This is a genomic window from Acetobacter sp. P5B1, from assembly GCF_018811985.1.
Lineage (GTDB): Bacteria > Pseudomonadota > Alphaproteobacteria > Acetobacterales > Acetobacteraceae > Acetobacter > Acetobacter cerevisiae.
In genome coordinates, this window is record NZ_JACRVS010000013.1 from 1 (window position 1) to 57,671 (window position 57,671).

The 57,671-nt window shown below is 56.6% G+C and carries 46 protein-coding genes, 1 pseudogene and 2 riboswitches (1 of these 49 running past the window's edge); of the genes and pseudogenes, 22 read left to right on the top strand and 25 right to left on the bottom strand.

Annotated elements, in window-relative coordinates:
• The 4 genes and pseudogenes from KP703_RS09575 to KP703_RS09590 all read right to left on the bottom strand — a co-directional run.
• Window positions 1-168 (bottom strand): annotated as a pseudogene (locus tag KP703_RS09575) (IS5/IS1182 family transposase); the annotation flags it as partial.
• A 123-nt stretch (window positions 169-291) separates the two neighbouring features.
• Window positions 292-1,101 carry a glycosyltransferase family 2 protein gene (locus KP703_RS09580; protein ID WP_215754650.1) on the bottom strand — a complete coding sequence of 270 codons (810 nt, stop codon included), beginning with the start codon at window positions 1,099-1,101 and terminating at the stop codon, window positions 292-294.
• 154 nt (window positions 1,102-1,255) lie between these two features.
• Window positions 1,256-2,902 carry an SGNH/GDSL hydrolase family protein gene (locus KP703_RS09585; RefSeq protein ID WP_215754651.1) on the bottom strand — a complete coding sequence of 549 codons (1,647 nt, stop codon included), beginning with the start codon at window positions 2,900-2,902 and terminating at the stop codon, window positions 1,256-1,258.
• 249 nt (window positions 2,903-3,151) lie between these two features.
• Window positions 3,152-5,281: an HAD-IIIC family phosphatase gene (locus KP703_RS09590; protein ID WP_373687469.1), complete on the bottom strand. Its 2,130-nt coding sequence runs from the start codon at window positions 5,279-5,281 to the stop codon at window positions 3,152-3,154.
• Between the two features lie 595 nt (window positions 5,282-5,876).
• Here KP703_RS09590 and KP703_RS09595 point away from each other — a divergent pair.
• Together KP703_RS09595 and KP703_RS09600 are read left to right on the top strand one after the other, a co-directional pair.
• Window positions 5,877-7,277 (top strand): ammonium transporter, encoded by a 1,401-nt coding sequence (locus KP703_RS09595; RefSeq protein ID WP_373687470.1) that lies wholly within the window; start codon window positions 5,877-5,879, stop codon window positions 7,275-7,277.
• Between the two features lie 326 nt (window positions 7,278-7,603).
• Window positions 7,604-8,098 carry a hypothetical protein gene (locus KP703_RS09600; RefSeq protein WP_215754653.1) on the top strand — a complete coding sequence of 165 codons (495 nt, stop codon included), beginning with the start codon at window positions 7,604-7,606 and terminating at the stop codon, window positions 8,096-8,098.
• Window positions 8,099-8,150: 52 nt separating this feature from the next.
• Here the strand turns inward: KP703_RS09600 and KP703_RS09605 are convergent, their stop codons facing one another.
• From KP703_RS09605 to KP703_RS09615, 3 genes are read right to left on the bottom strand one after another with little or no spacing between them, the layout of a single operon-like run.
• Window positions 8,151-9,101, bottom strand: a complete 951-nt coding sequence (locus KP703_RS09605; RefSeq protein WP_215754654.1) for a retroviral-like aspartic protease family protein — start codon at window positions 9,099-9,101, stop codon at window positions 8,151-8,153.
• Between the two features lie 2 nt (window positions 9,102-9,103).
• Window positions 9,104-10,066 (bottom strand): prolyl aminopeptidase, encoded by a 963-nt coding sequence (gene pip, locus KP703_RS09610; protein WP_215754655.1) that lies wholly within the window; start codon window positions 10,064-10,066, stop codon window positions 9,104-9,106.
• Window positions 10,066-11,046: a tyrosine recombinase XerC gene (locus KP703_RS09615; protein WP_215754656.1), complete on the bottom strand. Its 981-nt coding sequence runs from the start codon at window positions 11,044-11,046 to the stop codon at window positions 10,066-10,068. Before KP703_RS09615 ends, pip begins: the two co-directional genes overlap by 1 nt.
• Window positions 11,047-11,168: 122 nt before the next feature.
• Between KP703_RS09615 and KP703_RS09620 the strand changes: the two genes are divergently transcribed.
• Both KP703_RS09620 and KP703_RS09625 read left to right on the top strand, forming a co-directional pair.
• Complete coding sequence (locus KP703_RS09620; RefSeq protein ID WP_215754657.1) at window positions 11,169-13,430, top strand: primosomal protein N'; 2,262 nt, start codon at window positions 11,169-11,171, stop codon at window positions 13,428-13,430.
• 180 nt (window positions 13,431-13,610) lie between these two features.
• The gene (locus KP703_RS09625; protein WP_215754658.1) at window positions 13,611-14,060 is read left to right on the top strand and encodes a hypothetical protein; all 450 of its coding nucleotides are present in this window, start codon (window positions 13,611-13,613) and stop codon (window positions 14,058-14,060) included.
• A gap of 85 nt (window positions 14,061-14,145) precedes the next feature.
• On the opposite strand, the gene yajC is transcribed toward KP703_RS09625, so the two are convergent.
• Window positions 14,146-14,511 carry a preprotein translocase subunit YajC gene (yajC, locus tag KP703_RS09630; RefSeq protein ID WP_197056220.1) on the bottom strand — a complete coding sequence of 122 codons (366 nt, stop codon included), beginning with the start codon at window positions 14,509-14,511 and terminating at the stop codon, window positions 14,146-14,148.
• A 153-nt stretch (window positions 14,512-14,664) separates the two neighbouring features.
• On the opposite strand from yajC, the gene KP703_RS09635 reads away from it, so the two are divergent.
• The 7 genes from KP703_RS09635 to folE all read left to right on the top strand — a co-directional run bounded on the left by KP703_RS09635 (window position 14,665) and on the right by folE (window position 21,106).
• Window positions 14,665-15,537 (top strand): ATP-binding protein, encoded by an 873-nt coding sequence (locus KP703_RS09635; protein ID WP_061505512.1) that lies wholly within the window; start codon window positions 14,665-14,667, stop codon window positions 15,535-15,537.
• Between the two features lie 47 nt (window positions 15,538-15,584).
• Window positions 15,585-16,079, top strand: a complete 495-nt coding sequence (locus KP703_RS09640) for a DUF2721 domain-containing protein (protein WP_215754659.1) — start codon at window positions 15,585-15,587, stop codon at window positions 16,077-16,079.
• A gap of 155 nt (window positions 16,080-16,234) precedes the next feature.
• On the top strand, window positions 16,235-17,350 hold the full coding sequence (locus tag KP703_RS09645; protein WP_062141717.1) for an aromatic ring-hydroxylating dioxygenase subunit alpha: 1,116 nt from the start codon (window positions 16,235-16,237) through the stop codon (window positions 17,348-17,350).
• On the top strand, window positions 17,343-18,332 hold the full coding sequence (locus tag KP703_RS15855; RefSeq protein ID WP_215754660.1) for a bifunctional GNAT family N-acetyltransferase/(deoxy)nucleoside triphosphate pyrophosphohydrolase: 990 nt from the start codon (window positions 17,343-17,345) through the stop codon (window positions 18,330-18,332). The genes KP703_RS09645 and KP703_RS15855 overlap by 8 nt, the downstream gene beginning before the upstream one ends.
• Window positions 18,333-18,441: 109 nt before the next feature.
• Window positions 18,442-18,521, top strand: a riboswitch (SAM riboswitch).
• A 64-nt stretch (window positions 18,522-18,585) separates the two neighbouring features.
• Window positions 18,586-19,794 (top strand): O-succinylhomoserine sulfhydrylase, encoded by a 1,209-nt coding sequence (gene metZ / locus KP703_RS09655; protein ID WP_215754661.1) that lies wholly within the window; start codon window positions 18,586-18,588, stop codon window positions 19,792-19,794.
• Window positions 19,795-19,972: 178 nt separating this feature from the next.
• Window positions 19,973-20,446, top strand: a complete 474-nt coding sequence (gene apaG / locus KP703_RS09660; RefSeq protein WP_043550495.1) for a Co2+/Mg2+ efflux protein ApaG — start codon at window positions 19,973-19,975, stop codon at window positions 20,444-20,446.
• 51 nt (window positions 20,447-20,497) lie between these two features.
• Window positions 20,498-21,106 (top strand): GTP cyclohydrolase I FolE, encoded by a 609-nt coding sequence (folE, locus tag KP703_RS09665; RefSeq protein ID WP_062141713.1) that lies wholly within the window; start codon window positions 20,498-20,500, stop codon window positions 21,104-21,106.
• Window positions 21,107-21,193: 87 nt separating this feature from the next.
• Here folE and KP703_RS09670 read toward each other — a convergent pair whose 3' ends face one another.
• From KP703_RS09670 to moaB, 3 genes are all read right to left on the bottom strand, one after another.
• A complete protein-coding gene (locus KP703_RS09670; protein WP_215754662.1) occupies window positions 21,194-21,862 on the bottom strand; it encodes a POTRA domain-containing protein in 669 nt (222 codons plus the stop codon).
• Window positions 21,863-21,926: 64 nt separating this feature from the next.
• Window positions 21,927-22,505 (bottom strand): DJ-1/PfpI family protein, encoded by a 579-nt coding sequence (locus tag KP703_RS09675; RefSeq protein ID WP_215754663.1) that lies wholly within the window; start codon window positions 22,503-22,505, stop codon window positions 21,927-21,929.
• Window positions 22,498-23,052 carry a molybdenum cofactor biosynthesis protein B gene (moaB, locus tag KP703_RS09680; RefSeq protein ID WP_043550490.1) on the bottom strand — a complete coding sequence of 185 codons (555 nt, stop codon included), beginning with the start codon at window positions 23,050-23,052 and terminating at the stop codon, window positions 22,498-22,500. The genes KP703_RS09675 and moaB overlap by 8 nt, the downstream gene beginning before the upstream one ends.
• A gap of 192 nt (window positions 23,053-23,244) precedes the next feature.
• Here moaB and KP703_RS09685 point away from each other — a divergent pair, with 192 nt between their 5' ends.
• Window positions 23,245-24,705: a carbohydrate porin gene (locus KP703_RS09685; protein WP_082779539.1), complete on the top strand. Its 1,461-nt coding sequence runs from the start codon at window positions 23,245-23,247 to the stop codon at window positions 24,703-24,705.
• Here KP703_RS09685 and KP703_RS09690 read toward each other — a convergent pair.
• On the bottom strand, window positions 24,689-27,478 hold the full coding sequence (locus KP703_RS09690) for a GTP-binding protein (RefSeq protein WP_215754664.1): 2,790 nt from the start codon (window positions 27,476-27,478) through the stop codon (window positions 24,689-24,691). The genes KP703_RS09685 and KP703_RS09690 overlap by 17 nt on opposite strands.
• A complete protein-coding gene (locus tag KP703_RS09695; protein WP_215754665.1) occupies window positions 27,475-28,620 on the bottom strand; it encodes a DNA repair exonuclease in 1,146 nt (381 codons plus the stop codon). The genes KP703_RS09690 and KP703_RS09695 overlap by 4 nt, the downstream gene beginning before the upstream one ends.
• A gap of 260 nt (window positions 28,621-28,880) precedes the next feature.
• Between KP703_RS09695 and KP703_RS09700 the strand changes: the two genes are divergently transcribed.
• From KP703_RS09700 to KP703_RS09715, 4 genes are all read left to right on the top strand, one after another.
• Window positions 28,881-30,965 carry an FUSC family protein gene (locus KP703_RS09700; RefSeq protein ID WP_215754666.1) on the top strand — a complete coding sequence of 695 codons (2,085 nt, stop codon included), beginning with the start codon at window positions 28,881-28,883 and terminating at the stop codon, window positions 30,963-30,965.
• 2 nt (window positions 30,966-30,967) lie between these two features.
• Window positions 30,968-31,168, top strand: a complete 201-nt coding sequence (locus KP703_RS09705; protein ID WP_043550706.1) for a DUF1656 domain-containing protein — start codon at window positions 30,968-30,970, stop codon at window positions 31,166-31,168.
• Between the two features lie 15 nt (window positions 31,169-31,183).
• A complete protein-coding gene (locus tag KP703_RS09710) occupies window positions 31,184-32,146 on the top strand; it encodes an HlyD family secretion protein (RefSeq protein WP_062273416.1) in 963 nt (320 codons plus the stop codon).
• Between the two features lie 285 nt (window positions 32,147-32,431).
• Complete coding sequence (locus KP703_RS09715; protein ID WP_215754667.1) at window positions 32,432-34,612, top strand: Hint domain-containing protein; 2,181 nt, start codon at window positions 32,432-32,434, stop codon at window positions 34,610-34,612.
• 69 nt (window positions 34,613-34,681) lie between these two features.
• On the opposite strand, the gene KP703_RS09720 is transcribed toward KP703_RS09715, so the two are convergent.
• Complete coding sequence (locus tag KP703_RS09720) at window positions 34,682-35,314, bottom strand: hypothetical protein (RefSeq protein ID WP_215754668.1); 633 nt, start codon at window positions 35,312-35,314, stop codon at window positions 34,682-34,684.
• A gap of 142 nt (window positions 35,315-35,456) precedes the next feature.
• Between KP703_RS09720 and KP703_RS09725 the strand changes: the two genes are divergently transcribed.
• The 6 genes from KP703_RS09725 to KP703_RS09750 all read left to right on the top strand — a co-directional run bounded on the left by KP703_RS09725 (window position 35,457) and on the right by KP703_RS09750 (window position 44,047).
• Window positions 35,457-36,257 carry a hypothetical protein gene (locus KP703_RS09725; RefSeq protein WP_215754669.1) on the top strand — a complete coding sequence of 267 codons (801 nt, stop codon included), beginning with the start codon at window positions 35,457-35,459 and terminating at the stop codon, window positions 36,255-36,257.
• Between the two features lie 137 nt (window positions 36,258-36,394).
• The gene (locus KP703_RS09730; protein WP_215754670.1) at window positions 36,395-39,715 is read left to right on the top strand and encodes an efflux RND transporter permease subunit; all 3,321 of its coding nucleotides are present in this window, start codon (window positions 36,395-36,397) and stop codon (window positions 39,713-39,715) included.
• Window positions 39,716-39,792: 77 nt separating this feature from the next.
• On the top strand, window positions 39,793-40,032 hold the full coding sequence (locus KP703_RS09735; RefSeq protein ID WP_043550482.1) for a DUF3297 family protein: 240 nt from the start codon (window positions 39,793-39,795) through the stop codon (window positions 40,030-40,032).
• Between the two features lie 109 nt (window positions 40,033-40,141).
• Entirely contained in the window at window positions 40,142-41,401 is a 1,260-nt protein-coding gene (locus KP703_RS09740) for an FAD/NAD(P)-binding oxidoreductase (RefSeq protein ID WP_062141704.1), read from the top strand.
• Between the two features lie 156 nt (window positions 41,402-41,557).
• The gene (locus KP703_RS09745) at window positions 41,558-43,033 is read left to right on the top strand and encodes a sugar porter family MFS transporter (protein WP_215754671.1); all 1,476 of its coding nucleotides are present in this window, start codon (window positions 41,558-41,560) and stop codon (window positions 43,031-43,033) included.
• 3 nt (window positions 43,034-43,036) lie between these two features.
• A complete protein-coding gene (locus tag KP703_RS09750; protein WP_215754672.1) occupies window positions 43,037-44,047 on the top strand; it encodes a Gfo/Idh/MocA family protein in 1,011 nt (336 codons plus the stop codon).
• Window positions 44,048-44,100: 53 nt separating this feature from the next.
• Here the strand turns inward: KP703_RS09750 and KP703_RS09755 are convergent, their stop codons facing one another.
• From KP703_RS09755 to KP703_RS09805, 11 genes are all read right to left on the bottom strand, one after another.
• Window positions 44,101-45,546, bottom strand: coding sequence for a Hint domain-containing protein (locus KP703_RS09755; RefSeq protein WP_215754673.1), 1,446 nt, complete (start codon window positions 45,544-45,546; stop codon window positions 44,101-44,103).
• Window positions 45,547-45,749: 203 nt separating this feature from the next.
• Window positions 45,750-48,344 (bottom strand): MMPL family transporter, encoded by a 2,595-nt coding sequence (locus tag KP703_RS09760; RefSeq protein WP_215754674.1) that lies wholly within the window; start codon window positions 48,342-48,344, stop codon window positions 45,750-45,752.
• Between the two features lie 112 nt (window positions 48,345-48,456).
• A complete protein-coding gene (locus tag KP703_RS09765; protein WP_215754675.1) occupies window positions 48,457-49,467 on the bottom strand; it encodes a flippase-like domain-containing protein in 1,011 nt (336 codons plus the stop codon).
• A 51-nt stretch (window positions 49,468-49,518) separates the two neighbouring features.
• Complete coding sequence (gene ribH, locus KP703_RS09770; RefSeq protein WP_215754676.1) at window positions 49,519-50,001, bottom strand: 6,7-dimethyl-8-ribityllumazine synthase; 483 nt, start codon at window positions 49,999-50,001, stop codon at window positions 49,519-49,521.
• A gap of 30 nt (window positions 50,002-50,031) precedes the next feature.
• Window positions 50,032-51,399, bottom strand: a complete 1,368-nt coding sequence (gene ribB, locus KP703_RS09775; RefSeq protein WP_215754677.1) for a 3,4-dihydroxy-2-butanone-4-phosphate synthase — start codon at window positions 51,397-51,399, stop codon at window positions 50,032-50,034.
• Window positions 51,384-51,986, bottom strand: a complete 603-nt coding sequence (locus tag KP703_RS09780) for a riboflavin synthase (RefSeq protein ID WP_215754678.1) — start codon at window positions 51,984-51,986, stop codon at window positions 51,384-51,386. The genes ribB and KP703_RS09780 overlap by 16 nt, the downstream gene beginning before the upstream one ends.
• Before the next feature lie 2 nt (window positions 51,987-51,988).
• Entirely contained in the window at window positions 51,989-52,987 is a 999-nt protein-coding gene (gene ribD / locus KP703_RS09785; protein WP_215754685.1) for a bifunctional diaminohydroxyphosphoribosylaminopyrimidine deaminase/5-amino-6-(5-phosphoribosylamino)uracil reductase RibD, read from the bottom strand.
• A 126-nt stretch (window positions 52,988-53,113) separates the two neighbouring features.
• Window positions 53,114-53,260, bottom strand: a riboswitch (FMN riboswitch).
• A gap of 117 nt (window positions 53,261-53,377) precedes the next feature.
• Window positions 53,378-54,868 carry an outer membrane beta-barrel protein gene (locus tag KP703_RS09790; protein WP_082779625.1) on the bottom strand — a complete coding sequence of 497 codons (1,491 nt, stop codon included), beginning with the start codon at window positions 54,866-54,868 and terminating at the stop codon, window positions 53,378-53,380.
• Between the two features lie 81 nt (window positions 54,869-54,949).
• Window positions 54,950-56,299, bottom strand: a complete 1,350-nt coding sequence (eat, locus tag KP703_RS09795) for an ethanolamine permease (RefSeq protein ID WP_062274637.1) — start codon at window positions 56,297-56,299, stop codon at window positions 54,950-54,952.
• Window positions 56,296-57,096, bottom strand: coding sequence for an ethanolamine ammonia-lyase subunit EutC (eutC, locus tag KP703_RS09800; RefSeq protein WP_215754679.1), 801 nt, complete (start codon window positions 57,094-57,096; stop codon window positions 56,296-56,298). The genes eat and eutC overlap by 4 nt, the downstream gene beginning before the upstream one ends.
• Window positions 57,097-57,099: 3 nt before the next feature.
• A protein-coding gene (locus KP703_RS09805; RefSeq protein WP_215754680.1) for an ethanolamine ammonia-lyase subunit EutB crosses the window boundary here: on the bottom strand, window positions 57,100-57,671 show its 3' end. 811 nt of this gene lie beyond the right edge of the window; 572 of the gene's 1,383 nt are visible here — the last part of the coding sequence; its start codon lies beyond the right edge, outside the window; its stop codon occupies window positions 57,100-57,102.

The window sequence follows — 57,671 nt, forward strand, 5'->3', positions numbered from 1 at the left end:
AAACGGCGGACGTCCGCCTTTACTTCCGTCTGAATAGGCCAGAGCCAGCTCCAGATCAGGGCGGAACACCTCAAAATCCACAGTCCGGGAAAAGGCCTCCAGTTGATCGCCAAGCCCGCTCAGCCGAGCAAGACGCTCTTCAACATCAAAGAAACCAGATTGCTTCATCTTCCTCCATCCCCAATCAACGCCAAAAAAATGGAATCACACAGAACAACTCAGAGCCAAGGGGTTTTTCGAACCCTCCAGTTAACTTGCAAAATACTAAATAAAAAAAACCCAAAAATTCTTTTAAAAAGTTTTGAATTTATCTGGAATCCGACGTAAATTACCAATCTTAAAATTACACAGCATATCCATTATATTACAAGAATCAATATATTCTTCTGTCTTTTCTTCTTGGATTTTTAAAATATTTTCTCGGAAGAAATCATCTGATACTCTTTGGTGTAATCCCCCATTAGTATCCAGAGCATGTTGGCTCCATTTCATCTCTCTTGTCGTCTTTAAACGTTTCAAGCTATGTTGAATGTCAACGTTTTTTAAGTGAAATAGCCATAAGCTTTCATCAACGATTGAATGCTTATCGCAATCATGAAACCCGGGAATCCAATTTATCGGTGAATAGGATATCAATGGTTTTGATTCCCAAGACGTAATATAACCGTAACCTCTTTGATTCAAAATTCCTTTAGTCAAATCAATAGGGGCTTTTTCAAAATTTTCTTGTACGACATCTACACCAACGGCTCTAATCGTATCTAAACCATTTTTTTGTGCCAAATAATCACGGAAAGAAGAATACTGGCTACTGTCAGGAACAAGAAATTCATCACAATCTGTGTATATGACAACATCAAATGCTTTCAATAAAGACGCATGTAACAAGCTAATCATTTTTGCTCGCTCAGTATCATCAAAATGATCTCTAGGAATTCTAATTATATTCCCTGCAACACATGATGTACAACCATCAGTGCTGCCATGATCTATAATGTATAAATTTTCAACTCCCAATTCTCTTCCGTAATATGAGCACCATAATGGAAGGAAAAAACTCTCATTATAGACCATTGTAATAACAGCAGCTCGAATAGGCATGTAACAACTCCACCTCATGTGAGAAATTCTTCATATCATACATAAGCATAGACTTTTCTCATTTAAGAGAAAAATATTTACGTATGAAGTCGATATTTACGAAGAAATTTATTTTCGACAATATGTTTTATTAATTTTTGAAACATATCAGCGATTAATTAGTAACTCCCCATTCTTGATGGCGCACAACAGGGACCAATATATCACGCACCCCATATGCATTCATATGGTACGCATTTGAACCACCTATACGACTAGGATTACCACCAACCATTTTATATAAATCATAACAAATTTTATCGGGCATATTCCTTGGAACATCATTTGTTGTCGAAACTCTGCTACCAACAGCAAGACTATGCGTTTTTATTTTTACATTCGGCACAACAAATGTGTAAGAAGGATGCCACTCCCCCCCAAATCGAGTTACTATTCCGTCAAATAACGTTGCATAACCTGTTCCATATTTTACAAGCTCTCCTACGTTGTAAGAATCACAATTAGAAAAAGACGAGAGCATTCTTATCCAAACACGAGCTCCTTTTACAATAATATTAAATTCGCATGGCCATGCTTTAGGAATCAAAATATTAGTTAGAATTTTATTTTTACTATCCTCTACTACACCATCGGACCACGTAATGCTCATTTTACCACTAGGATCGTTAAATGATATATATATAGCATTCGGAACACAAAGTAGTTGCCCTGGATCTCGACCATCTCTAAGAGATAAAATCATCTGAACCGGATTTTCTGATAATGAAAATGCATGGGCAAAATCCGTACAGGAATGAGCACTTACACCATTTACATTAACTGCTTCAGGAAACCACCAAATATTCCCCTCTTTACTTTCTGTTTCCTGCCCCCATGCAGGCACACTACTATTACTATTGGGCTCGACAAGAGAAAGAGCAACTTCATCATTATCTACTCCATCCCTTCGCATCAGCATCCACCGATCAAAATCAAGGTAGCCATACCCAGATTGTTTTGCAAAAGAACGTATCCACCCATTTGCAGATGCTAAGCCATGCTGCCACTCTTGAGTGTGATATTTCATCCACTCGTGTCCCGTATCAATTGAGGATGTTGGAGCATGTGTAATAGCTAGAATAATGGATGGAACCTTAGGTTGCTCTTCAAAATATTTAAGAAGATTTTTTACATAAAAAGGGTTAAAGAAGGGTACGTCATTCCCATTACAATGCAAAATTAAAAGATCAGGCTTATTACGTGCTACACAAGCTTTCCAACTCTCAGCTGGCAGCGGATCCAGCCAATCAGGAGCCCTATACTCGTCAGAATCCATATCACGCCAAGTCGTCCCCCCTATGGCAGCATTAATAAAATTAATTTTCAAACCTACGTTTTGGATCTGCAGTTCTTCAATTAAGGCAAACATATAATTTTCGGAATCGGCAGGCTGCATTGCAACCGCGCCGATGCTATCACCCATAATCATAACGGTAGCCGTTCCGGCCTGCGCGGCTTTTTGAAAATTTTTTAGATGACGTAATTTAACTGTAGGCGGAAACATGCATGGTTTCCCCAAGTACGTTTCATGTACCTTTTGTCCACGCGCATTGTTAATTTTAACATTATCTCCGACAAAAATAACATGGTTAGCTTTGGATAGTTCATCACTACCATCAAGATCCACGATGGAACCTGCATCTAGATATATTATATTTCTTTTATTTTGATGGGCATATTCATCCGCCGCCAAAAGCATTTCGGAGGTAGTATTAGCTGGAAATTCATTCAATTGGAGAAAAATTTTATTTTTTTTATCCATATTGACGCCTCATTTTTTAGTGAAATGGAAATTATGTAGAGATAACCTACATAAAAATTTTATTCAAAATGAAATATATACCATTTTTTGTTTTATAAAAGAGAATTTTAACATTAAATATTATCTGCCATAAAAAACACTCAAATTAAAATACAGAATAAGAAAAATATTTTTTCCTTAATTCATAGCATAATCCTCAATACTAAAATTTACCCTGCAATCATCAAACTGCAGGGCAAACAAAAAATATTACCCTTCTATTTCATTTAATATTTTATCGGCGACTGCTTTGTAAACAGAGCGATTAAAATGCGCTCCCCCCAACACACCATCCTGAGCTAAATCATCTTCCGAAGAAACAAAATCTGTCATTTCAATGTAGCAAAAGCCGTACTGATTAACCAAAGGTCTAACAATCGCATTAATCTCAGCAAAGAAGCTTAGGATCTGCCAATCTCTACCAATCTTCTCATTCAGGCCTAAGATAATAACTTTTTTATCCGTATTAATTAAGCGATTAAATAAATATCTCAAATCTTGGATAAATAGCTCTTTATTGAAACCACCAATAAATTCAAATTCCTTTTTGAAAAACGCCCACTGTTCTTTTGAGACATTTTTCATACCACTACTCAGGACATCCTCATATGACAGGGATGTATAGTCAAATTTTTCTTTAGGGCCGCCAGGCAGATAGTAAGGGAAATGATACGTCCCAAACGGCATAATCATCCCAGTCGTACGTGAACAATACAATCCATGGAATGATTCCTGCGAAAATGACAGGACATAAACGTCAGCCTCTTCTGAGATAACAGCACTATCAAATCGATTAGCAGGAATACCCGGCAACTGGGAAATGATTTCACGATTTTGTAGATTTTTAAGGTCTTTGTGTAGAGCAATAATTCGGGGAGTAGTAACAACTTCCCACTCATCATAAGGATAATTAAATTCTTCAATAGTATCTAGACGTGTCCGAAGAAAATTAGACGTCATCATCAAATCACATGCACCACGAATACATACTTTTTTCTGCCTAGCCGAGGCGGATGAAATTTCTTCAGTCTTATCAGCATCCTCGACTACAGAAATCCAATCAACTACAGGAACGTCTAACGAAGCACCTACTTTTCCTTGGATAGGAACATACCGCTCGCCAAGCTTACGCCAAACAAATTGCTCGACTCCCATATTCATAGTACGGCAAGAAAAGAGAAAATGTAGAAACTCTTTTTTACGAGAAAGATAAAAACCACATATCCCATAATTTCCATACGCATCAGAAACTTTCACATACCCAACGTCGGTATCGAAATCAGCATTTAACTCTTCCCGAAATTTCAAACGTGCCTCTTCAATATCTTCAGGCCAGCGATTTTTCGTAAAATTTAGCTGATTAGTTCTATTTACCAAATCATGAATACGCGTAAACTCCTCTTCAATATCAGAATGAAAACTAACCCTAATATTACTTTTACGAAGAAATTCTTCATTATCACCTCCATTTGCAACCATATCATTATGCTTTGATTCAAGCACCTGATAGCGTTGCAAACGGCTTCGATCTGGGTCCGGTTTCCCTTTGAACCGAGGATCATCCAGAAGCCCATCAAGAACATCGGGCTCGGCTATGTTAATTTCTGGGACAAAGTGTTTGACTTCATTAAGATTTGTAACATTATCGTCAACAAACAAGACTGTTTCTGGCCGAAGCTGTATTTTCTCCACTATATCTTTTACAAGTGGTCCTTTTGCACCCCATGCAATGCGCGGAAAAACAAACTCATTCCACAAATCAAGGCTTTCCAACTTTTCTTTTACATCTTCAAATGTATTTCTAGAACAAATAGCGTTTACAATACCGCGTCTATTTAGAGTTTTTACAATCTCTATGTTTCTATCTATCGTATCAATCTCCCCTTCAGAAAGAGTCCCCGCCCAGAAAGTATCATCCAAATCCCATATAACAAGTCGAATACCTTCTTTTTTCTCTTTATTTTCTTGAATTCTATCTTTAATTATTACATTTCTTTCCTTTTCTTTAGAAAATTTTATAGATTTTATATCTTCTATTTTCGTAGAAAGGCCAAAAAACGCCCCCCAATCCGGATCATTACAAGCTCCACTTATAAGCATAAGCTCGTAAGCGCCTTCATAAATATTATCAAACCGCCACATTAACTGTCCATTAATGGCATAAATATGAAGTACATTATCAATAATTTTCCACGAATGCTCATTAGAATGGGAATAGCCTAAAATACGTCCGCCAGCCCCAAACTGCATAGTATGAGTAAGGGGATCAAGATTAATCGGCCCCCAGCGCCAGACGGTTCCATCCAAGATATCTTCAATCGATTTAAAAGAAGAAGGCACTCTTAGTCTCCTCACATAATGGTGCTTGTCTTATCGCGAAAACTATAAGCCAATTTACAATAAACAGAAAGGGCAAGGCCACCTATTTCAAGGTCACGCGACCATAGAAACTTTTTAAATTCAGAAGCCGCTTCTGAGGTTACCTTTGACAGTGAGACCGCTCAGCATCTCAAATATTACTAATCTCTTCATGTAGAAATATTCCGCACACAAGGAAACTTATAATATTTATATTAATGCCCAAAAATTATATAAATTAAAAATTTATTTTTACCTAAACAGAATCCACATACTAAAAAACTTTAATAAAATTTAGAAAATTTTCTTATTTTATACCAAACAGTATTCTCGTAATGTAAATTTATATTATAAACTGCATACCACTTAAAATTAAATGATATTACAAAAAAGATACAATCTAAATATCTTTGTTTTGAAATAAAATTTTCATCCAATTACTAATTTAAGAACTTTTCGGAGGCGCTTGTCTAATTCGTTTCGACTAAGCTACGGTGCTGTTTATGTGCTATCATAAGCTCATTTTTCCATCATTCTACCGGTTATTATGACTATTGGTGAAGGAGTCCTCAGATTCATGACCTTGTGGTCTTTCATAGCGTCACCTTGTGTTGACGATTCTGCCAAGCTGACGGCGTCACCTATTTTGGGCGCGGGTCTGCTGCTTTGCTTCACTTCTATTGGTACTGCTCAAGCTGCCGACACAGCCTCGGTTATCAATACCGGGGACACCGCATGGATGCTGGTCAGCACTGCTTTTGTGCTGATGATGACCATTCCTGGGTTGGCGCTGTTTTATGCGGGCATGGTGCGCAAGAAGAACGTGCTGGCTACGCTGATGCAGTCCTTTGCACTGTGCTGCATCATGTCCATTGTCTGGATGGTCGCAGGGTATTCTCTGGCCTTTACCACCGGCACACCGTGGATTGGTGGCGTGTCGCGCATGTTCCTGAACGGGATTGGTGCGCATATCCAGAACGGGGCGGATATTGCCTTCACGCTTGGGGCGGATTCTCCCAATGCCACGACGATGACGATCCCTGAGAGCCTCTTCATGATGTTCCAGATGACGTTCGCCATCATCACCCCTGCCCTGATTTCCGGCGCGTATGCAGAGCGTATGAAGTTCAGCGCCATGTGCATCTTCTCTATTCTCTGGTCGCTGCTGGTCTATGCGCCGATCGCGCACTGGGTCTGGAGCCCTATGGGCTGGCTGGCCGGTCTCGGTACTGCGGATTTTGCAGGCGGCACCGTCGTACATATCAATGCCGGTATTGCCGGGCTTGTCTGCGCTCTTGTGCTGGGTAAACGTAAAGGCTTCGGGCAGGATGATCTCTCCCCTTTCAATCTGACCTACGCCATTATTGGCGCATCTCTGCTTTGGGTCGGCTGGTTTGGCTTTAATGCTGGTTCAGCTGTCGGGGCGAACGGTCGTGCCGCCATGGCCATGGCGACCACGCAGATTGCAGCTGCCGGGGCCGGTGTAGCCTGGATGCTCGTGGAATGGCTGCGCAGCGGTAAGCCGACCGTGCTGGGTGTAATTTCCGGGGCTGTGGGCGGTCTGGTAGCCATTACGCCAGCCGCTGGGTTTGTGCTGCCGGGTAGCGCATTGATCATCGGCCTGATTACCGGGGTAATCTGCTACTGGAGCGCCACATCGCTGAAACACATGATGGGCTATGATGACAGTCTGGATGCCTTTGGCGTGCACGGCGTGGGCGGCATCGTCGGGGCCATGCTCACGGGGCTGTTTGCTTATGGCCCGCTCTCCGCCACAGACGCTAATCCGACCGGCATTACCGGCTCTCTGCATCAGTTCATGGTTCAGGGGGAAGCGGTTATCGTCACTATTCTGTGGTGCGGCATCATCTCCTTTGTTCTCCTGAAGGCCATTGACCTGACCATGGGCCTGCGCGTGACACCGGATGAAGAACTGGAAGGGCTGGACATGTCTCTGCATGGAGAGCGGATCAACTAACCCTCTCCTCATTTTCATCGTTCTGCTGTTTGAGCCCCTTCCTGCCTCTGTGCCGGAAGGGGTTTCTTTTATGCGGCTTTTTCAGTGTGCTTCCCGTGTTGGGTCCCTCCTCGGCATTTTTTCTGACAAGCATTCCCCGGTGATGAAAAATCCGTATCAGCGAAGATGAGACTCTGCTGCCAGCATGATGAGGTAAAGGACCAACGCTGGTTGGGGATAACCCTTTTCCAAACACATTTATTCATCATAAGATGTAACGATAGTCAGGGCGCTGCGGCATGGTGCTGCATCTTCCAGCCCTGGTATTTGGATGAGGTTTTTTCCTTATGACATCTTCCGCTCGCTTTGCGCTTGCAGCACTGGCTCTGAGCTGTGCCACCGCCCTTTCCGCTCCGGCTGCTCATGCCCTGAGCGCAAAGGAATGTCATGCCAGCTTTGCTGCGGCCCGTACCGCCGGCACACTGGATGGCCAGAGCTACAAGCAGTTCAAAGCTGCTAAATGTGATGCTGCCGCAACGCCTGCCACGACCGCAGCAACTCCGGCAGAAACCGCGAAAGAGGCTGCTCCCGCTACCCCGGCAACAGCACCGACCGCAGCCAGCACAGCAGCTCCGGCAGCTGCCGCCACAACGGCTGGCGTTGTCTTCCCGAGCGCCGTTGCTCCGCAGTATGCCAAGCTGAGCGCCGGGAAAGCCCGCATGAAGACCTGCCTTGACCAGTACAATGCCAATAAGACCGGTACTGGCAATGGTAACCTGAAATGGATCCAGAAGGGTGGCGGCTATTACAGCCAGTGCAACTCCCACCTCAAAGCAGGCTGATTTAAAGACCGGGGCATCCACCAGGTGCCCCGATTTTTCTCAAAGGCCGCCGTTAATCGCGCCGCTTGAGCGCAGGCATGACGTAAAGCATGCCCGTCTGATACGAAATCCAGACACGGTGCGCTGCAAACCAGTCTGACCCCAGCAGCATATCCACAGAATCATGAATGGGCGCCACCGTCAGAACCGGAGCTTTTTCCTGTTCCTGCCCGATCTGGAACGTGTGGAATTTATGCCAGTGATAGACTTGCCGGTGACCATCCACGCCACTGGTCAGGCCACCCGGGTCCGCCGCCAAAGTGCTGGCCGTAACCCCCAGCCTTTCAGCGGCTTTGTCTGACAGAATACGGGATCGAGCCCCGCTATCCACCAGAGCACGCACCGGCATGCCGTCCAGCAGAACCTGAACAATCACACGTCTCCCGGCGGACTCTAGCGGCACGGCACGATAAATCACATGCCAGTCCACCGGCCCGGCACAGGCGGAAGAAGCGCTTTTGACAGACCAGAAAGTCAGCCAGCCCTCGGCAACGTTGAATTCCACATCATAGTGCGAAAGCAGATCTCCTCCGACCAGACCTTCAACCGGAGGTTGCGTGACAGGCTTCCCCGGCAGATCCCCAACCGGCATGGAAATAGGACCGGTTTCCAGCCCGCCGAGTGTGAGGGACCGCACCACACCATTGGGCACCATCCGCCCGACGCCGCCCGTGCCTTGCATGAGGGTATGAACAGACGGGTCCAGCTGCACGTCAAAACCCTCGGCAGCCTCGGGGGAGAGCAGACTGCCCTCTGCCCCGGTATCAACAATCATACGCGCCGCATGTTTGTTGATTTCAACCGGAATGTTCAGAAACCCCAGATCATCATGCAAAGGCACACGGGCAATCCGTTCATGATGGCACAGCCCTTCCGCAGCAGTGGCCGCCTGCGTTAAAAACACAGGTGAGGCCGCCGCACAGAATGCGGTGAGAAGTGCTGCCTGAACTGCCCGTGTGCGCATGATCAGCCTAATTCCCGCGCAAAGCGGTCTGTGGCATCCAGCAATGCGCTGAGAATACCGGGTTCAAACAACGCATGGCCAGCGGCGTTGATCAGTTTGAAGTCTGCTTCCGGCCAGGCTTTATGCAGATCCCACGCGGTACGCACCGGGGTCGCCATATCGTAACGTCCCTGCACGATGACGGTTGGAATATGCCGGATACGATCCACATCGCGGATCAGCTGGCCTTCTTCCAGCCAGCCCCCATGCACGAAGTAGTGGTTTTCAATCCGTGAGAACGCCAGAGCATAATCGGTCTCTTCATGCTGGTTTTCAATGTCGGGGGCTGGCAGCAGGGTGAGCGTACGCCCTTCCCACACGCTCCATGCCACAGCCGCTTCCTGCCGGACGCCCACATCATCAGAGACCAGACGCTTGCGATACGCTGCCATCATGTCCCCACGCTCTGCCTGAGGAATGGGCGCCTGAAAATCTTCCCACTTATCCGGGAACAGCCAGGACGCTCCCTCCTGATAATACCAGAGCAGCTCAGCCTTCCGCAGCGTGAAAATGCCGCGCAGCATCAGGGCCGTCACACGGGTCGGGTGCGTCTGGGCATAGGCCAGCGCCAGCGTGGAACCCCATGAGCCACCAAAAACCGCCCATTTATCAATACCAAAGAAAACGCGCAGGCGTTCAATGTCCGCTACCAGATGCCATGTGGTGTTATTCTCAAGCGAAGCATGCGGTCTGGAACGACCACAGCCACGCTGGTCAAACAGCACAATCCGATAACGGGACGGGTCAAACAGACGCCGCTGTGCGGGGGAACATCCGCCACCGGGGCCACCATGCAGAAACACTACGGGGATACCATGCGGGTTGCCGCATTCTTCCCAATAGATCTCGTGCCCTTCTCCAGTATCCAGATAGCCGTGGGCGTAAGGGTCTATAGCGGGCCAGGGAGCGCGCAGGGCCTCGGTCATCAGTCTCGTGTTCCTTCTCTCGGCTGAGCAGTTTTTTGCGCACGCGGGTGCGCGCGGCTCCACACATCAAGCAGGCGCGCTTCATCCGCAAGAGTGTATCGTTGTGTGGTGGACAGGCTGGCATGCCCCAGCAGCTCCTGAATGACGCGTAAATCCGCGCCGCCTTCCATCAGATGCGTGGCAAAAGAGTGCCGCAGAGCATGCGGTGTCACATGGTCCGGCAACCCGGCCAGCGCCCGCCATTCGCGCATGGCTTTCTGCGCCACACCGGCCTGCAACCGCCCCCCCCGCACACCGGGGAACAGTGGCGACTCTGGCAACGGAGACGGATGCCGCTTGCGCCACGTCTCCAGCGCCTGCTGCACAGCGGGCAGGACGGGCACCAGACGCTCCTTATTACCCTTCCCTTTAATACGCAGAACACCGCTGCTGGTCAGCGTACCAAGGTCGGAAATATTGAGATTTAACGCCTCGGAAATACGCAGCCCGCACCCATAGAGCAGCAGGAACAAAGTCCCATCCCGCTGCTGTGCCATGGGTGTCAGGGCCAGAGCTGCTATATCTTCCGGCACCGCCTTGGCGTCCGTCACACTCAGGGGGCGCGGCAAAGGTTTTTTGCTGCGGGGCGTCGCCAGCAGGGCCACAGCCGGATTTTCCACCCCCTGCCTGCGGGCCAGATACCGGAAAAAGGACCGTACAGCCGACACACGCCGCGCCCGTGTACGGGCGGCCCGGTCTGGTGTGCTTTGTCGAGTGCGGGATGCTGCGGAGCGGGCCTGTTCCTGCGCCAGCCAGGCACGAAAATCTCTCAGGCTGATACGCGCCAACCCGGCCATGTCCGGCAGGCCATCCAGATGCCCGGTCATGAAACCCAGAAACCGCGCCAGATCCGCCCGGTAGGCCTCAATAGTCATGGGGGATGCCCGCTTTTCCGTCGCCATCCACTCCAGAAATTTCTGGACGGCTTCTTCCGCTGTCATCGCACCCTCTCAAACAGATCTGCACTCTTCAGCATGCTCTGAAGGCCCTGCTGACTTGTTCAGAGTTTTTATGGTTTCGCAAGCACTGTTCTTTAACCGGACCTCCGCTTACATAGAACCCCATGGCGCCTGCACCTTCTCCCTCTCCTCAGCCTGCCCGGCCTCCGGCTTCTGCTGCCGGGTCTGCACGCCTGAGAGTGTCCGTGCTGCTGCCCATGCCCTTCCCCGGTCCGTTTGATTATGCCGCGCCGGCGGAAATGGCGCTCCAACCCGGCGATATTGTGACGGTGCCCCTCGGCCACCGCAGACAAACCGGGGTGGTGTGGGATTCCACCAGCTCCCTGCCCCCGGAATTCGCGCCGCCACCCCAGCGCACTGTGGATGCAGCGAAACTCCGCCCTGTAGCAGAACGGCTGGAACTGCCGCCGCTCACAGCAGAACTTCGGCGCTTTGTAGACTGGGTGGCGGCCTATACGCTCTCCGCCCCCGGCATGGTGCTCGCCATGACGCTGCGGCTCCATATGCGCGGCGTGCCCACACCCTCCACGGGCTGGCTGGCGGCCTCCCCCCAGCCGGATGGACTACGCCTGACCCCTGCCCGCCAGAAAGTGCTGAGCTTGCTGGCCGATGGCACGGCCCGCACCACCACGGACCTTGCGACCGCCGCAGGCGTTGGCCCCGGCGTGGTGAAAGGTCTGGCAGACGCCGGTGCCCTCACACCCGTCCCCCTCGGGCCGGAACGCGTCTTTGCCGCACCGGACCCGCTCCATAACTTACCCGTGCTGGAAGGCGCACAGGCAGAAGCCACAGATGCCTTGCGCCAGACCGTGGCGGAAGGGCGCTTTTCCGTCACGCTGCTGGAAGGCGTGACCGGCTCCGGCAAGACCGAGATCTATCTGGAAGCCATTGCCGCCTGTCTGGAACAGGGCAAGCAGGCACTGGTTTTGCTGCCGGAAATTGCTCTTTCCGCCCAGTGGATGGAGCGCTTTACCCGCCGCTTTGGCACGCAGCCCGCCATCTGGCATTCAGAAGTCGGCCAGCGTGCCCGTCGCCTGACATGGCACGGCACTGCAGACGGCAGCGCTACGGTGGTTGTGGGGGCGCGGTCTGCCCTGTTCCTGCCATTTCAAAACCTCGGCCTGATTATTGTGGATGAAGAGCACGAGGCCCTGTTCAAGCAGGAAGAAGGCGTCATCTACAGTGCGCGGGATATGGCCGTGGTGCGGGCGCGACTGGCGGGGTTCCCCATTGTGCTGGTCTCGGCCACACCCAGTCTGGAATCTCTGGCCAATGTGGAAGCCGGGCGTTACCGGCATCTGGTTCTGCCCTCTCGCCATGGCGGCGCAGCCCTGCCGGAAACCCGCATTCTGGACATGCGGGACCATCCGCCTCCCCGCGGCCTGTTTCTCTCCCCGGCTTTGACGGAAGAACTGACCGCGACCTTTGAGCGCAAGGAACAGGCCATGCTGTTCCTCAACCGGCGCGGCTATGCCCCCCTCACCTTGTGCCGGAGTTGCGGGCACCGAATGGAATGCCCGCACTGCACCGCCTGGCTTGTGGAGCACCGGAACCGCAAAATCCTCTCCTGCCATTTTTGCGACCATACAGAACCTATGCCCGAAGCCTGCCCCTCCTGCGGGGCAGAGCAAAGCCTGACGCCCATCGGGCCGGGCATTGAGCGGATTACGGAAGAAGCCCGCCATCTGTTCCCCGATGCCCGCATTCTGGTGATGGCCAGTGACACACTGGGCGGCCCCGCCGCCACGGCGGAAGCGGTTGGCAAGATTTCCCGCAGAGAAGTCGATCTGGTAATTGGCACGCAGATTGTCGCCAAAGGCTGGCATTTTCCGCATCTGACACTGGTTGGCATTGTGGATGCGGATCTCGGGCTTGGCGGAGGTGATCTCCGAGCGGGCGAACGCACCATCCAGCTTCTGCATCAGGTGGCGGGCCGTGCCGGACGCGCCAGCACACCGGGCCGCGTGCTTCTGCAAAGCTACACGCCGGAGCATCCGGTGATGCAGGCCCTCCTTTCGGGCGATTTTGATGCCTTCATGACACAGGAAGCCGAGCAGAGACGCCCCGGCTTCTGGCCGCCATACGGCCGACTGGCGGCGTTAATTGTGAGCGCAGACACCGCCGTAGCTGCTGATGACGCTGCCGCAGCTCTTGGCCGCGTGGCCCCTTATGGGGAGGGCATTCAGGTGCTTGGCCCGGCCCCGGCCCCGATGGCCATTCTGCGCGGGCGGCACAGGCGGCGTTTGCTGCTGCGCACCCGTAAAACCATTGCCGTGCAGCCCATTCTGCGCCGCTGGCTGGGGCTGGTGAAACTGGACCGGCAGGTGCGGGTGGATGTGGATATCGACCCGGTCTCTTTTTTATAAACCTCTCCCCGCCATATGGGCTGGCCACAGGACCTAAAATCTTCTTATTTTATTTATAACGGCCTTGTATCGTTTTGTCGTAAAACTGTGACTTAACGGCTTTCTGTTCCTGCTATCCCGAGAACAGAAACCAGTGAGCCGCAGCGTAAACGCACGGAAACGACAGTTGAGGGCCGTATTGTGAAGCACTATTCCCTGATCGGCATTGCCATCTATTTTTCATCCTGGGTGGGGGTGGCCCTGCTCGGGCTGGCCTATTGTAACTGGCATGAGGTGGCGTCCACAGTTGTGCTGATGCCGCTCATCTCTCTGGCCATTGGCACGGCAATCGTCCTGTTTCTGAAGTTCGTTCTGAAAAAAGAGCGGAGGCTGGCCACATTCTATCGGTCCCGCATCCAGAAGCCGATCTGGCGGGCGGTTTTCTGGCTTTTACCCCTGCCTGCCCTCACGCCCCTTGTGCTGCATATTCTGCACGGCCACCCGCAAAGCAACGATACGCTGGGCCTGAAAATTCTGGCACTCCTGAGCATCATCATGGCAGGCGAAGTTCTGGCTCTGGATATGACTGAGGAAATTGCCCAGAACGACACGGCGGACACTCGTCTGGCAGCCGAAGACGAGCCTTTCTAATTTGCCCCCCGGCCATAAAAAAAGCGGGCCAGAAGCCCGCTTTCTATCACAGCACGCAAGGTGCGCTGCCTGATGCGCCGTACGCTTATTTCTTAGCGTCCGCTACATCATTCGCCGGTTTCGCCGTGCTGGTCAGAACCGTGGTGACGGTGCTGCGCAGAACCATGACGCGGACGTTCGGGGCAATTTCGACCTCAATTTCCTGACTGTCGTCCCGGGATTTCTGCACAATGCCGATAATACCACCAGCGGTGACAATCCGGTCGCCACGACGCAGGGACTTCAGCTCGTTCTGAAGCTGCTTCTGCTTCTGCTGCTGCGGGCGAATCATCAGGAAATACATGATGACGAACACGCCAATGAACGGCAGGAACGACATCAGACTCGAGCCAGCACCCCCGCCACCGGCGGACTGGGCATAGGCTGCGGGAATAAGAAAATTGGACATGATGGCAGGCTTTCCGGAAAGGCTGGTTGCGTAATTAAGATGCGTGACCATAATTTTCACGGCTCACACGTCAAGCATCCCTTGAAGATAAGCCGTCGCACCACCTCCTTTCCTGCCGGAAGTTCCCCGGCGGCACAACCATGGACCCTGCCCCTGATGGATACCGCCCCTCTCTCCGTCCTTGAACGTATTGCCTCAGCGCTGGAGCGCCTCTCCCCTCCGCCGCCAAGTCTGGATGGGGTCGATCAGGCTGATGCGTTTGTCTGGCTCCCCGAGCGCGGGCGACTGCTGCCGGTAGCCCATGTGGCCCATGTGCCTGCCGGTTTGTTGCAGGGGGTGGACTCGCAGCGCCAGACGCTAATGGACAATACCGAGCATTTTGCCCGGGGACTGCCCGCCAACAACGCCATGCTGTGGGGCTCTCGCGGCATGGGCAAGTCCTCGCTGGTTAAGGGTGCGCATGCGCTGGTCAATCAGGTGGACGGTAAACCGTGCGCCCCCGGTCAGGGCCGGGTGGCACTGGTGGAAATTCAGCGGGAAGATCTGGCCACCCTGCCGGACCTGCTGGCCATGCTGCGGGAAAGCCCGCGCCGCTTCATCATCTTCTGTGATGACTTGTCCTTTGAGAAAGAAGACCGCGACTATAAGGCCCTGAAATCCGTTCTGGATGGCGGCATTGCCGGGCGGCCGGAGAATGTTCTGTTCTACGCCACGTCCAACCGCCGGCACCTGATGCCGCGTGAAATGATTGAGAACGAACGCGCCAGCGCCATCAATCCGTCTGAAGCCACGGAAGAGAAAGTCTCCCTCTCCGACCGGTTCGGCCTGTGGCTGGGTTTTCACGCCTGCCCGCAGGATGTGTTTCTTGACATGGTGCGGACCTATGCGAGAGAACGCGCCCTTCCCATCAGCGATGAGGATCTGACAGCCCGCGCCAATGCATGGGCCATCACCCGTGGCGGTCGCTCTGGCCGGGTGGCCTTCCAGTTCATTGAAGACCTGACGGCAGAACTGGCCTCCAGCCGCTAGATCCTCCACTCACGCCCACTGTTCTGGCAGCAAGGACTTTCCGCTTCATGGCCCTTCCCGTTTTGGCAGGCATCTCCGCCGAACCGATTGATAGCGTCGCGCATATCATCCAGATCGCGCTGACGCCGGTTTTCATGCTCTCGGGCATCGGCACGCTGCTCAACCTGTTCAATACCCGTCTGGCCCGCGTGTCCGACCATATTGAACAGGCCAATGCCCTGCTGACGGACGATAATGACGACCCGGACCGGAACCAGACGCTAGAGAAGCACCTTGTCCGCCTGCACCGCCGCACCCTGATGCTGGACACGGCCATTCTGGCCGGAGGGCTTGGGGGCGCGGCCTCCTGCGGGGCGGCGTTTGTGCTGTTTATGGGCAGTGTGCGGGATTCCTCCGTCGCCAACTGGCTGGTCATTATGTTCGGGCTGGCTCTGGCCTGCACGGTGGGAGCGCTGGCCCTGTTTCTGGGGGACAGCCTGATTGCCTGGCATGGGCTGAAGCGTGAAGGACCTATGCCCAGACCAGCGCCAAAAGCAGCCTGACATTCAGTTTCTGAATAATTTGCAAATAAAAAGAGAATAACCGGGCATTCCGCTCCCTCTGCGTCTTGCCTCTTTGTGTGATATACGGTTGCATGCATCCGCTAATCGGCAGTGTCAGGATGACGCGGCCCCGAACGTCATGACATAGAGGCAAGATGGACCAGACCGTTCAGACTGACACACCAGACGACACACCCTCTTTTGGCGCGGGGCATAATAACACCACAGGTACGGATCTGCGGCGCATCCGCTCCAATCCGGACTTCTGGTACCCGGTTGCATGGTCCAAAGAACTCAAGCCGGGCAAGACCATCGGCACGCGCTATGCCGGCACACCCATTGCCTTGGTACGCCCGACGGAAGGCGCAATTTTTGCGCTGGAAGACCGCTGCGCGCACCGGCAGGTTCCGCTTAGCAAAGGCAAGGTTTGCGGTCAGTCCGTTCAGTGCTGCTATCATGGCTGGGCCTATGGCCGCTCCGGCCGCTGCATTGATGTGCCCTATCTGGGCAAGGGCAAGCTGCCCAACGGTGTGCGCACCTTCCCCTGCCGTGAGCAGGACGGCCTGATTTTCATCTTCCCCGGAGACCCGGATAAAGCAGATTCCGTGCCGCTGGCCCCGCGTCTGGCCCGCGTGGGAGACCCGGCCTACAAGACCCGCTTCTTCGGGCAGGAAGTAAAGTGCCACTACAGCTTCATGCATGAGAACCTGATGGATATGAACCATCAGTTCATGCACATGAAGCAGATGGGCCAGATGCGCCCCCGCTTTCTTGGCCAGAAACGTGAGCCCGGTCTGGTGGAAGCGCGCTATTCCTTCGCCCGCACCAGCGGAAAGCAGCCGCTGGGTGAAGCTCTGATTTTTGGCGAACGCCGCGATTCCTCGGAAAAATTCCAGCATCGTGACGTCATGACCATCCGCACGGAATATCCGTATCAGACCCTCCGCATCCAGACGGGTGATGAAGACCCGGTGATGGATCTGTGGATTGTCTACGTCCCGCAGGATGCAGAAGAGCTGACCAACCGGACCTTTGGCCTGCTGTCTGTCAGGCGCCCCAAAGTGCCGGGCGTTCTGGAGCTGGCATGGCCGTTCCTTGTTGCCTTCACCGAGCGGATTTTTGCGGAAGACCGCGAAATTGTGGAACTGGAACAGAACGCATGGCGTGAGCTGGGGGGCGACCACAATGTGGAAGTCTTCCCCGTGATTAACGCCCTGCGTGCCCTTCTGGCAGAATGCGGTGTTCCCGCCGCACCGGCTGTGAATGCCTGAGATCACGTCTCTGGTTCTGGAGGCACCGCCTTACCGGTTACGCCCTCTTCTGCCTGATGATGCCCCTGCGCTCCACAATCTGGTCAATGACTGGGAAGTGGTGCGCATGCTCAGCCGCCTGCCCTTCCCCTACCCGCGGGAACTGGCTGATGACTGGATTGCGTCCACGCTCTCCATGCATCGGGCCAGAGAAGGCTGTCATTTTGCCATTCTGGATGAAAACGACACCTTTCTTGGCTGCGTTGGCCTGCGTGTGCAAACGGTACCACACGTTGGTCGCGTGGGCATGCTGGGCTACTGGATAGGCCGCACCTACTGGGGCCGGGGCATTGCCACCCTCGCTGCGGGACGGCTGGCCCGCTGGGCTCTGGCCAATCTCGATATTACCTGCCTGCGTGCTACGGTTGCGGACGATAATGCAGCGTCAGCCCGTGTTCTTGAGCATGTCGGGTTCCGGGCTATTGGAACAGACAAACAGATGTTTGTTGCCCGAGGGAAAGACCATCCCGTGCGGGTGTTTGAAGCCACGCGGGATGATCTCGACACCCCAGCAGGCACGCAGGCGGACGGTATCGCTACTCCCCGCAAGCTCGTTCTTGTTTCTGCTGCCGCGCTGATTGATGCGGAAGGGCGCATTCTTCTGGCCAAACGACCGGAGGGGAAAAGTCTGGCGGGCCTGTGGGAATTTCCGGGCGGGAAAGTCGAGCCCGGAGAAACGCCGGAAGCTGCTCTGATGCGCGAACTGGAAGAGGAGCTGGGGCTGGATGTCTCCCGCGCCTGTCTCGCCCCGTTTACCTTTGCATCACACTCCTACAAGGGGTTTGACCTGCTGATGCCGCTTTATCTGTGCCGCCGCTGGGCTGGAACACCGACCCCGAAGGAAGGGCAGACACTGGCATGGGTGAGCCCGGAAAACCTGCATGATTACCCCATGCCGGACGCGGATATTCCTTTTGTGCCGCTCCTGCAGGAATTGCTCTAAAATACGCCCGCCCCCGCTGCATGGCTGAGGCCGCGGCAAGGCGGGCGGATAGATGCTTGACGAACAGAACCCGCCTTTGCATAACAAAATGCTTGCGGTGTGTTAAAACACGCTAAAACCTCGTGATTTGTACGGCCGGCTTGCGGCGAGGTAAAATAAACGCGCTAAAGAGGCCATGGCGACGCTGTGCCGACGCCACGGTTTCCACGGTCACACTGCGCTGTATGACAGCAAAAGAACCGGATACCTCATTATGAGTGACAGCAAGACACCCTCTTCCAAAAGCTGGCGCCCCGCCACCCGCCTGTTGCATGCGGGTCTGGAACGCACCGAATATGGTGAAACCAGCGAGGCGCTTTTCCTGACGTCCGGCTTTGTTTACGAAAACGCCGAGCAGGCCGCTAAAACCTTCACCGGTGAAATCTCCCACTACCAGTACAGCCGCTTTGCCAACCCGACGGTTGCAGCGCTGGAGCGCCGTCTGGCGGATCTGGAAGGGGCCGAAGCCTGTGTGGCCACCTCCACCGGCATGGGCGCTGTGTCTTCCGCCCTGCTCTCTCAGGTCAAAGCTGGCGATCGCGTCGTGGCCTCCCGCGCGCTGTTTGGCTCCTGTCACTGGATTGTCGCCAACCTGCTGCCGCAATACGGCGTGGAAACGGTCTTTGTAGACGGCGGTGACCTTGCCGCATGGGACGAAGCCTTCAGCAAACCGACAGCCGCCGTGCTGCTGGAAAGCCCCTCCAACCCCATGCTGGACGTGCTGGACCTCGCCGCCATTGCAGAACGCGCCCACAAGGCCGGCGCACTGGTAATTGTCGATAACGTCTTTGCCTCCCCTCTCTACCAGAAGCCGCTGGAACTCGGTGCCGATGTGGTGGTGTATTCCTGCACCAAGCATATCGACGGGCAGGGGCGCGTTCTGGGTGGTGCCGTGCTGGGCAAGGAAGACTGGATTAAGGAAACGCTCCAGCCGTTCGTGCGCAATACAGGCAACGCGCTCTCCCCGTTCAACGCATGGGTCATGCTCAAAGGTCTGGAAACACTCGCCCTGCGCGTGGAAGCCATGACCCGCAACGCCGCAGCCGTAGCGGACTATCTCGCCTCGGCTCCCGGCATTGTCAGCGTGCGCTATCCGGGCCGCAAGGACCATCCGCAGTATGACATCGCCCAGCGCCAGATGACGGGCGGCGGTACCATGGTCGCGTTTGAAGTGGAAGGCGGGCAGGACGGCGCATTTGCGTTCATGAACGCCCTCCAGCTCATCGCCATCTCCAACAATCTGGGCGATGCGCGCTCCCTCGCCACCCATCCGGCCACCACGACGCACATGAAAATTGGTGCGGAAGAACGGGCCAAACTGGGCATTTCCGAAGGGGCGATCCGCTTCTCCGTCGGGCTGGAAGACAGCGCCGATCTGATTGATGACCTTGCCCGTGGCGTGGCAGCACTCGCCAAAGGCTAACGCCTGACCACCGCCTGTCTGCTTTGTGCCGGAACAGCAACAGACCAGACAGGCGGCTTCCCTTATCCAATCGCTTCGTGATACTGCCAGCGGACTGTGCCGTGACGTCTGTCTTACGGGATGCCCCCGGATGGCATGAAGCTGGCCATGTTATTCTTATGCAGGAGCAGAACACCCCATGCCTGACTGGCCGGACTCACCGCCCATGTCCCCCGATCATGATGACGCCCTGAGCGAACTCTTCGCCTCAGCGCCGATGTATGAAGCCGTGACGGACGATATGCGCGTCTGCGTGCAGGTATTCTGGCTCCCGGAACAGTCTGAACCGGACGAGGATGTCTATTGCTGGGTGTATCGCATCCGCATTGAAAATGGCGGCACGGCACCGATCCAGCTGAAGGAACGCACCTGGCAGATTACCGATGGCGCTGGCCGCACGGAATATGTGCATGGTGAAGGTGTTGTAGGCGAACAGCCCGTCATCCGCCCGCAGAACGGGTTTGATTACACATCCGGCGTCTCCCTCACCACGGCAGGCGGCTTTATGCGCGGATCTTACCAGATGTGGAATGTCAATTCCGGCAAACGGTTTGATATCGCCATTCCGGCTTTCAGCCTTGATAGCCCGTTCCAGTTCCGCCAGATCCATTAACCCGAACCGGCCATGACCGCTTCATCATCATGCAGACCGCAGGAGAATGGCATGAGCGACCCTCTGCCCAAGACTGACCGCCCAACCCGTGAAGAGGCGGAAGACGCCATCCGCACCATGCTCCGCTGGGCCGGGGAAAATCCGGACCGCGAAGGCCTGCATGATACGCCAGCCCGCGTTGCCCGCGCCTATGAAGAGTTTTTTGAGGGCTACGAGATCGACCCCAAAACGCTTCTGGAACGCACTTTTTCTGAAGTTGAAGGCTATGATGAAATCGTGCTGCTGCGCGATATTCGCTTTGAAAGCCACTGCGAACACCATCTGGCCCCCATTATTGGCCGCGCGCACGTCGCTTATCTGCCGCGCCAGCGCGTGGTCGGCATTTCCAAACTGGCCCGTGTAGTAGATGCCTATGCCCGCCGCATGCAGATTCAGGAACGGCTGACGGCCCAGATTGCCAACACCATTAATGATGTCCTGCAGCCACACGGCACGGCGGTCATCATTGAATCCAGCCATGAATGCATGACGACCCGTGGCGTGCATCGCCCCGGTGTTTCCATGGTGACCAGCCAGATGCTGGGCGTGTTCCGCACCAATTCTGATACACGGCGGGAACTGCTGGCCATGCTCAACCGTCCGGGTGCGAGCGAATACTAAGACGACCTGCCCCCACATAAACGGGGGCGCAGACCTGAACAGGCGGCGCTGAATTTACCTCAGAACCGCTGTTCGGGCCTGAAAGCCTTAATCGTTAGCTTTTTCCGTCAGGTGATAAATCAGCGTGACGCGCTCATCCTTATGGGGAGCGCGGCTTTCCGGCACGATGGTCACGCCGATATTCTTCTTCACATACAAAGCCTGAATAGCTTTCTCATCTGCCAGCACGGTTGCAGGGGTAACCTGTTCGCCCGGCTGACGATGCACGGCCTGTTTCAAAGCGGAAGTTGAGACGTGCAGATTGCCGTCAAACCCAAGGCTTTCCAGCACCAGCGGCTTGTCAAAATGTGCGGGGCCGCCTGTTTCTTCAATGGCCCATTCCACCTTCACCCTTTTGCCGTCCAGGTTAAGGCTCTGGTGGAATTTACCGCCAACATTCTGCTGCTGGTACAGCTTCATGATATCCTGCAGGCCCTGCGTGATCTGCGCCTGCGTGACCATGCTGCCAACATGGAACGGCACCACAGCCATAATGGCCCCGGTGCTGACCTGTTTATTGCCGGAAACCTTGATGTCTTCCACCCTGACCGGCGTGTTGAGGGTCGGAAGCCTGACGTCCGGATGCACGTTCGGCGCCGGACTTGGAGCGTCATTTGGCGGGAGGGAGGTCGCCTGCTGTGCCCATGCTGCGGCTGGCGGCATGGCACAGGCCAGACTGAGAACCGCAGGGATAAAATGGGCAGTAAGACGTCTCATAAGAGGCTCCATCCTGTTGAACACAATTCTCTATGATGCACAACGGAAGGAGCCTGCCAATGCACTATATTGTCACAGTCGCGCCCAGCACGCTGAGGAACTGGGCCAGCCAGGCCGGGTGAGCCGGCCAGGCCGGGGCTGTAACCAGCTCTCCGTCCGTCACGGCCTCTGTCACCGGAATATCGGCGTAGGTTGCGCCGGCCATTTCCACTTCCGGGCGGCAGGCCGGGTAAGCCGAAACCTTGCGGCCCTTGATGATATCCGCCGCAGCCAGCAGCTGCGCACCGTGGCAGATGGCAGCCAGAGGCCGGTCTGCAAAGGCTTTGACAATCTCAATCACCCGCGGGTGCATGCGCAGGTGCTCCGGCGCACGGCCACCGGGGACGATCAGGCCGATATAATCGTCCGTATCAATCTCATCGAACGTCGCGTTGAGCTGGAAGGCATGACCGGGCTTTTCGCTGTAGGTCTGCGCCCCTTCAAAATCATGGATGGCGGTCAGAACCTTGTCCCCCGCCTTCTTGCCGGGGCTGACCACATCCACTTTGTAGCCCACCATCAGCAGCGCCTGATACGGCACCATGATCTCGTAATCTTCCACATAATCGCCTGCCAGCATCAGCAGTCTGACGTCTTCAGTCATGGGAATGATCCTCCTTCAATCCTTCACGCAACCGGGGCATGAGCTCCACAAAGTTACAGGGGCGATGGCGGCTGTCGAGCTGGAACACAAGAATGTCATCCCAGCCGTCTTTGACGGCCCCGGTTGAACCGGGCAGCGCAAACAGGTATGTTCCGTCCGCAACACCTGCGACAGCGCGGGACTGAATGGTGGACGTGCCGATCTTGCGGTAGGACAGCATTCTGAACAATTCGCCAAAGCCTTCGATGCGCTTTTCAAGCACACAGTCAAAGGCTTCCGGCGTCACGTCGCGCCCGGTTACACCGGTGCCGCCATTCGTGATCACCACATCAACCAGAGGGTCTTTTATCCAGCTCTTCAGCTGTTCCGTTATCTGTTTGACATCGTCCCGCACAATCGTGCGGTCTGCCAGCACATGGCCTGCCTGCTCCAGGCGGGAAACCAGGGCCTGACCCGATGTATCTGTCTCAAGCGTGCGGGAATCCGATACGGTCATTACCGCAATACGCACCGGCAGGAAGGGGCGGTTTGTGTCTATTTTTGTCATAAGCGGAATTCATCATCTGACGCCGCATGCGTCAACGCATTCCGGGCGGCACGTGGCTGGCGGTTGTCGCCAAAATACCACCCAACAGGCCGAAAGACCCAAAAGAGTGAAAAAAGTTTTAGACATTATGGTGCCGCTTTGAAACAATATGAATACTCGCCTCATGCATCCTCAACAAAAACAAAAAGAAACATGACAAGATTTTCATCCGGCTTTTCTTTCTTTTGCGCGCTCTCCTTTGCCTGTTGCCTGACGCCTGCCTTCTCCTCCAAGGCCTCTGCGCAGTTGCTGACAGGCGGGAACAGTGCTGCTGGCCTCTGGCCCAGTCTGGAAGCCAATAATGAGGCCAACCCGGTGGAAGACCCGGGCCCGATGTTCTCAGCGCCCTATGGGAAAAACCATTTTTTTGGAGACTGGTGGGGCGCTCAGCCCTGGCTGCTGGACCACGGTATTCATATTCTGGCCGACGTGCATGAAGAACTGGCGGGGAACTTCCGTGGCGGCATGCGGCAGGGTGTGACCAATGCCGGGCAGGTTGGTGTCGAGCTGGATGTGGACTGGGGCAAGCTGACGGACCTCAATCTGCTCAAAGGCTTCTGGACCCACATGATGGTGGTGAACGGCCACGGCCAGAACCTGAGCACCCAGTATATCGGGGATTCGATTGGCGGTGTGCAGCAGATTTACGGCGCACGTGGTAACGTGGTGGCCCATCTTGTCTATCTGTATGGCGAAAAATCGTTCCTGAACAACCATGTGGATATCAGCGCAGGCTGGATTCCGGTTGGCAGCTTTTTCGCGGCGTCTCCGCTGTTCTGTATGTATATGAACGTGGCCGTCTGCGGGAACCCGGCCCCGAACAAATACACTGAAGGCAACCGTGACTGGCCATCAGGCAACCTTGGTGCCGTGGCGCGTGTCATGCCCACCAATGATACCTACATCATGGCCGGCCTGTTTGCCGTTTCCCCTCACGCCTTTAACGGCGGGATTTCCGGCTGGGCCTGGGCACAGGATGGTCTGGGCAAGTTCTCTACCCCGGTGGAAATCGGCTGGATGCCGTCCTTCGGCAAGAACCACCTCGTGGGCCATTACAAGGCTGGCTACAGCTACGATAACTCCAAATATAAAGACCTGTATGAGGACATTAACGGCAACCCCTGGGTGCAGACCGGCCAGCCAGCCCGCTACCATGCAGGCCGCGCCAGCGCATGGGTGCAGGCTGACCAGATGCTGGTCCGCAATGGGGAAGGCCCGACCAACGGTCTGATTGCCATGGGCGGCTATATGTGGACAGACGGCAAGACCACCGCCATGTCCCACCATCTGTGGGGCGGCCTGCTGGAAACGGGGAAGCCCTGGGGCCGTCCAAATGACAGCATCGGCATGATGTATCAGTGGATGAAGATGAGCCGTACCGTCGCGTTGCAGCAGGAAGCGTCCATTGTTGCCGGGCAGGATTTCCAGTCCAACCAGTGGGGACAGGTCTGGGGCGTGCAGTCTCATGAAAACGTCTATGAGTTCTTCTACAACGCGCATGTCGCAAATGGCCTGACCCTTCAGCCAGACTTCCAGTATATCAACCGGCCGGGTGCCACGACGACGTTCCATGACGCCGCCGTGATGGCCCTTCAGTTCAACGTCGTTCTGTAATCTGCGGGATGGGTCGCAGGCTGAGAGGCCTGCCGCCCAGTCTGGCAAAAGCTTCCACGCGGCAGGTCAGCACCAGAATCTGGAACCGCGTGGCCGCATCCGCCAGCACATCGAACATCAGTTCCAGCCGCTGAGAATCTGAAAAACTCAGCGCGTCATCCAGCACCAGAATGGCAGGCGAGTGGCGGGCGTGCAGCAGTTCTGCAAAGCCCAGACGCACCAGCACGGCAATCTGCTCCCGCGTACCATCCGACAACTTGCCAAACTCTTCCGCCGTCCGCCGCGTCAGACCACACAGGCCGAAGCCGGTATCCATCTCAAGGGACGCGCCCGGAAACACCGTAGAAAACGCGGGCTGGAGAGTGCGCACAAGCGGGGCAAGATAGCGTTCGGTCTGCGTTTTTTCCGCATTACTCAGGGTCTGGTCCAGCAGAGCCAGCGCGGCACGCTCCCGCTCATACCCTTCACACTCCAGCTTGAGGCGAGAGGCCGTGCGTCCGGCCTCGGCGATTTTTTCATCAAGCCCGTCGCCTTCGGCCACGCGCACGCGGGTTTCCCGCTCCTTAATCTCCTCGCGCAAGCGTGCAATGGACGTGCGGGCGTTTTCCAGCCCCTGCTCCCGCCGCATAATGCGGGTTTCCACAACGGACAGCGGTTGCTCCGTCTCACGCCCGGCCTTGAGCGCCTGCACATGTGCTTCGGCCTGCGCCTGAGTCTGCGCGGCCTCGGCCGCCCGTGCGGCGAGAGCCTCATCGCTTTCCCGCGCCGCGCTCACGGCCAGTTCGCGCCCGACCTGATCCCGCTCCGTCTGCTTTTGGCGGAGTGTTGCCTCAGCTTTATCCTGAAGATTTTGGGCCGCATTATACGCCGCCTGCTCCGCGCGCTCGGTCTGCCGGGCTTCGTCCGCGACGCGAGCGGCGCACTCTTCTTCCTGTCGCGCCTTCTGCTGCAAGACCTGCAAAGTCGCCTCAGTCTGATCCGCCTGTGCGCCGCCTTCTGCCTCTGCACTGCAAACAGTTTCTGTCCCCGTCTGAACCGCACGGCCACCTGCCGCCCCGGTCAACTCCGGCTGGCAGTCCTGCTCAAAAGCCGCCTGCTCCCGTTCCAGAGCAGCAACCTGATCTCTAAGCTCCTGCCGTAACATCGCCAGAGCTTCGAACAGGGTCGCGTCACGCTCATCCCGCGCCGTGGGCAGAGAGGCCACAAAGGCCGCACGCGCTTCCGCCACCCGTGTTTCAGCCTGCCGCCGTTCTTCAAACAGTGTCTCGGCATCCTCCGCACTCTGGCATCCGGCAGAGTGCAGGACGGACTGAAGATGTTGCCGGGCCGTATCGGCGGCGGCCAGAGCCTCATCATGGTCTTTGACAGCTGGTGTAATGCGGAACTGACCGATGCCTTCCACCTGCACGTCTGCTGCCTGCGTCAGAACCGTCTCACCCTGCGGGCAGGCAACGCCATCCAGCAGAACACGACCAGCGGCTTCAGGCTGCAAAGTCACCGTCAAACGGGTGGCGCGGGCGTTCAGCGCGGCCTGAGCGGCATCCTGCTCCCGCACGGCTTTCCGCACGCGGCGGATCAACGCTTCATCAACCTGCAAGGCCGCCAGCGCGGCACGAGCCTGTTCCAGCCGCGTGCAGGCCGCCTCGGCCCGGTGCAGCGTCTGTTTGCTCCGATCCAGTGCGGCGCGCTGCTGCAAGACTGTTGCGCGACGGGAAACCGCCAGCAACGCCTGCCGTGCGGTCTGCTGCTGCTGTTCCGCCTGCTCTCGCTGCGTGCGGCTTTCTTCATAACGCTGACGGGCCTGTGCCGTCCGCTGCGTGAGGGCTTGCAGATCATGCTGCATTTCCGCCGCCTCACGCTCCAGCTTGCGCTGGGTCTCCCGACGTTCCTGCCGCCGCTCCTGCTCATCCCGGATGCTGTTGCGGGTGTGCGTCACTGTTGCGAGGGCCGCTCTGGCGGCCTGCTCTTCCGCATCCGCAACCCGCAGCTTGTCCCGCAACTGGCGTAAAGCGACCAGTTCGGCCTCATCCTGTGCCTTGCGTTCCGGGTCTTCCTGCTCACGCAAGGCCCGGCGCGCCTGATCCAGCGCCGCCAGATCCTCTTCCAGCGCAGCCCGCCGGTTTTCGAGATCTTGTAGATAAGCCTGCGCCTGCGCTTCCTGCTCCAGCGCCTGCTTGTATTTGCCTGTTGGCTGACCGCTTTTTGCCGTCTGGAGCAGATGCAGCCGGTCCCGCACACGGCTCAGCACGGCGCTGGCCGCAGCCCCACCGGTCGCATGGTCTACACCATGCTCCAGACAACTGCGCAGACTGTCCTGCCCGGTCTGGTTCAGGTCCGGCTGCGCAAAGCTCTCGCCCTGCCCCACCAGCAACGCACTCCACAGCCCTGCGGCCTCCCCCTTGCTGGCCTCTTCCAGCCCCAGAAGGTTACGGAGAGCCTCTTCTGCCTGATCGCCCTCAAACCGTTCTGATCCTAGCATCAGACGGGTGAAAGCCTTTGAGATGAACTGCTTTTCCAGATGGCAGTCCATGCCCTTCCATGCGAAAGAGACCGCCACATGCGGGGCGCCGCCACCATAAGGCTGAAGATCCTTAACGGGTTTGGCTTTTGAGCTGGACCGCACCATCAGGACCGCCTTCAGGGCGGCCAGCAAGGTGGACTTTCCGGCCTCGTTCGGCGCGGCCAGCACGTTCAGCCCCGGCCCCAGTCCATCCAGACGCACGGGAGACGCAAAGCGCCGAAAGCCTTCAATCTGTAAATCTGTCAGGATCATCCTGCCTGCGCTCCCATCTCCTGCCAGAACAGAAAAAGCCGTTGCAGGGCTTCCGAAGCCAGTTGCCCCTCCGCCCCACCTGCTTCTGACTGGGTCAGCAACTGCTCGGCAGCGGCGCGCACCGCCCCACCGGAGCCAAACCGATCCAGATCATCCAGCCCGGCGGAAAGCTGTGGCGCTCCTGTCAGGCGCAAACAGGCGACGGCCCCGCTCAGGCGCTTGAGGATATTACTTTCATAAAGGGCCATATCGTCCACCGACAGCAGGCCGGACACCGCCGCCCAGACCAGCACCGCCCCCGGATTATCCGGCGCAATACTGCGGATACGGGCATCCAGCGCCAGAATATCCTGCTCGGATGTCAGCACCACATCCTCCAGCTTTTTCCATGTGTAGCGCCCGGTTCTGTGGCGTTTAATCTCCGGTTCCGCCCGAGGCCCGTGCAGCGTGACGACCACCGCTTCCCCTCCGCCACCGCCGCCAGTCGTAAAACGATCCGTCTCCGGGGTGCCGGAATAAATCGTGCGGGTATCAATCTGACAAAAGCCGTGCCAGTCCCCCAGCGCCAGATAGGCCAGCCCGGCGCGCTTAGCCCGGTCCAACGCTACGGGGTTATGTTCCGATTCAACCTCACCACCAAACCCAACCACCGAGCCGTGCGCCAGACCAATCCGCAGCGCATCGGGTGGGGTTTCGGCCTCGTCCATATAAGCGGTCAGGTCCGTCAGAATATGACGGCGTTTGAGCACGGCGGGCAGCACCCAGGCCTTATGCGCCGCATCAATCAGAACCGCTCCCGGCTCTCGATGCACCGTTACATTCTCCGGCAGACCGCTGCGGGCCAGCCGCGCCCAGACACCCTCCGGCAGATCCGCATCATGGTTGCCGGGAATCAGATGCCACTGGATGTCCGCAAAGTCGCGCATGCGCTCGATTGGCTGATGCAGGGTGCGCTCGGCTGGCGTTTCATGCTCATACACATCGCCCGCTACCAGCACATGCGGAGCGCCTTCCTGCCGTGCCAGCAGCCCGAGCCTTCGGATGACTTCCAGCCGTTCTGCCTGCAGCGCGCCGAGCGTATCGTCGTCAGCAAAGCGGAACGTCCGGCCAATCTGCCAGTCTGAGGTGTGAATAAATTTCATAAAGATCGCAGTTTTGAGAAGGTGTGCCTTAATTCAGCACATCCTGCCGTGGCATCATACCCTTGCGGGGCACCCCAAGACTGGCCTTTTTCCCATGCACGCATTTTATGCAACCCGGCTCAGCGCATAAAAATTCCCCCATTGAATTATATTTTATTTTAATAGACTTCTGATTTTTGGGATTCGGCAGAACACAGCCTGTTTTACCCGACTCTGCGTGACCCAGACTGACCTCTTGAGCGGCAAGGACGAAGGAAAGGATGAGCCTCAACACCCCAGCCGCCTCGCCTGTCAGATTCTGGAAGGGCCTTCGCCCGGCTCTCCCCGCCACCATCTTTCCGCCTGGCTGGTTTCTGTTTTGCCTGCGAACATGGCTTTCCGCTGTGCTGGCCCTGAGCACCGCCTTCTGGTTGCAGCTTTCCTCCCCCGGTTCTGCCGCCGTTACGGTGATGATTCTGGCCCAACCCCTGCGCGGGCAAGTACTCTCCAAAGCGGTTTATCGTTTGATGGGCACCATGGTCGGGGCGTTTGTCGCGCTGTTTCTTACCGCCTGCTTCAATCAGGACCGTGTTGTCTTTCTGGGCGGTGTCGGGCTCTGGCTCACTCTGTGCACCATTGTCGGCACGCTGGAAAAGGACTTCCGCGCCTATGCGGCCATGCTCTCAGGCTATACCGTCGCCATTGTCGGCATTAGCTGCATTGATAATCCGGGCTCGATTTTTGATGTCACGGTCAACCGCGTCTCGGCCATTGTGGTGGGCATTGCCGCCACGGCTGCGGTCAATGATATTTTCGGTTCCCCCACGGCGTGGGAAAAACTGGCCAGCAACCTGCATCGCGTCGCCAATATGGTGCAGCGCATCAGCCGCGACGCCATGGCCGGACACGGCATTCCCGATGACATGGCCTGCGCAGGTCTGGCGGGCGAGATTATCGCGCTGACCTCTCAGGTCTCCTTTGCCAAAACCGAACTACCCGATGCCCGTGTGCGGCTGGCAGGCGCACGCTCCGCCATGGTGGCCTTGCTGGAAATGCTCAGTTGCAGCCGGGCCATTGCCGCCGTGCTGCGCAAGGGCGAGATTTCCGGCCCGGTGCTGAACCAGATCCGCAGCGCCTTCGGGGATGGCACCCCCGTCGCCTCGCCTCGTCAGGCCGTGTGGGATCTGGAAGATCTGGCGAAGGAAGCCCATGCGGAAGAACTGGACCGTGGCCCGACACTGGATGAAGCCTGGCTGATTGAACGCTCCATGGCGCTGCTGTCCGATGCCCGCTGGGCGGCGGATGGCATTGACGCCTTTGAAAACGGTAAGCGTGCCCGCACGCAGGCCCCGGAACTAAAAATCGAGCAGCATCAGGATGTGATTGCCGCCCTGCTGGCCGGGCTACGCACCCTCACCGGGTTCTCCGTAGCGGCCGGCCTCTGCATCATCTCCGATATCCCTTCGACCTATACCGCGCTCTCCCAGGTGGCCGTGATCCTCACACTGGCAGCCACCACCTATAATGCCCGCGGTTTTGGCATGGGCGCTTTGATCGGCACCCCTCTGGCCATTGCGGTTGCAGCTGTTCTGAACTTTGGCATTCTCCCCCACGGGGCGGACATGCCCTTTCTGGCTATGGCCATCATCCCCGTTATTTTTGGGGGCTGCCTGCTGCTGATGAACCCGAAGACAGCCACAATCGGCTTTAACGCCGGGGTGTTCTTCTTCGTCATTCTGGGCGTTGCGAACCAGCAGAATTACGAGCCCTCGGCCTTTATCGACCGGAACGTGCTGTATCTGTTTGCCGCCATTGTCATCTTCATCTCACTGGTGCTGCTTCTGCCCCCTTCCGCTAACCGGCGGCGCTTCCGCGTGGCGATTACCATTGGGCATGATCTGCGGCTCCAGCTTGAAGGGCACGGGGAACAGGCTGGTTCCGCGCTCATCAGCCACCATTACGATCGGCTGTGCAAAATTCTCGACTGGAACAGCTACCTGCCGAACACGAAATCCAAGGTCCGCGTGTTCAACCGGCTGTCCAGTCTGGATGAACTGAATGTCGAACTGGCCCGCGCCCGCCGCCATCTGCAACGCGCCGCCACCATCCCGGCCATCCGGGCTGATGCTGAGGCGGCATTCCGTTCCACGGTCGTCTACAACATCAACTCCGCTCTGTACCGCATGCGCAAACACGCGCGCATCCTGCTCGATCACGCCATTACCCTGCCACATGGTGAAATGGCGACAGCGCTGGCAGCCGTCTCCGGGATGGTCGGGGCCATCCGGCTGCTGGAGCATAACCGCTCCGCCCTCCAAATTTATGACATCATTCCCCTGCCCGATCAGCAATGGAAGGCCTTCTGACCATGGAGCTTCGCGCTGTTCTGGATATTGATGGCCTGCTGGTGTCCTCGTTTCTGGTCCATGCGGGTCTGGCCGTTGTCACGCTGCTGGTGCTCAACCCCATTTTAGCAAAAGTGGGCGCCCGCCGGGTGATCTGGAACCTGCCTCTGGCTGAATTCGGGCTGTTTGTCTGCCTGATCGGCCTCTACACCATTCTCTTGTAAAAGGATTGTCCAACCGTGTTTGAACGCGCTCGCCGCGCCCTGCAGTTTGTCACGACGGGGACAATTCTCGCCATTGCCGGCATTGTCGGTCTTGTGTTGTGGGACTACTACACCGCCGCTCCCTGGACCCGGAACGGGCAGGTTCGTGTGCAGGTGGCCGATATTGCGCCGCGTGTGTCCGGCCAGATTATTGCCGTGCGGGTCAGGGACAACCAGTTTGTCCATGCCGGGGATATTCTCTACGAAATCGACCCGTTCGATTTCAAAGTGGCCGTTGCCTCCGCCACCGCCCGCGTGAATGAACGTCAGGCCGACATGGTGCTGAAGGACACGCAGGAAAGCCGCCGGAATAAACTGACGGAAGTGGCCGCCTCCCGCGAGGAAAAGCAGGTCTATCAGGCCACGGCCGACATGGCCAAAGCCCAGTATGGGGAGGCCATGGCGGCTCTCTCTCAGGCCAGGATCAATCTGGACCGTACGTTTGTTCGCAGCACAGTAACCGGCTATGTCACCAACCTGATCATGCGAGTGGGTGATTACGCGACGGCCGGCAAATCCAATGTGCAGGTCATTGATGCCTCATCCTACTGGGTGGATGGCTATTTTGAAGAAACCAAAATCCGCTCCATCCATGTGGGAGACCGGGTGCGGATGGATCTGATGGGCTTCCGGGAACCCATGTGGGGCCATGTCATCAGCGTGACCCGCGGTATTGCCACACCCAACGCCACGCCCTCCACACAGGGCCTGCCCTCCGTGGACCCGGTTTATACCTGGGTGCGTCTGGCCCAGCGTATTCCGGTGCGGGTGCATATCGACAGTATCCCGCCCGGCACCCAGATTGCCGCTGGCATGACAACCACCGTCACCATTGTCGGCAGCAAGGGAAAGCGCGCGCATGATACGCTGGCAGAAACCTTCGACCGCCTGCACGACGCTCTGATGGGGGGTGCCGGGGGGAGTGGTGTACGGAATTAGTTTCGTACACCAATCCCGACACAACTCCTGCGATTTGTAAGCTTTCCACAAAAATAAGCCGACTCACCATTTATCGAATTATCAAATAAAAAATTCATATTTATCACAAATTCGTTATTTACATCTTCCAATGTTAAAAATATATGTGCATTCGGTAATTTTAATTCGTTAACGGATTTATAACATATTATGAGAAATACTGACTATGATTTTTCCAATGATTACGCCTCCCCCTACCTCACAAATAGATCTCAAGTGAAAAATAACACTTCAATCTATTCAGGCGTGCATAGCTCCGTAAATAATGGATATATCTGGAGCAACACCACGATTTTAAGCGGAGGCAGCCTTACCGTTTCTAATGGTGGACGAGCCAGTGGCACTGATCTCGAGGGGGGCACGCTCTCTATTCTGAAGGGAGGCTACACAGACGGCACGGTTTTTGGCACGTCTGGTGGAACTGTCGAACTCGGCAGTGGTGTTACCATGCAGGGCGTCACCTCTAATACGGTTAAGAATGGTGGCGTTCTTATCGTACAAAATGGCGCAACATTACTGAATGGTTACGCTGACCCGAACGGTTCCATAGTGGTGCAGAGCGGCGGCCTGGTCAGCGGCACGCAGGTCAACGGCGGCACGCTGGATGTTTATGGTGGAGGCACAACGTCCAATACCTCTTTCGGCTCAGACGGTCAGGGCGGCCATCTGATTCTTGAAAGCGGGGCGGAATGGGATGGCAATTATTCCCGCGCTATTCCATCCGGCGGCACCGTAACCGTTAAAGATGGAGCTGAACTGGATAACGGCGTTATTGGCTCAGGGGTCAGCCTCACCGTTTCAAGCGGAGGTACGATTTCCACCACGGATCTCCAGGGCGGCACACTGGTGCTGCATAGTGGTGCCCAGACAGCCTATACGTCTTTTGGCTCCGCAGGGCATGGTGGTCACCTTGTTCTGACAGATTCTGCACAATGGAGTGGAGACCGCAGCTACGCCGTCCCCGCAGGGGGTTCCATCAGCGTGGAAAGTGGCGCTGTACTGGATCACGAAACCATTGGATCGGGTGTAACACTCACCGTTTCTTCTGGCGGTCAGATTGGAACGTCTGGCGTTACCATTTCTTCTGGCGGCACAGCCATTCTTGATGGCACCAGCACAGGCGGCACCGTCACTCTGGCAGATTCCGGCGCGCATCTGGTCATCAGTGGGCTGACCATGCCCTCCAACACGATCTCCGGCTTTGGAGATGGCACGCAGATTGATCTGGCCTCCATCCCGGCGGACAGCATTACAAGCGTTACCACCTCCGGTAATCTCCTCTCGATCCATACCGTAGACAAAACCTATTCTCTCACCGTCGCCAACGTCGGTAATTTTGGGAGCAATCTTGTCTCAGACGGAAATGGCGGCACCTATTATGAGGCCTGCTACTGTGCCGATGCCCTTATTCTGACAGATAAGGGGGAACGTCCTGTGCAGGATCTGCAGCCCGGCGACCATGTTATCGCCTTTACCGATCACGGCGAAGAACCGAGAGAAATTGTCTGGGTGGGTCACCAACAGGCTAAAGTGCGTCCTCACCTTCCTTTGGCCGAAGCCGGTTACCCGGTGCGTGTTCTGAAGAATGCCCTTCAGGACGGTGTTCCGCATAAGGATATGCTGATCACCCCTGAGCACTGCCTGTTTATTGATGGCGCCTTTACACCGGTTCGTATGCTGGTCAATGGCAGAAGTATCTTTTTTGATACGTCCGTGACAGACTACACCTATTATCACATTGAAACGGCTCAGCACTCTGTCATTCAGGCCGACGGCGCACTGTCTGAAAGCTTCCTGAACACCGGCAATAAAACTCAGTTTGCAGGCCTCACGGGCGGTGTCCGAGTGCTGCATGAAACAGCTCGGTCCTGGACAAACGATGCGGCAGCAGCTTTGGAAACGGACAGGAGCGTCGTGGAGCCAATTTATCAGGCTCTGGCTGCGCGCGCAGCGGAGAAGGCTATCCCGCTTAACACTCAGCCTGTCACGTTTACCGATGATCCTGATCTGCATCTTGAAACAGCATCAGGTCTCCGCATCAATCCACAGCATCAGTCCAAAGGTCGCATGCGCTTTATGCTGCCTGCCCAGATGACGGATGTTCGTCTTGTTTCCCGCACAGCCAGCCCCGCCGAAACGGTCGGACCTTTTGTCGATGACCGTCGACAGCTTGGTGTCTGCGTGGGTCAGATGACCCTCATAACGGGAAATAAGCGTCAGACCATTAGCAGCCACCTGGAAGCAGACCATCTGCCGGGATGGCATGAAAAAGAAAATGGCCCTGCACGCTGGACCGATGGATCTGCTCTTCTCCCGCTGGGCGTAACCGGTCAGGTATGTTTTCAGGCGCTTGATATCGAAATTTTGAGCACAGGCCGCTATCTGATCACTCAGCCAGCATCCACAACCACAGCACAAAGCGCCTAAGTTCCGAAAAAATGCCGGGGAGTTTTCTTCTGCGAGAACGACCCGGCAGCTTATCCAATCAATACAAAATTAAAGCGCAGGCACAGGCACAGGCACAGGCAGGGCCAAAGCCTCACTCAGCACGGAGTTCCAGACCGGCGAGAACTGGTCGGAATGGCCATAGGGCGCAAAGTGGTCAAGATATCCTGCCAAATAAGAGGATTCCGGCCGGACATGCCCGATCAGATTCGGGTCTTCCGTATGCCGCACAACCAGCAGGCGGGCGGGCCCATGCTGCGCGATAGCCTGTGCCAGCTCTTCGGCCACCTCATGCTGGACATTCTCGTTACATTTATAGACACAAAAAACTGAAGGGTCGCTCAGACGCTGCAAGAATTTTTCGACCAGATAGTCAATTTTTTCCTTCTCGGACTTGTAAATCTTCCATCGCTGCTCTTCAGAATCACACCACAGGCGGTCTTGGGAAAGCATGCCTGTATGGAAACAAAATCCATATCGGGAATCACGCACCATATTATCCCAGAACGCCGAGAGATTTTCAAAAGCATACAGGCCGGCAAAACTGTGGCGCAACGCCTCTATCAAAGCCTCCGGGCTGGCACGGGCCCACCGCAGCAATCCGCCACTTTCATCGCCATGGGCTCTTTTCACAAATCCGAATTCACAATTATCGCCGATATTCTCAAACCGCTCTGTCTTCATAAGTTACTGACCCGGAAAATTACTTGTATCTGTGGTTGCAGGTCATAGCGATGCAACAAAGAAAATCACAAGAACAGACGCCCTGACCTTTCTTTATTCCTGCCGCTGGACGCCTGTGCGGGCGACTGGCACAAATGGCACTATGTCTGGCCAGTTCATCCTCCTCCGGCGCGTCGCTCTGGCGGCGTTCTGCCTTTTCCTCTCCGCGTCCGGCAGCTTTGCAGAAGCCGCCTCAGGGCAGCAAAGCCGTGGGCTGGTGGTCCACACGCCCTGCCTGCAGAACCTGCACCTTCTCAGCAACCGATCGCAAAGTGAGATGGCGCGTGCTGAAGGGGCTTTACCGAAGGATGTAACACTCACCACAGCGGCCAATGGCGTGACAACCCTCCGGCAGCAGACCTGTCCCCGGAATGGCACTCTGACGGTCTCTGTCCGGCCCGACATCAGCCTGACCATTGATGACGCCGGCACGACGAACATCACAGTGGCCGATCGCACCGGCCCCACCTTCATTCACGCAGGCAGCGGCAGCCTGACTCTGGGCAAAACCGGAGAACTGGGACTGTTCTCTGATTCCTCCGGCCCCATCACCATTTCAACGCTGGCTGAGTCTGCCCGTATCCGCTCGGAACAGAGCGCGCCTGTCACCATTCACACGGTCGCCGCCCCAGCATTGGCCCTGTATCTGGGAGGGAGCGCCAGCTTTACGGCCAATACGGGCCAACTCAAGGCTCTGGAAATTACTTCCAGCAGCACGGGAGACGCCGTTTTTCATGGTGTAACAGACGTTGGCATGTTCCATGTCGAGCAGAGCGGGGGGATCAGTGTTGACAAAGTCACAGGTCCACTGGCAACGGAACGAGACGGAAGCGGAAAGATTATCAGCGATGCCGCAGCGCCCCCGCCCCTTACCCGGGCAGACCGGGCCAACGTCCTGCCCTAAGGCGTGACACGGTTTTCGGGGCGTCAGGCATCACTGGCCGGTTGAAACTACCGAATATCAATCTTTTGATGCTTCGTTTAACGCCACGCTGGCCATACCCGCCCGCCAGCCTTGATCCTGGGTAAGGAAGACCACTTTTGTCCATCTGCCGGCTTTTTATCATGCGTCCCGTCGGCACTCTTCTGATGGCCATGGCTTTTGTTCTGGCTGGCATTTTTGCCTATCGCGCCATGCCAGTGGCCGACCTGCCCAACATCTCCGTGCCGGTTATCTATGTTGTCGCATCCCAGCCCGGCAGCTCTCCACAGCAGATGGCAAGCTCGCTCACAACTCCCCTTGAGCGCCATCTGGGCCAGATTGCCGGTCTGACCAGTATGCGGTCCGATTCAACGGACACCAGCGCCTTTATCCTGATGTTTTTTGACAACAGCCGGGACATTAACGGCGCTGCGCGTGACGTAGAGGCCGCCTTGCAGGCCGCTCGCGCAGATATGCCGCACACGCTGCTGATGCCGCCGCAATATTACAAGGCCAACCCGTCTGACAGCCCGATCATGCTGGCGACAATGACCTCCCCCACCCGCTCCCCCACGGCGCTGCGGGATCTGGCGGAAACACGCCTGAAGCCCCTGCTGGCCGGAGTGAAAGGCGTTGGCTGGGTAGAAATGGTCGGGGCATCCAAACCCGCCGTGCGCGTGGAGATGAACCCGATGATGCTGTATAAATACGGCATCGGGTTTGAAGACGTGCGCTCCGCACTCGCCTCAGCCAACGCCAACACCCCCAAAGGCTTTCTGGATTCCGGCGGCCAGCGCCTGACACTGGAAACAAACGATCAGGCCCGCACGGCAAACGAATATCGGGACCTTGTCATCGGCTACCGCAATGGCCGCCCTGTGCGCCTGACTGACGTAGCCATTGTGCGCGACGGCCCGCAGGATGAGCGCAAGGCTGCGTGGTATAATGAGAAGCCCGCTATTATCACCATCATCCGCCCGCAGCCCGGTGCGAATGTTATTGAAGTGACAGATGCCATCCGCGCCCGCGCCGATATTCTGGCCAATGCCCTGCCTGCGGATGTGGAGTTCAAACTGGTCTCGGACCGCTCCGTGTCCATCCGCGGCGCGCTGGAAGATACGCAATATACACTGGTCATTTCCGTTGTGCTGGTCGTTCTGGTCGTGCTGGCGTTTCTGCGCAGCTGGCGGTCCACGCTCATTCCGGCCATTACTGTACCCATCTCACTGGCTGGTTCTCTGGGTGTCATGCACCTGATGGGCTTCTCGCTCGATACCTTATCCCTCATGGCGCTAACCATTGCCACCGGCTTTGTGGTGGATGACGCCATTGTGGTGGTGGAAAATATTGCCCGCCACATGGAAGCGGGCATGGACCGGATGGAAGCCACACTGCTTGGCTCGCGCGAGATTGCGTTTACCATTCTCTCCATCACTATTTCACTGATTGCGGTCTTCCTGCCGCTCCTGCTGCTGGGCGGCATTCCGGGCAAAATCTTCTTTGAATTTGCGATGACGCTGACCACAGCGGTCTCCGTTTCGTTCTTTCTGTCCATCTCGCTTACGCCCATGATGTGCGCCTACATGCTGGAGATCCATCATGAGCCGGACCCGAATGCGCCCCCCCCAAAAAAGGGCGCCTTCACGCAGGCCGCTCATCTGCTGGCGGATGGCACGGACAAGGGACTGGAATGGCTGATCCATGGCTATGAACGCTCTTTGAACTGGGCGTTGCGGCACCCCTGGCTGATTTTCTGCTCCCTGCCTGCCAGCTTTTTTGCGACCATCGGCATCCTGATTGTCATGTCCAAAACCGTGCTGCCTGCGGAAGATATTTCCCTGCTGGAAAGCTATCTGAGCTCCGACCAGACCAGCTCCTTCGCTGCCATGTCCGGCAAGACGAAGGAGGTCATCAAAGCCATGATGGTGGACCATGATGTCAGCGATGTTCTGGGCTTTGCCGGGGAAGATGCCGCCAATGAATCTCAGGTTTTCGCCCAGCTGACAGACAAGGCGGGGCGCAGTTCCACCCCGGAACAGATTGCGGCCCGTGTGCGGGAACGGGTGAAAAATATTCCGGGTATGACCGCCAGTATTTCCAATGCCGGGGACATCAACGGCGGCGGCGGACGCCAGCATGAAGGCACGTATCAATATATTTTTCAGAGTGACAATGCGGAAGACATCTACACGTGGGTGCCGCGCATTACGGAAGCCCTGCGCAAAAGCAAGGTCATTGTTGGCGTAACCAGTCACCTGTCCGGCAATGGCACGGCCATGCATGTGCGCATTCAGCGCGATACGGCGGCGCGTTATCTCGTCACGCCGCAGCTGATTGGCAATGCGCTGTATGATGCCTACGGACAGCGCACCGCCTCCGCCATCTCCACACCGCTCACCACCTATTATGTGGTGATGGAAGTGGAAAAGCAGTTCCGGGAAAATCCGGACATGCTCAAAACTCTCTGGGTTTCCACCGCGGGCGGCACGGCAGCGGGGGCCACAGCATCCAATACGGTGCGTGTGGTCAAACCTTCAGACGCCACGGAATCCAAAGAGGCCTCCCTCAGCCAGCAGTCCTTCCGCAACGCTATTGCCAACCGTCTGGCGGGCGGCGGTGCGGGTGCTTCCAACGGCTCTGCCGTCTCTTCCTCCTCCGAAACCATGGTGCCGCTCCCCACGGTGGCGACGCTGGAAACAGCCCCAACACCGCTTCAGGTCAGCCATGAGAACGGGTTCATTTCCGGGTCAATCGCGTTCGACCTCGCCCCCGGGAAATCTCTGGGCGACGCCACGACCGAAATTCAGCACGCTATGCTCAGCCTGCACACGCCCCAGAGCCTGCGTGGCGACTTTTCCGGTCAGGCCGGGGATATGCAGAAAGATCTCATTAATGAACTGCTGGTGTTCATCGCCGCCATCCTGACGATGTATGTCACGCTCGGCATTCTGTATGAGAGCTACATCCAGCCGCTGACCATTCTCTCCACCCTGCCCTCCGCTGCCGTGGGTGCGGTGCTGACGCTCTGGATCTGTCAGGAACCGTTCTCTCTCATCGCCATGATCAGCGTGATTCTGCTGATTGGCATTGTGAAGAAAAACGCCATCCTGATGATCGACTTCGCCCTGCATGTGGAGCGGGAACAGAACCTGCCGCCCGAGGAAGCCATCCGCACCGCCTGCCTGACGCGCTTCCGCCCGATCCTGATGACCACGCTGGCTGCTGCCTTCGGCGCGGTCCCGCTGGTCTTTGGCCATGGCTATGGTTCGGAACTGCGCCGCCCGCTGGGCATTGCCGTAATTGGCGGGCTGGCTACCAGCCAGTTACTGACCCTGTATTCCACCCCGGTGATCTATCTGTTCATGCACCGGCTGGGCGGCTGGGTGCAGCGGAAAGGCGCGGCACTTGGGGCCAGATTGCGCTTTACGCGGGCCGCCTGAGAGGGCGATAGGCATTCCGGCCAAAACTCGCTAAGAAAACAGCGTTTAAGACCCTTATCTGCAAGGAATGGTTCATCATGACCGATACCACCGTCCCCGATCGCCTGTCCGTTAATCCGGCCAGCCCGTATTTTAATGAAGCCCTGCTGGAACGCGGCGTTGGCATTCGCTTTAAGGGCGTAGAGAAAACCAACGTGGAAGAGTACTGCATCAGCGAAGGCTGGGTGCGCGTGGCTGTTGGCAAAACTGTTGACCGCAATGGCAACCCGCTGACCATGAAGCTGCAGGGCCCGGTGGAGGCATGGATTAAAGACTAACCTGCGTTACAAACATGCCTCCCCAATAATTAATGACTTTATTAAATTATTGATGTTTGGGATACTGCACTCATCAATCGGATGTGAACACGTCTCAGGGAGAGCATGAATGGCCCAGTCTGAAACCGGGAAAACCCCGGATCTTCGCTACACAGTTGTCATCGTAGGGGGTGGTGCTGCCGGTATCGCAGTGGCCGCCCGCCTGCTGCATGAGCGGCCGACACTGGATGTCGCCGTGATTGACCCCTCCACCACCCACGCCTACCAGCCCGGCTGGACACTGGTGGGTGCCGGGGTCATGACGCTGAAAAGCACGCTGAAGCAGGAAGGCGGCCTGATCCCCAATGGCTGCACATGGCTGCGGGCTGCGGTAGACTCCTTCCAGCCGGACGAAAAGCAGGTCACGCTAACCGATGGCCGGACGGTGGCTTATAATCGTCTGGTCGTCTGCCCCGGCCTCCAGCTGGACTGGGACAAGATTGAAGGTCTGCCCGAAACACTGGGCCGCAATGGCGTGTGCAGCAACTATTCCAAAGACACGGTGGAATATACCTGGACGTGCATCCAGTCCCTCTCCGGCGGCACGGCCCTGTTCACACAGCCGCCCATGCCCATCAAATGCGCCGGGGCTCCGCAGAAAATTGCCTACCTGGCCGCTGACTACTGGCGCAAGGAAGGCACGCTGAACCGCACCAACGTGGAATTCTGCCTTGCCGGGGATGCGCTGTTTGGCGTGGCCTATTATCGCCCTGCCCTGCAACAGGCTGTGGATTATTACGGCATCAACCTGCAGTACAAGCACACTCTGATTGCCGTGAACGGCCCGGAACGCAAAGCGACTTTTGCCGTGACCGGCCCGGACGGTAAAACGGAAAATGTGGTCAAAGATTTTGACATGCTGCATGTCACGCCGCCGCAGAGCGCGCCTGACTTTATCAAAAAAAGCCCGCTGGCCAATGCAGGCGGCTGGGTCGATGTGGACCCCTCCACCCTGCGCCACACGAAGTATGACACCATCTTTGGACTGGGCGATGTCATCGGCACCTCCAACGCCAAGACCATGGCCGCTGCCCGTGCCCAGACCCCGGTTGTGACGGCAAACCTGCTGGCCTCTCTGGATGGCAAGCCGTTCAGCGGGATTTATGATGGCTATGGCGCCTGCCCGCTGACGGTCGGATATGGCAAAATTGTTCTGGCGGAATTCCTGTATGGCGGCAAACCCGCCCCCAGCTTCCCCTACGACCAGCGCAAGCCGAGCCGTTTTGCATGGTTCCTGAAAACCACCGTTTTCCCGCGCGTGTATTGGGACATGATGCTCAAAGGGCGGGACATCAGTGTGCCACATCACCCGGAATGGATTAAGCCCTGAAATTCGGCTTAATCAGGCTTTTAAAACCCTCGCTTAACAGCGGGGGTTTTTTATTGCCTTTTCAGAACACCAGATCCGCACGCCGTTTTTATCGGAACTCATACCGTAACGAACCGTTCGTTGTTGTAAGAGAAACAATAAGAAAGGGCGTTATTCGTGAAAACCGCTGCACCAGAGCTCGCCTCTCAGGTTGACCCGGAAAGCCTGCGGCAGGGCAGACAGAACGCCTTTCTTTTTGCCGGCGCCGCAGGCCTTGCCGGGCTGATGTTTGGTCTTGATACCGGTGTGATTGCCGGAGCCCTGAAATTCATGGGGGCTGACCTCCATGCAGGTGACCGTGCGCAGGAATGGATTGTTTCCTCCCTGATGCTGGGGGCCGCTGCCGGGTCCCTGCTGGCTATCCCGGTTTCAAAACATCGGGGTCGCCGGGGGGCCATGTTTTATGCGGGCCTACTCTTTCTGATTGGTACCGGTCTCTGCGCACTGGCTCCATCCATTCCGGTCATGATTGCCGGACGTATTTTTCTGGGTGTTGGCGTGGGGTTTGCCTCATTTTCCGCCCCCCTTTATATTGCAGAAATTACTGAAAAAAGCCGTCGTGGTAAGATGATTTCCATCTACCAGCTCGTTATTACCGGCGGCATGTTGCTGGCTCTTTTATCAGACAGTCTGCTGTCCTACGGCGGCCACTGGCGCTGGATGCTCGGTATTCTGGCGGTACCAACCATCTTTTTCATTCTTGCAACAACACAGGTGCCTTACTCCCCCCGCTGGCTGGCCATGCAGGGCCGCAAGCATGAAGCACATGGTGTTTTGCAAAAAGTCCGCGGCTCTACGCAACAAGCCACGGAAGAACTAAACCGGATTGAACAGAATCTTAAAAAAACCAGCGGTAGTGGGCTGGCTTTGTTAAAATCCTCTCCCGGTTTCAGAAAAACCTTCACGCTGGGCATTCTGCTCCAGATGTTCCAGCAACTGGCAGGCATTAATATCCTGCTCTATTACGCCCCGCATATTCTGGAGCATCTGCATTTCTCCGCTCAGGCCGCCGTCTGGTGCACCACGCTTCTCGGGCTGGCCAACATGGTGGCAACCGGCGTCGCTATCCTGCTGATTGACCGCTGGGGCCGTCGCCCGCTGCTGCTGACAAGCACCATTATCTCCACCATCAGCCTGACGCTGTTCGGGTTCCTGCTCTATTCCCATATGAACGGCGGCTTTGCCAGCGTGGCCGTTGTCGCCCTTCTGGTCATTTTCACGTTAGGTTTTGCAACGGGTGAAGGCCCTATCCCCTGGACCATGTGCACGGAAATCCAGCCGCTTCAGGGCCGCGGGCTGGCCATTGCCTGCTCCACCTTTGCCAACTGGATTACAAACTGGCTGATCAGCAACGTCTTTTTGTCGGTTATGAGTGTCATTGGTGATTTTGGAATCTTCTGGTCACTGGCTGGCTTTAACGCCATATTTTTTCTGATCGGGTATTTTCTGGTGCCTGAAACCAAAGGTTGCTCTCTGGAAGAAATTGAACAGCGCGTGAAGGCCAACCTCCCGTTGCGCGAAATTGGCCAGCCCCTGTCTTCATCCTCCTCCACCACGCAACATACGGTGCCTATGGGCATGCAGAAAGGATAACCCATGAGCGTTCGTCTTGGTTTTATCGGCACAGGGGATCTGGGCGCTGACCATGTCCGGCGGTGTGCAAACATCATGTCCGGCGCAACAGTTTCCGCCCTTTATAATCGCACACAGTGCCGCGCAGAGAAGGTCGCCCGGGAGTTTGCGCCACAAGCGCGGGTGACGGCCACACCGGAAGAGCTGATTGAAAGCCCGCAGGTGGATGCGGTGGTGATTTCCTCCGCCAGCCAGACACATGAGGAACTTGTTCTCAAAGCCATTCAGGCTGGAAAATATGTGTTCTGTGAAAAACCTCTCGCCACCACGGCAGAAGGATGTGAGCGCATTCTGAAGGCGGAAAGTGCCATCGGAAAGCGACTGGTTCAGGTTGGATTCATGCGTGTGTATGACGAAGGCTATCTGAACCTGAAGTCTCTGGTCGACCAAAAAGCGATCGGCCCCCTTCTGATGGCCCATGCGGCGCACCGCAACCCAACCTCCGGCCCGCACTACACGCGTGAGATGCTGATCAGTGAAACGCTCATCCATGACGTGAATACGTTCCACTGGCTATTGGGCGAAAGCTTTACGGCGGCACAGGTTCTCTACCCGCGCTCTACCTCCAAAGCGGATGCCGCCCTGCAGGACCCCCAGCTTGTAATTCTCGAAACAGAAAGCGGTGTGCTGATTGATGTGGAAGTATTTGTAAACTGCCAGTTTGGGTACGACGTGCAGTGCGCGTTAATTGGAGAGAGCGGAGAAATCCGCCTCCCCGAACCCGCACGCGCTACCGTGCGGCGGAATGGCCAGAACGACACAGCCATTACTATGGGGTGCAAGGAACGGTTTAAGGCTGCGTATGACCGGGAATTGCAGGCATTTGTGGATGGTGTTGCCGCAGGCAAACTCACTGGCCCGGATAGCTGGGCAGGCTACGTCGCCTCCGCCACAGCCGATGCCTGTATCCGGGCGCAAAAAAGCGGACAACGGGAAAACATCAGACTTATCCCACAACCTGGGCTTTATCAGTAATCCAGCGGGGGACGTCCTGCTGAGAGCGCCCCCCCCCCGTTTTCTGCCTGATATTACGCCTGTTTGTGGCAAGTTGCTTTGCTGCTCCCTGCAAGCCTGTAAGGCCCCTGCTGTGCAAGAGTGAGTGTTAATTGCGCAAGGCCCTCAGACTGTCTCTGACCAAGACTCAGGACAGCATCGCCGGTTGTCCAGCGCATACCGCCTCCTTCGGGGGCGTGCCAGCCAGAAAGTGAAGCATCTGTGAGATGATCAGTTAATCTTGTGGTGTGCCCTTGCTCCACCAGCCTGATGTCTCCGACGGCAACACCCAGCATACGACGATCATCCACAAACGGCCCGAAAACATCACAGGGGCGGCTTCTATTGGAAACAATCCTGACAGAATCAACCCCACCCGGAAGCATGAAGGTCACCTCATCCTCATGACGTCTGGTGGGGCGCAGGATACCCCCTTCCGCCGTTACCAGATGCAGATCTGAGTGATAAATCAGGTCTGGTTTTTCAACTTTCAGTGCAAATCCTATAATTTTTGCACGGACCTCAATCTGACGAAAAATCGGCTCCACAAAATCACGCTTTACTCCTAATGGAGCCGCCGCGTGCTGCGCCCAGCTTTTGGGCTTCCCTCCAAGAAGGAAAACTTTACCATCCTGCCGGAAAGAACGCCTGTTTCCTGTATCAAGATAGCTTTCAGTCAGCACACCATCTGCCATAATGACGGAATGTGCTTCTGTCTCAATATGATAATAGGTGTAGTCCGTCACTGAACGATCATAAAAAATCGAACGACCATTAACGAGCATCCGGACCGGGATAAAGTGGCCGTTTAAAAACAGACAATGTTCCGCCGTAATCAGCATATCTTTATTGGGAACACCCTCCGCCAAAGCATCTTTAAGAAGACGCACCGGATATCCTGCTTCGTCATCAGCAAGATCCGGACGTATGACGGACTGTTTTTTACCAATCCAGACAATGGCACGCGGCGTCTTCGGGCCCTGTTGGTACGTCAGAACTTTCTGCCCAACAATCAGATCCTGCACCGGGCAAGCCCCGGACACAGTCTCGATCATGCTGTCTGCCAGAAAACAGACTGGAAGATAAACATCATTCCCCTGACTGCTCAGGATATTGGTCATATCCACAGTCTCGTCATCAGGGAGGTTAAAAATGTTCCCCGCATACTGGAAAGTAAAAATTTGTTGGTATGGGCTGCCATTCAGGAAGGAGAGAAACGTGCTTTTGGTCGCCGAAGAATAAGCACCCTGAACCGTCTGATACAGATTTTCGGGAATGACGATATTCCCCAGTCCTCCAGAAGCATCGGCGACTTTAATAAGAGCCTGCCCCTGCCCACTCGTCATATCAACGTTTGTAACGTTTAGGGTACCCCCTCCATTTTGAAAGGTGACGGTATACATCGCCTCTTCATCAGGCTGGTCAGGAAACGTAATAGTACAATCCTGCGAAATACCATTTTCAACGGTAATATCTTCCATAGCAGGCTCCACAATAAGACACGTTACAACAAGACGAAATATGTTCCTTTTTGTAACCTGGCAGGTCAGGAACTCACTATGGATGCTGGCATCTTCCGTCTTTATTCAACAATATTGAATACTCCCCTGAAATTTTCTTTCAGACCATAAAAAAAGCCGCCCCAGAATGAAGGCGGCTTTTTTTATGCAATGGCCTGACGTTCTCAGGCTTCGTCCGTCGGGCGCTTTGGCAGCAGAGCAGGAACAAACACCAGCGTCGCCAGAAGCGTGCAGCCCAGCGAGAGCAGCAGCAGACGGCCCATGCTGGCCGTGCCGGGGTGATGAGAGAGCGCCAGAGAGCCAAAGGCTGTGCCGGTTGTCAAAGCCGAGAAAAGAACGGCACGGGCGGTGGGAGACGCCAGCGGGAATTTGACCCCGTCCCGCCAGTTCATGACGAAATAGATGTTGAAGGAGACGCCAACCCCCAGCAGCAGCGGCAGGGCGATAATGTTGGCGAAGTTCAGTGTTTCCGGCAGCAGCACCACCAGAATGACCGTCATCAGGGCGGACAGCATCAGCGGGGCCAGAACCAGCAGCATATCCTTCACCCGGCGCAGGGCGAGGAAAAGGATGAGCGCAATCATGATGATGGCCGCAGCCGCAGCCTGTTCAAACGCACGCACAATGGAGCGAGCACTTTCCACAATATCAACAGCCGTGCCGGCAATTTCCGGCTCGACCTTTTGCAGAGCCGTCACAAATTTCCGCAAAGCCCCGCTGCTGGACATCACACCCGTGGGATGCACTTCCACCAGCGCCCGGCCATCTGGCAGCAGATAGTCATTGGCGATGGATGGCGGCACGTCTTTCAGCGTCACAGGCGTAGCCTGCAACATGGTGCGCAGCTGGTCGAGCTGGAGCGGCAGGAAACGCACCAGAGCATTATTGGCGGCCATGACCTGCGCGTCCGGCGCAGTAGACAGTTTGACCAGTGCAGCCTGAATGCGCCGCAGCGGGTCCTGCGCAGAGAGTTTGTCCAGCACGCCACCCAGCGCCGCAGCCGTTGCGCCAGCAGAGGCCCGGAGTTCATCGGCACTCGGAGCGGGTTTAGGGTTGGGCACAATCAGGGTTGGCAGCAGAATGGAGCTGGCATCCTGAATCAGCGCCAGCTTCTCATCCTGTTTGGTCGGCACAAAAGAGCCCAGCCAGAGCACATCATGCACCTGCGGCACGGTGGACAGGCGGTCAGCCTGCTTCTGCGCATCATCCAGAGACTTCACCAGCAGTTCTGCACTGTAAGGGGAAGACTGCGGATTGCTCATCAGCAGATGCAGAGCGCGCATGCCTTCAGAGTTCGGATTTTTAGTGTGCAGCGGGTCCCCGTCAAACTGGAGTTTGGGCACCAGCGCGATACCCACCACAGCCACGACACCAAACAGCCCCAGCAGCAGCGTGCGATGATGGCGGATTTTGACATCAACCGGCTTCATGAAGCTGTAGCCCATGTCCGGGCAGTCCAGCTTGGGGTGGAAAATTTTCAGCAGCGCAGGCAGCAGGCTTGTGGTGGAAACAAACGCTACCAGCATGCCGATCCCGGCAATCAGCCCCAGCTGCGCAACACCCAGAAAGGCCGTGGGGGTGAAAGCCAGAAAGCCCGCAGACGTGGCCAGAGCTGCCACCAGAATCTGGTGCCCGGTTTCTTCACCCGTCTCACGCAGTGCTTCCAGAATACCGGCATTGCCTGAATCGGCATGCTGAGCCCGGAAGCGGACTGAAAACTGGATGGCGAAATCCACCGCAATGCCAACAAACAGAATGGCAAAGGCCACGGAAATCAGATTAAGCGTGCCCACTGCTACGGCCGCAAAGCCGGTTGTGAGCAGAAGCCCCACAACCAGTGTCACCACAATGGGAAGCACCACGCGCCATGAGCGCACAGCAAGGGTCAGCCAGAGAGTAACGAGTACCAGAGAGCCGAGCAGACCGCTGACCATGCCTTCAGCCACGGTCGCAAACTCTTCATCATCCAGCTTCACCTGCCCGGTCATATGCACTTTGACCTGGCCGCTTTTAACAAATTCGAGGGATTTGATGGCCTGAACCATGGCGTCAGAGGCCGCACCTCCGGGCTGGAAAGACCCATAATCCAGCTTCGGCTTGGTGATGACGAACTGATACCGCCCGGCCAGATCGGACAACTGCCCGCCCAGAAGCTGCTGCCATGAGAGCGGCTGCGGCTGGCCTGCTGCGGCCTTTTCCAAGTTATCAGCAAACCCGGCCAGCGGGGTCTGGAAGCTTTTCAGACCATCCGCCTGCCCCTGCCTGATCCCCTCAGAGATCAGGGACATCGCGCCAAACAGGCCACGGGCAGACGGGTCCTGCGCCAGTGCGGACAGAAACGGCTGAGCCGTGATGGTGTCATTCAGCACTTGTGAGAGCGGCTGCGGCTCCAGAAACATCAGGCCATTGCGGATCAGATACGGGTTGGCATCCGGCCTCTCGGCAAAATTGAAGTGCGTATGGTCTGCGGAGAGCTTTTCAGCCAGTTCCCGGGCCGTTTCCCGCCCCTCTTCCGGCAGGTCGGCTTCAATCACCGCAACCAGCAGATTTTCCTTCTGCGGGAACAGGCGGCCCATCTCATCCGAGCGCTGCTTCCACTCCAGACGGTCGGACAGCATCTTGCTGGTGTCTGTGGTCACGCCAAGGCAGGTCATGCCCGCATAAACCGCCCCGCAGGACAGCAGCAGGAACAAGGCCACCACCGCATAGGCATGACGAGCACAGAATGTAATGAAGCGACCTATGGGGGCAGAGAGCATGACTGACGATCAGATCCTGAAAAGTTCACGGCACAAGGCCCAAAGCTGCTTTCGTTTGGACCAACCCACTGGCCCGATGCAAGGGAGGATATGCAGATCACGCCTGAGGGGCCTACAGACCAGAGCGGGAAAGCGGATTTTTGCTCCCGTTCTGAGACCGCGCATCCCACCGGTGTTCCAGCCATTGCCAGACCAGCAGCGAGGGCACGCCCCATGCAATTTCCCGCACACGTTTGATGAGAGACAGCGCAATAGCCAGAGCGGGGCTGATGCCAAACAGGCTGCCTATCAGCAGATAACCGCCTTCTGAAACACCCAGCGCGCCCGGCACGGCAAACCCGACGGATTTGGCAGCCTCACCCACGCCCTCAATCACAAAGCCGACAGAGAGCGAGCAGTCATGCCCCATGAAATGCAAAATGAGGCAGACTTCCACCGCCCCCAGCGCCCAGGCCACAAACTGGAGCCACAGGGCCATAACCGCGTTCCGCTTGACCTTGTACAAGCCCAGGACGGCCTGATGCAGTCCGCGGATGCCATCCACGCCGCTCCAGCCCAGATGCCCGGCAATTTTAACCAGAAGCACTTCCACAAAGGCCACCGCCCCCAGCCACTGGCTGATAAACAGCGCAAGACCTACCGCGAGCGCAATCAGGGCGCTTTCCAGCAATTCATCAGTAATAGGGGAGCGTTTGACCAGAAACAGCAGAAGGCCCAGCCCCATGAAGGTAAACAGGACCTGACTGAGCAGTTCGAGCGTGAGATCACAAATGGTTGCGGCGGCAGCGTGTCTGGTGCCTAAGCCACGGCGCGCCAGCAGGCGGCTGGACCAGACCTCGCCCCCCACCTGTGCCACGGGGAGCAGGTTATTGATGCCCTCCCGCACGCAGCGCAGCAGAAAATAGTCACGCCAAGGCAAAGATGGGGAAAGACTGTTGCCTGCAATCGTCCGCCAGGCCTGAGCGGAGAGTGCGACCTGCACGGCATGGAACAGTGTGGCGGCCAGAATGCCCCAGCCACCCGTCATGATAAGCGAAAGAATGGAGCGCGCGCCGAACTGCATCAGCATCCACACAGTCAGCCCCAGACCTAAAAGACCCGCGATGACGGTAACCCGCTTCATTCTTCCCCCTGTGTTAGAGGGCCGCTGACTCCGTACGGCAGCCCTTTTGCATCAGACCCTGATCTGACGCAGCAAAGCAAGAGACTCCACGCAGGCAGCGGCTGCTTCACGCCCTTTGTTATGAATATCATCGCGGGAGCGGACGTCAGCCTGCTCATCCGTGTAGGTGGTCAGCACACCAAAGGCGATGGGCGTTTCCGTCGCCAGAGAAGCCTGCATCAGCCCGACCGTGGTGCCCAGGCTGATGAATTCAAAATGCGCCGTATCCCCCTTAATCACGCAGCCAAGGCAGATCACCCCTTCAAAGCGTCCGCTTTTAGCCAGTGTCTGCGCCAGCAGCGGCATTTCAAACGCGCCGGGAGCCGCAAAAATATTCTGCTCCGCAACCGTAATGCCGTGCTCACCCAGCCATGCCAGAGCGCCATCCCGCAGGCCACCCGTCACTTCTTCATTAAAGCGGCTGACAATCAGGGCCAGACGCGGCATGGGCGTGAGGTTGAGGTCCGGGAGGGAGACAGGAATCCGTGTGCTCATGAAATTATCCTTAAAGAAAGCTGTGTAAAATCAGACTGCGGCGTCGGCTGGCGCATCACTCACAGAAAAGTGACTCAGGCTGTGCCCCATCCGCTGCCGCTTGGCATGCAGATACGCCCGGTTGTGCGGATTAACGGGGGTTTCCAGACCGATTCTCTTGCGAACATGGAAACCACGTGCTTCCAGCGCCCGCACCTTATCGGGATTATTGGTCAGCAGATCGAGCTGCCCCACGCCCAGATCCCGCAGGATTCCGGCTGCCGCCGTCCAGTCCCGCACATCGGTGGCAAAGCCCAGCCGATGGTTGGCATCGACCGTATCCAGACCGGCATCCTGCAATTCATACGCGCGGATCTTGTTGACCAGACCAATACCCCGGCCCTCATGCCCGCGCACGTAAACCAGCACGCCACAGTCCGCCTTGCCGATGGCTTTGAGCGCCGCATGCAACTGCGTGCCGCAGTCACACCGTAAAGACCCCAGCGCATCGCCCGTCACACATTCAGAGTGCATGCGCACCAGCGGCACAGCACCGGCGGCGGCAGGATTGCCTTTAACCAACGCCACATGCTCCACGCCTCGTGAATCCCGGAAGGCATGAATCGCCAGATCTTCCCCGCCATAGGCACTGGGCAGCGCTGCGGTGGCGAGATCCGCCATGGCTTCTTCTGCCGCACCGTCTGCATCCACCGTTTCATGAGGGGCTGACGGGGCCGCTGCGGTGTCCGCATCAGACGCAAGCGGCGTCAGGCCGTGGGTGCTAATCCATGTGACCAGTTCCGCGATGGAGATGATCGGCATGTCATGCTGCTGGCCGTAAACCTCCAGCGCCGGACGGCGGGCCATGGTGCCGTCTTCATTCAGGATTTCACAAATCACCGCAGCCGGACGGAGGCCAGCCAGACGCAGCAGGTCAATGGAGCCTTCCGTATGCCCGATGCGTTCCAGAACCCCTCCGGGGGCAGCACGCAGCGGGAAGATGTGGCCCGGCGTTGCCAGATCCATCGGCTGAGCGGTGTCAGACGCCGCCACCTGAATGGTATGCGCGCGATCTGCGGCGGAAATGCCGGTTGTCACCCCTTCCCGCGCCTCAATGGACACAGTGAAGGCCGTGCCATGCCGGGCGGTATTGTCCCGCACCATCATGGGCAGTTGCAGCTTGTCCACCTGTGCAGGGGTCAACGGCAGGCAGACCAGCCCACGGGCATGGGTGATCATGAAGTTCATGGCGGCTGGCGTCATGAATTCCGCCGCCATCACGAGGTCACCCTCGTTTTCACGGTCTTCGTCATCCACCATAATCACCATGCGGCCCGTGCGCAGAGCCTCTACAGCGCGACGCATAGCTTCAGACGGCTGAGCCGCCACGGGTGCGCCGTTTTTCACCGGTTCTGACATAGAACCTCCACATATTTGGCAATCACATCAACTTCCACATTCACCGCGTCGCCCGGCTGAAGTTTGCCGAGGTTGGTGTGGGTCCATGTGTGCGGGATAATCATCAGCGCGATGCGGAACACGTCATCTTTCACGTCGCTGAGTTCATTCAGGGTCAGGCTGATACCATCCAGCGTGATGGAGCCTTTTCCCACCATGTAGCGCCGCAGGCTGGCAGGCACTTCAAACACCACACGATGCGCATCACCGGAGGGCGTGCTTTCTACAAAACGGGCGGTGCCATCCACATGGCCCTGCACGATATGGCCAGAAAGACGGGTCGCTGGCGTTACGGCGCGCTCCAGATTCACGTGGCTTCCGGCCCGGAGCGCACCCAGCGTGGTGCGGTCCAGCGTCTCACTACTGACAAAAAACTGCACAAGGCCGGTCTCGGACGGCGCCGTGGCGGTCAGACACACCCCGTTGACGGCAATGCTCTCCCCCTCGGCCACATCACGCAGGCCGGTTTCCACTTCCAGCATGACAGATTTGGCACCGGGTTCGACTTTAAGCACAGGGCCGAGTGATTCGATGATTCCGGAAAACATTGTTACTCCTCAGCGCACCGTGCCCACTCCGGAAACAGAGCAAGCGGCGTTGTTGCATGACGGGTTATGACGGAAAAATGGTCTGCGCCCTGGGCATCCTGACGAATGGTCAGCCAATCATCCCACAGGTTCTGCTCCCGCAGAGCGGCCAGCACGCCCGGGCCGGCTTCCACCATCGCCCAGAGAGCGGTCGTTTCGGCCAGCAGAGCGGGAAGCTTTTGAATATCCGGGCAGAAGTGCACATCAAAACGTGTGCGGGCCTGCTCCAGCCAGTGCGTCGGCACATGCGCGGAGTGGCCGCACACCACCAGATCTCTGCGGCGCTCGGCATGGTCCTGCACATGGCGCACCGTAAAGGACGGGTTATCTGCCACCACCGTGCCCGTGCCGGTAATAACCAGATCCGTCGCCCGACGCAGGGCATGCGCAAAGCGGAGCGACTCTGGCGTTGTGAAGGTTGTCTTCCCGGCAGGCGGCACCATGCTGCCGTGCTGGTCCAGCGCTTGTTTGACCGTAATCCATGGCCGCCCCTGCGTCATCCTCATGGCGAACGGGGCCAGCAGAGCGCGGCACCGGGCGGCAAGGTCCGCGCCGTTCGGGCTCTCCGCCAGCCAGCGCACGGAAACGCCGGCCTTTGTCAGAGCCGTGGCTCCGCCGCCGGCGACATGGGGATTGGGGTCGGGGCAACCGATCCAGACAGTTTGAACGGGAGACTCCAGCAAGGCTTCCGTGCAGGGGCGCGTGCGGCCTGTGTGGTTGCAGGGTTCCAGCGTAACAACCGCTGTATGCACACGGTTAAACACCCCGGCGCGCTTGGCCTGCTCCAGCGCCAGCCGTTCCGCATGCAACTGCCCGGCCCGATGATGGGCCGCGACAATCAGCACCTCACCAGCCTCATCCAGCAGCGTGCAGCCCACGGCGGGATTAGGAGCCGTCTGGCCCACAAATCGCCATGCTTCTGCAATCGCCGCCTCAAAGGCCTGCGCGACACAGTTCGGCATCATTTTTGAAGGGTCTTGCGTCACACCCTGCACCCATCTGCCAAAAACAAAACCAGACAGACTCAGGGCAGATAGCAGGGGACACCCCTTACGCCTCCGCGACAGACGCGGAGACCCAAAGGCCTGCACCGTTCTCTCTCATCCGGACTGTAACCGTCGGCTCCGGAATCACACCGGATCTGCTGACCCTGCCGAAGCAGGCGCTCGCGGGCTTATAACGGAGAACCGTTACTTACCGCCGGTAGGGACTTGCACCCTGCCCTGAGAACGTCACGGTCATACAAGAGATGACCGCACTTGTTATGATGGGGTGAATAAAGCCTGCTTGCAAGAGAGAATGCGCGCAAAGCAGGCCAAAGAATGCGTGAGGTCCGGGGAATCGCCGCGCTTTCAAAAAGCCCAGATCGCGTCACAGCTGAACCAGAGCATATTATTGGTGCCGTTATTCACGATCGGATTGGACACCGTGCCCGCCTGATTGAACGGGTGGGTGCCGTTCAGCGATTTATCCAGACGAATTTCCGGCCGAATGGTCAGAGCGCCAAGACCAAGGCGTTTATTGATGAATTCCGGCTGGTAGGATGCCCCGACTGTCAGTTCCCCATAAGTCGTGGGAGGGGCTGCATAATAGGGATAAGGCTGGTTGCTGAGGGAGCGTGTGTAAGACGTAAAACTGGAATATTGCGCCGTTACAGCACCCGTATTGTCCCGGTAGATTTCGCCACGCGCATTTAGGGTCAGCCAGGGGCGAATAGCCCAGGCCAGATAGGAGGAAACCCCATACACATCATCATGCGTGAGATCATCATGCAGATAGATGCCGTCTACCGTGACAGTCACCTTCTTGTTCACATGATACGCCGCCATGATGTTCCCGTTATACTGCATCTTCTCGTTTGCAAGCGGCCCCATCCCGGCACTTGACCATCCATCCGGGGACATGATGGCGCGCCCGTTATTGCCCTGCGGCCCGAAATGCCCAATGGCGTGCACATCCAGCTTGCCATCCAGAAGGTGGTTAAACGCAAACCCGAAATAGCCTTTGGGCTTATTATTGTTTCCAGACCGCCCGAACGTGGTGGAATTGCCCGCATCCACCCCCAGAATCCAGTCCATATGTTTTGTCAGATGCATGGTGGCAAGAATGCCAACCGTCTCAAACGGCACGATATAATCGGATGCGTAATTGAACGTGTAGAATGGCCGCGCCTGCGCAGGCGTGCCCTCTACCCCCATTATCCCGTACATCTGCCCCACCTGCACATCTATCCCGTGGCGGAACAGCCAGGGCAGATGCGCATCAAGATGCGCCTGCGTGGGCGCCCACTGATACAGGCTGTTCAGAGAGCCGGACCCCATCCCTATGGTCGGGTCAAACCGGGCATCCGAACCATACATGGCCTCAAAAACAAAGCCGATGCCATAGCCGCCACCCACACTGGTAACGGGATGAGAGAGGGACCCCATAATCTGGTTGAGCGTAAAGGTGTTGGCACGGTCCGTATAATACTGCGCGAAGTTTCGACCGGAGCGCGTCCATGGGTTTCCGGAAATCCCGGCTTCAACACTCAGGTGTCCTTCCAGCCCGTCCCAGTATGTCAGCTTATGCCCGGGCTTGGGGTGAAAGAGATTGCCGACGTGCAGCTTTGGCATATCCCCCTGATCCGAGGTGCTGGCGGGAGCTACCAGCTCACCATCTGACGGCGTGCCAGCTGATTTTTCCGCTTTGGGGGGCTGAGACGCTGGCTTTTGCACAGCGCCCGGCTGCACCCGCTTTTTAGGCACGGACGCACGCGGCGTGTGGGGCTGATCAGACGGAGCGGCACTGATATCCGGGGAGAGAGCAGCACAGCCCACCAGCAGCAAAGAAACCAGAGACATTTGTTTCAGTCTGTTGTGCTTTGCCATCCACCTCAGTCCATTCCAGAAAATATCGGGGTCACAAGACATGATTTGGCAGCCCTATTGAACTGGCTGTTTTCTGGACAGAGCCATGAACAGAACAGACAGCACCACCATGAAGCCCAGATAAATGCAGAAGATTGTGCCATTGCAGGAAATGACCGCCACCAGAGCGATCAACGCCCCAATCAGCGCAATACCGGGCAGAACCGGATAGAGCGGCGCGCGATAGGAGCGATGCAGATCAGGCTCCGTGCGGCGCAGGCGGAACAGGCTGATCATGCTCAGCACATACATGGTCAGCGCCCCAAAGACCGACATGGTGACCAGCGTTGCGGTGAGCGACTGCCCGTTAATGGAAATGAAATCGTCCGAGAAAATAGCGGCGATGCCGATCACGCCGCCAGCGATGGTCGCCATATACGGAGTCTGAAACCGGGGGTGTAGCTGCCCCAGCACTTTCGGCAGAAAGCCTGCGCGAGCGAGCGCAAAAATCTGCCGGGCATAGCCCATGATAATCCCGTGCAGGGACGCCACCAGCCCGAACAGCCCCAGCCAGACCAGCATATGCAACCAACCGCTATTGCTGCCGACCACACGCTTCATGGCCTGCGGCAACGGGTCATTCAGATTGGCAAGGCTGTGCCAGTCCCCGACCCCGCCCGCAAACAGCATGACACCGAAGGCAAGGGAGACGAGCGTGAGCACTCCGGCAATATAGGCAATGGGAATAGCACGTTTGGGGTCTTTGGCTTCCTCCGCCGCCATCGCGACGCCTTCAATGGCCAGAAAGAACCAGATGGCAAAGGGGATAGCGGCAAAAATGCCTCCCATCGCTTCCCAGCCAAAATGCGGAGCAGCACCCCAGCCATCATGCAGAAAATTCTGCCATGAAAAGGCGGGGGCCACGACGCCCATAAACACCAGCAATTCAATAATAGCCGCAATGGTAATAAAGAGTTCAAAGGTGGCCGCGATATGCACGCCAACAATATTCAGCGCCATGAACACCAGATACGCCCCGCAGGCCGCCACCTTTGGCGAAAGCCCCGGAAACTGCACATTCAGATACGCCCCAATCGCCAGCGCAATGGCAGGAGGCGCAAAAATGAACTCCACCAGCGTCGCCAGTCCCACAACCAGCCCACCCCAGCGGCCCAGGGCACGGGAACTGTAGGTAAACGGGCCACCCGCCTGTGGAATGGCGCAGGTCAGTTCCGTAAAGCTGAAGATGAAAGCCGTATAAATCACCGCGACAAACACAGTCGCCACCAGAAAGCCGAGTGTGCCCGCTGTAGCCCAGCCATAACTCCAGCCGAAATATTCACCCGAAATAACCAGACCGACGGCAATGCCCCACAGATGGAAGGCCCCCAGCGTTTTGTGCAGATTGGTGGGGCTCTGGCTCATGCGTGCGGGTCCTTTTCTATTGAAGGAATGGAATTTTCAGGAAGACTGCTGTCAGGTGCGGCATCTTTCAGCCCTACGCCCGTCAGCTTCAGCTGCATGGCTTCCTGCATCAGCCATGCAAGCTTGTCCGCCGCCCCGGAGGTCGGCAGACCATGTTGATGGATATTGGACAGGCAATTCCGCGCGGAATCCGGGCAGCCAACGTAGGGGGCGTATGTCAGATAAACGCCCATACTGTCGGCCACACTCAGGCCGGGGCGCTCACCAATCATCATCACCACCATGCGTGCGCCGAGTGCCGAGGCAATCTCATCCCCCAGCGCCACACGGCCCTGTGTAGCGATCACCAGTGGCGCAATCCGCCAACCCTTCAGCCGTGCCTGCATGGCCCGAAACAAGGGGATTGCCCCTTTCTGTGTCGCAATGGAGGAGAGGCCATCGGCAGCGACAAACACAACGTCCCACTCGCCTTTTTGCAAAAAAGCGAGACTTTCCGGCGCCAGCCTGCGGCCCAGATCAGGCCGCCGCAGATAGGTGGAACGGTCCGGAGCGCGGCTGCGCACACACAGGCAGGAAATCCCGTTCAACTCCTCCAGCATGGCCTGCACATCCAGCGGCGTATGCACCGCATCCCGCGCCTGCGCGTGAGCGGCCTGAAACGTCAGAACATCCGTTGTACGCTGCGCATTACCGCTGCGGCCCAGACCAATCCGCGCCCGGGTGAGAGACCGCAGATCCTGCCAGACGTCCGGCGCGCCATCTTTGTTTTTTGAAGGAGGAAGAGGATTTTGGGTCATGGGTCAGCCAACCAGCTGCGCAAGGCGCGTCTGGTGCGGTGCAAGTTCCCGCATGCGGCCAGACTGCGCGTCAAACAGACCCATCTGCTCCAGCCATGCCGCAAATTCGGGCGCGGGCCGGAGGTTGAGCATGCTGCGCAAGGTCAGAATATCGTGGAAAGACAGGCTCTGATAATTGAGCATGATGTCATCCGCACCGGGCACCCCAATCAGGAAGGTAATGCCCGCGGCACCCAGCAGAACCATCAGATTGTCCATGTCATCCTGATCAGCCTCGGCGTGGTTGGTGTAGCAGGCGTCACACCCCATCGGCACCCCCAGCAGCTTGGCGCAGAAATGGTCTTCCAGCCCGGCGCGGATAATCTGCTTGCCGTCATACAGATATTCCGGGCCGATAAAGCCCACGACCGTATTGACCAGCAAAGGCCGGAACGCGCGGGCCACGGCATACGCACGGGCTTCCACGGTCTGCTGGTCCAGCCCGTGATGCGCCTCGGCTGAGAGCGCCGCCCCCTGCCCTGTTTCAAAATACATGACGTTATCACCCACCGTGCCGCGTTTGAGCGACAGAGCGG

Coding starts and splice junctions, on each gene's coding strand:
- KP703_RS09585 (WP_215754651.1), bottom strand. CDS start 2,902: ATGGATAAAAAAAATAAAATTTTTCTCCAATTGAATGAATTTCCAGCT.
- metZ (WP_215754661.1), top strand. CDS start 18,586: ATGAGTGACAGCAAGACACCCTCTTCCAAAAGCTGGCGCCCCGCCACC.
- eutC (WP_215754679.1), bottom strand. CDS start 57,096: ATGACCCAAAATCCTCTTCCTCCTTCAAAAAACAAAGATGGCGCGCCG.
- KP703_RS09635 (WP_061505512.1), top strand. CDS start 14,665: ATGGATACCGCCCCTCTCTCCGTCCTTGAACGTATTGCCTCAGCGCTG.
- KP703_RS09755 (WP_215754673.1), bottom strand. CDS start 45,546: ATGGAAGATATTACCGTTGAAAATGGTATTTCGCAGGATTGTACTATT.
- KP703_RS09685 (WP_082779539.1), top strand. CDS start 23,245: ATGACAAGATTTTCATCCGGCTTTTCTTTCTTTTGCGCGCTCTCCTTT.
- eat (WP_062274637.1), bottom strand. CDS start 56,299: ATGAGCCAGAGCCCCACCAATCTGCACAAAACGCTGGGGGCCTTCCAT.
- KP703_RS09605 (WP_215754654.1), bottom strand. CDS start 9,101: ATGCGCACACGGGCAGTTCAGGCAGCACTTCTCACCGCATTCTGTGCG.
- KP703_RS09600 (WP_215754653.1), top strand. CDS start 7,604: ATGACATCTTCCGCTCGCTTTGCGCTTGCAGCACTGGCTCTGAGCTGT.
- KP703_RS09725 (WP_215754669.1), top strand. CDS start 35,457: ATGTCTGGCCAGTTCATCCTCCTCCGGCGCGTCGCTCTGGCGGCGTTC.
- KP703_RS09675 (WP_215754663.1), bottom strand. CDS start 22,505: ATGACTGAAGACGTCAGACTGCTGATGCTGGCAGGCGATTATGTGGAA.
- folE (WP_062141713.1), top strand. CDS start 20,498: ATGAGCGACCCTCTGCCCAAGACTGACCGCCCAACCCGTGAAGAGGCG.
- KP703_RS09595 (WP_373687470.1), top strand. CDS start 5,877: ATGACCTTGTGGTCTTTCATAGCGTCACCTTGTGTTGACGATTCTGCC.
- KP703_RS09790 (WP_082779625.1), bottom strand. CDS start 54,868: ATGTCTCTGGTTTCTTTGCTGCTGGTGGGCTGTGCTGCTCTCTCCCCG.
- ribH (WP_215754676.1), bottom strand. CDS start 50,001: ATGAGCACACGGATTCCTGTCTCCCTCCCGGACCTCAACCTCACGCCC.
- KP703_RS09620 (WP_215754657.1), top strand. CDS start 11,169: ATGGCGCCTGCACCTTCTCCCTCTCCTCAGCCTGCCCGGCCTCCGGCT.
- KP703_RS09700 (WP_215754666.1), top strand. CDS start 28,881: ATGAGCCTCAACACCCCAGCCGCCTCGCCTGTCAGATTCTGGAAGGGC.
- KP703_RS09720 (WP_215754668.1), bottom strand. CDS start 35,314: ATGAAGACAGAGCGGTTTGAGAATATCGGCGATAATTGTGAATTCGGA.
- pip (WP_215754655.1), bottom strand. CDS start 10,066: ATGACCGAGGCCCTGCGCGCTCCCTGGCCCGCTATAGACCCTTACGCC.
- KP703_RS09780 (WP_215754678.1), bottom strand. CDS start 51,986: ATGTTTTCCGGAATCATCGAATCACTCGGCCCTGTGCTTAAAGTCGAA.
- KP703_RS09705 (WP_043550706.1), top strand. CDS start 30,968: ATGGAGCTTCGCGCTGTTCTGGATATTGATGGCCTGCTGGTGTCCTCG.
- KP703_RS09670 (WP_215754662.1), bottom strand. CDS start 21,862: ATGAGACGTCTTACTGCCCATTTTATCCCTGCGGTTCTCAGTCTGGCC.
- moaB (WP_043550490.1), bottom strand. CDS start 23,052: ATGACAAAAATAGACACAAACCGCCCCTTCCTGCCGGTGCGTATTGCG.
- apaG (WP_043550495.1), top strand. CDS start 19,973: ATGCCTGACTGGCCGGACTCACCGCCCATGTCCCCCGATCATGATGAC.
- KP703_RS09760 (WP_215754674.1), bottom strand. CDS start 48,344: ATGCTCTCTGCCCCCATAGGTCGCTTCATTACATTCTGTGCTCGTCAT.
- KP703_RS09765 (WP_215754675.1), bottom strand. CDS start 49,467: ATGAAGCGGGTTACCGTCATCGCGGGTCTTTTAGGTCTGGGGCTGACT.
- KP703_RS09740 (WP_062141704.1), top strand. CDS start 40,142: ATGGCCCAGTCTGAAACCGGGAAAACCCCGGATCTTCGCTACACAGTT.
- ribD (WP_215754685.1), bottom strand. CDS start 52,987: ATGCCGAACTGTGTCGCGCAGGCCTTTGAGGCGGCGATTGCAGAAGCA.
- ribB (WP_215754677.1), bottom strand. CDS start 51,399: ATGTCAGAACCGGTGAAAAACGGCGCACCCGTGGCGGCTCAGCCGTCT.
- KP703_RS09735 (WP_043550482.1), top strand. CDS start 39,793: ATGACCGATACCACCGTCCCCGATCGCCTGTCCGTTAATCCGGCCAGC.
- KP703_RS09695 (WP_215754665.1), bottom strand. CDS start 28,620: ATGAAATTTATTCACACCTCAGACTGGCAGATTGGCCGGACGTTCCGC.
- KP703_RS09580 (WP_215754650.1), bottom strand. CDS start 1,101: ATGCCTATTCGAGCTGCTGTTATTACAATGGTCTATAATGAGAGTTTT.
- KP703_RS09640 (WP_215754659.1), top strand. CDS start 15,585: ATGGCCCTTCCCGTTTTGGCAGGCATCTCCGCCGAACCGATTGATAGC.
- KP703_RS09690 (WP_215754664.1), bottom strand. CDS start 27,478: ATGATCCTGACAGATTTACAGATTGAAGGCTTTCGGCGCTTTGCGTCT.
- KP703_RS15855 (WP_215754660.1), top strand. CDS start 17,343: ATGCCTGAGATCACGTCTCTGGTTCTGGAGGCACCGCCTTACCGGTTA.
- KP703_RS09750 (WP_215754672.1), top strand. CDS start 43,037: ATGAGCGTTCGTCTTGGTTTTATCGGCACAGGGGATCTGGGCGCTGAC.
- KP703_RS09645 (WP_062141717.1), top strand. CDS start 16,235: ATGGACCAGACCGTTCAGACTGACACACCAGACGACACACCCTCTTTT.
- KP703_RS09615 (WP_215754656.1), bottom strand. CDS start 11,046: ATGACAGCGGAAGAAGCCGTCCAGAAATTTCTGGAGTGGATGGCGACG.